Annotated in this window: 57 protein-coding genes and 1 tRNA gene (2 of these 58 only partly in view); 21 read left to right on the plus strand and 37 right to left on the minus strand. The window is 57.5% G+C overall.

What is annotated here, in order from left to right; all coding sequences use genetic code 11:
* The 3 genes from ACFQJC_RS03890 to ACFQJC_RS03900 all read left to right on the plus strand — a co-directional run.
* Positions 1-854, plus strand: partial view of a glycosyltransferase family 2 protein gene (locus ACFQJC_RS03890; protein WP_390221938.1) — the 3' portion only. Its footprint begins 385 nt before the window's first position; the window shows 854 of its 1239 coding nt (coding positions 386-1239); its start codon lies beyond the left edge, outside the window; it ends in the stop codon at positions 852-854.
* A 149-nt stretch (positions 855-1003) separates the two neighbouring features.
* Positions 1004-2533, plus strand: a complete 1530-nt coding sequence (locus ACFQJC_RS03895) for a flippase (RefSeq protein ID WP_390221939.1) — start codon at positions 1004-1006, stop codon at positions 2531-2533.
* 70 nt (positions 2534-2603) lie between these two features.
* Positions 2604-3962, plus strand: coding sequence for a sulfatase (locus tag ACFQJC_RS03900; protein ID WP_390221940.1), 1359 nt, complete (start codon positions 2604-2606; stop codon positions 3960-3962).
* A 90-nt stretch (positions 3963-4052) separates the two neighbouring features.
* On the opposite strand, the gene ACFQJC_RS03905 is transcribed toward ACFQJC_RS03900, so the two are convergent.
* The 3 genes from ACFQJC_RS03905 to ACFQJC_RS03915 form a co-directional block, all read right to left on the minus strand.
* Positions 4053-4898, minus strand: a complete 846-nt coding sequence (locus ACFQJC_RS03905) for an alkaline phosphatase family protein (RefSeq protein WP_390221941.1) — start codon at positions 4896-4898, stop codon at positions 4053-4055.
* Between the two features lie 171 nt (positions 4899-5069).
* Positions 5070-5963: an alkaline phosphatase family protein gene (locus ACFQJC_RS03910; protein ID WP_390221942.1), complete on the minus strand. Its 894-nt coding sequence runs from the start codon at positions 5961-5963 to the stop codon at positions 5070-5072.
* A gap of 557 nt (positions 5964-6520) precedes the next feature.
* A complete protein-coding gene (locus tag ACFQJC_RS03915) occupies positions 6521-7960 on the minus strand; it encodes a sulfatase-like hydrolase/transferase (protein ID WP_390221943.1) in 1440 nt (479 codons plus the stop codon).
* A 372-nt stretch (positions 7961-8332) separates the two neighbouring features.
* On the opposite strand from ACFQJC_RS03915, the gene ACFQJC_RS03920 reads away from it, so the two are divergent.
* Entirely contained in the window at positions 8333-10006 is a 1674-nt protein-coding gene (locus ACFQJC_RS03920) for a hypothetical protein (protein WP_390221945.1), read from the plus strand.
* Positions 10007-10163: 157 nt separating this feature from the next.
* Here ACFQJC_RS03920 and ACFQJC_RS03925 read toward each other — a convergent pair whose 3' ends face one another.
* The 5 genes from ACFQJC_RS03925 to ACFQJC_RS03945 form a co-directional block, all read right to left on the minus strand.
* The gene (locus tag ACFQJC_RS03925) at positions 10164-11375 is read right to left on the minus strand and encodes a glycosyltransferase family 4 protein (protein WP_390221946.1); all 1212 of its coding nucleotides are present in this window, start codon (positions 11373-11375) and stop codon (positions 10164-10166) included.
* Positions 11376-11464: 89 nt separating this feature from the next.
* The gene (locus ACFQJC_RS03930; RefSeq protein WP_390221947.1) at positions 11465-12517 is read right to left on the minus strand and encodes a glycosyltransferase family 4 protein; all 1053 of its coding nucleotides are present in this window, start codon (positions 12515-12517) and stop codon (positions 11465-11467) included.
* A gap of 73 nt (positions 12518-12590) precedes the next feature.
* Positions 12591-13892, minus strand: a complete 1302-nt coding sequence (locus ACFQJC_RS03935) for a sulfatase-like hydrolase/transferase (RefSeq protein ID WP_390221948.1) — start codon at positions 13890-13892, stop codon at positions 12591-12593.
* A gap of 2 nt (positions 13893-13894) precedes the next feature.
* Positions 13895-14107, minus strand: coding sequence for a hypothetical protein (locus tag ACFQJC_RS03940; protein WP_390221949.1), 213 nt, complete (start codon positions 14105-14107; stop codon positions 13895-13897).
* Between the two features lie 84 nt (positions 14108-14191).
* On the minus strand, positions 14192-15448 hold the full coding sequence (locus ACFQJC_RS03945) for a sulfatase (protein ID WP_390221950.1): 1257 nt from the start codon (positions 15446-15448) through the stop codon (positions 14192-14194).
* A 109-nt stretch (positions 15449-15557) separates the two neighbouring features.
* Between ACFQJC_RS03945 and ACFQJC_RS03950 the strand changes: the two genes are divergently transcribed.
* Positions 15558-16703 (plus strand): glycosyltransferase family 4 protein, encoded by a 1146-nt coding sequence (locus ACFQJC_RS03950; RefSeq protein WP_390221951.1) that lies wholly within the window; start codon positions 15558-15560, stop codon positions 16701-16703.
* Between the two features lie 51 nt (positions 16704-16754).
* Here ACFQJC_RS03950 and ACFQJC_RS03955 read toward each other — a convergent pair whose 3' ends face one another.
* A complete protein-coding gene (locus ACFQJC_RS03955) occupies positions 16755-17687 on the minus strand; it encodes an NAD-dependent epimerase/dehydratase family protein (protein ID WP_390221952.1) in 933 nt (310 codons plus the stop codon).
* A gap of 111 nt (positions 17688-17798) precedes the next feature.
* Positions 17799-18386 (minus strand): acetyltransferase, encoded by a 588-nt coding sequence (locus ACFQJC_RS03960; protein WP_390221953.1) that lies wholly within the window; start codon positions 18384-18386, stop codon positions 17799-17801.
* Positions 18387-18790: 404 nt separating this feature from the next.
* Between ACFQJC_RS03960 and ACFQJC_RS03965 the strand changes: the two genes are divergently transcribed.
* From ACFQJC_RS03965 to ACFQJC_RS03980, 4 genes are all read left to right on the plus strand, one after another.
* On the plus strand, positions 18791-19144 hold the full coding sequence (locus ACFQJC_RS03965; RefSeq protein WP_390221954.1) for a hypothetical protein: 354 nt from the start codon (positions 18791-18793) through the stop codon (positions 19142-19144).
* 296 nt (positions 19145-19440) lie between these two features.
* Positions 19441-20697 carry a hypothetical protein gene (locus ACFQJC_RS03970; protein WP_390221955.1) on the plus strand — a complete coding sequence of 419 codons (1257 nt, stop codon included), beginning with the start codon at positions 19441-19443 and terminating at the stop codon, positions 20695-20697.
* Between the two features lie 63 nt (positions 20698-20760).
* Positions 20761-21156 carry a response regulator gene (locus ACFQJC_RS03975; RefSeq protein WP_390221956.1) on the plus strand — a complete coding sequence of 132 codons (396 nt, stop codon included), beginning with the start codon at positions 20761-20763 and terminating at the stop codon, positions 21154-21156.
* 246 nt (positions 21157-21402) lie between these two features.
* Positions 21403-21870 carry a hypothetical protein gene (locus tag ACFQJC_RS03980; protein ID WP_390221957.1) on the plus strand — a complete coding sequence of 156 codons (468 nt, stop codon included), beginning with the start codon at positions 21403-21405 and terminating at the stop codon, positions 21868-21870.
* An 80-nt stretch (positions 21871-21950) separates the two neighbouring features.
* On the opposite strand, the gene ACFQJC_RS03985 is transcribed toward ACFQJC_RS03980, so the two are convergent.
* Complete coding sequence (locus tag ACFQJC_RS03985) at positions 21951-23111, minus strand: signal peptidase I (RefSeq protein ID WP_390221958.1); 1161 nt, start codon at positions 23109-23111, stop codon at positions 21951-21953.
* A 278-nt stretch (positions 23112-23389) separates the two neighbouring features.
* On the opposite strand from ACFQJC_RS03985, the gene ACFQJC_RS03990 reads away from it, so the two are divergent.
* The 4 genes from ACFQJC_RS03990 to ACFQJC_RS04005 all read left to right on the plus strand — a co-directional run bounded on the left by ACFQJC_RS03990 (position 23390) and on the right by ACFQJC_RS04005 (position 25941).
* Positions 23390-23983: a hypothetical protein gene (locus ACFQJC_RS03990; protein WP_390221959.1), complete on the plus strand. Its 594-nt coding sequence runs from the start codon at positions 23390-23392 to the stop codon at positions 23981-23983.
* A 20-nt stretch (positions 23984-24003) separates the two neighbouring features.
* Entirely contained in the window at positions 24004-24654 is a 651-nt protein-coding gene (locus ACFQJC_RS03995) for a hypothetical protein (protein ID WP_390221960.1), read from the plus strand.
* Between the two features lie 24 nt (positions 24655-24678).
* Complete coding sequence (locus ACFQJC_RS04000; RefSeq protein WP_390221961.1) at positions 24679-25296, plus strand: hypothetical protein; 618 nt, start codon at positions 24679-24681, stop codon at positions 25294-25296.
* 72 nt (positions 25297-25368) lie between these two features.
* Positions 25369-25941 carry a DUF7344 domain-containing protein gene (locus tag ACFQJC_RS04005; RefSeq protein ID WP_390221962.1) on the plus strand — a complete coding sequence of 191 codons (573 nt, stop codon included), beginning with the start codon at positions 25369-25371 and terminating at the stop codon, positions 25939-25941.
* A gap of 26 nt (positions 25942-25967) precedes the next feature.
* On the opposite strand, the gene ACFQJC_RS04010 is transcribed toward ACFQJC_RS04005, so the two are convergent.
* Positions 25968-26990, minus strand: a complete 1023-nt coding sequence (locus ACFQJC_RS04010) for a DUF5305 domain-containing protein (RefSeq protein ID WP_390221963.1) — start codon at positions 26988-26990, stop codon at positions 25968-25970.
* Between the two features lie 119 nt (positions 26991-27109).
* On the opposite strand from ACFQJC_RS04010, the gene ACFQJC_RS04015 reads away from it, so the two are divergent.
* The gene (locus ACFQJC_RS04015) at positions 27110-28036 is read left to right on the plus strand and encodes a hypothetical protein (RefSeq protein WP_390221964.1); all 927 of its coding nucleotides are present in this window, start codon (positions 27110-27112) and stop codon (positions 28034-28036) included.
* Between the two features lie 71 nt (positions 28037-28107).
* Here ACFQJC_RS04015 and ACFQJC_RS04020 read toward each other — a convergent pair whose 3' ends face one another.
* Positions 28108-29016, minus strand: coding sequence for a DUF7504 family protein (locus ACFQJC_RS04020; RefSeq protein ID WP_390221965.1), 909 nt, complete (start codon positions 29014-29016; stop codon positions 28108-28110).
* 694 nt (positions 29017-29710) lie between these two features.
* Between ACFQJC_RS04020 and ACFQJC_RS04025 the strand changes: the two genes are divergently transcribed.
* Positions 29711-29938 carry a hypothetical protein gene (locus ACFQJC_RS04025; protein WP_390221966.1) on the plus strand — a complete coding sequence of 76 codons (228 nt, stop codon included), beginning with the start codon at positions 29711-29713 and terminating at the stop codon, positions 29936-29938.
* A 391-nt stretch (positions 29939-30329) separates the two neighbouring features.
* Here the strand turns inward: ACFQJC_RS04025 and ACFQJC_RS04030 are convergent, their stop codons facing one another.
* The 5 genes from ACFQJC_RS04030 to arcS form a co-directional block, all read right to left on the minus strand.
* Complete coding sequence (locus tag ACFQJC_RS04030; protein WP_390221967.1) at positions 30330-30722, minus strand: hypothetical protein; 393 nt, start codon at positions 30720-30722, stop codon at positions 30330-30332.
* 60 nt (positions 30723-30782) lie between these two features.
* Positions 30783-31091 (minus strand): winged helix-turn-helix domain-containing protein, encoded by a 309-nt coding sequence (locus tag ACFQJC_RS04035; protein WP_390221968.1) that lies wholly within the window; start codon positions 31089-31091, stop codon positions 30783-30785.
* A 166-nt stretch (positions 31092-31257) separates the two neighbouring features.
* Positions 31258-31560: an ArsR family transcriptional regulator gene (locus ACFQJC_RS04040; protein WP_390221969.1), complete on the minus strand. Its 303-nt coding sequence runs from the start codon at positions 31558-31560 to the stop codon at positions 31258-31260.
* Positions 31561-31673: 113 nt separating this feature from the next.
* Positions 31674-31985 (minus strand): DUF8103 family protein, encoded by a 312-nt coding sequence (locus ACFQJC_RS18230; protein ID WP_465261337.1) that lies wholly within the window; start codon positions 31983-31985, stop codon positions 31674-31676.
* Between the two features lie 181 nt (positions 31986-32166).
* Positions 32167-33924, minus strand: coding sequence for an archaeosine synthase subunit alpha (gene arcS, locus ACFQJC_RS04045; RefSeq protein ID WP_390221970.1), 1758 nt, complete (start codon positions 33922-33924; stop codon positions 32167-32169).
* A gap of 105 nt (positions 33925-34029) precedes the next feature.
* Between arcS and ACFQJC_RS04050 the strand changes: the two genes are divergently transcribed.
* Entirely contained in the window at positions 34030-34509 is a 480-nt protein-coding gene (locus ACFQJC_RS04050; protein ID WP_390221971.1) for a pyridoxamine 5'-phosphate oxidase family protein, read from the plus strand.
* Between the two features lie 133 nt (positions 34510-34642).
* Here ACFQJC_RS04050 and ACFQJC_RS04055 read toward each other — a convergent pair whose 3' ends face one another.
* A complete protein-coding gene (locus tag ACFQJC_RS04055) occupies positions 34643-36655 on the minus strand; it encodes a DUF7282 domain-containing protein (RefSeq protein ID WP_390221972.1) in 2013 nt (670 codons plus the stop codon).
* A gap of 169 nt (positions 36656-36824) precedes the next feature.
* Positions 36825-39623 carry a DUF1508 domain-containing protein gene (locus ACFQJC_RS04060; protein ID WP_465261338.1) on the minus strand — a complete coding sequence of 933 codons (2799 nt, stop codon included), beginning with the start codon at positions 39621-39623 and terminating at the stop codon, positions 36825-36827.
* A gap of 195 nt (positions 39624-39818) precedes the next feature.
* Between ACFQJC_RS04060 and epsC the strand changes: the two genes are divergently transcribed.
* Complete coding sequence (epsC, locus tag ACFQJC_RS04065) at positions 39819-40679, plus strand: serine O-acetyltransferase EpsC (protein WP_390221974.1); 861 nt, start codon at positions 39819-39821, stop codon at positions 40677-40679.
* Positions 40680-40682: 3 nt separating this feature from the next.
* Here epsC and ACFQJC_RS04070 read toward each other — a convergent pair whose 3' ends face one another.
* The 9 genes from ACFQJC_RS04070 to ACFQJC_RS04110 all read right to left on the minus strand — a co-directional run bounded on the left by ACFQJC_RS04070 (position 40683) and on the right by ACFQJC_RS04110 (position 47281).
* Entirely contained in the window at positions 40683-40988 is a 306-nt protein-coding gene (locus ACFQJC_RS04070) for a DUF8036 family membrane protein (RefSeq protein ID WP_390221975.1), read from the minus strand.
* Positions 40989-41052: 64 nt separating this feature from the next.
* Positions 41053-41331: a winged helix-turn-helix domain-containing protein gene (locus tag ACFQJC_RS04075; RefSeq protein ID WP_390222330.1), complete on the minus strand. Its 279-nt coding sequence runs from the start codon at positions 41329-41331 to the stop codon at positions 41053-41055.
* Between the two features lie 177 nt (positions 41332-41508).
* Positions 41509-42333, minus strand: a complete 825-nt coding sequence (locus tag ACFQJC_RS04080; RefSeq protein ID WP_390221976.1) for a ZIP family metal transporter — start codon at positions 42331-42333, stop codon at positions 41509-41511.
* Between the two features lie 124 nt (positions 42334-42457).
* Complete coding sequence (gene tgtA / locus ACFQJC_RS04085; protein ID WP_390221977.1) at positions 42458-43993, minus strand: tRNA guanosine(15) transglycosylase TgtA; 1536 nt, start codon at positions 43991-43993, stop codon at positions 42458-42460.
* Positions 43994-44089: 96 nt separating this feature from the next.
* Positions 44090-44302 carry a hypothetical protein gene (locus ACFQJC_RS04090; protein WP_390221978.1) on the minus strand — a complete coding sequence of 71 codons (213 nt, stop codon included), beginning with the start codon at positions 44300-44302 and terminating at the stop codon, positions 44090-44092.
* A gap of 101 nt (positions 44303-44403) precedes the next feature.
* Positions 44404-44877, minus strand: a complete 474-nt coding sequence (locus ACFQJC_RS04095; protein ID WP_390221979.1) for a GyrI-like domain-containing protein — start codon at positions 44875-44877, stop codon at positions 44404-44406.
* A 128-nt stretch (positions 44878-45005) separates the two neighbouring features.
* Positions 45006-45779 carry a CPBP family intramembrane glutamic endopeptidase gene (locus ACFQJC_RS04100; RefSeq protein ID WP_390221980.1) on the minus strand — a complete coding sequence of 258 codons (774 nt, stop codon included), beginning with the start codon at positions 45777-45779 and terminating at the stop codon, positions 45006-45008.
* 72 nt (positions 45780-45851) lie between these two features.
* Positions 45852-46433, minus strand: a complete 582-nt coding sequence (locus ACFQJC_RS04105; protein WP_390221981.1) for an NUDIX hydrolase — start codon at positions 46431-46433, stop codon at positions 45852-45854.
* A 122-nt stretch (positions 46434-46555) separates the two neighbouring features.
* Entirely contained in the window at positions 46556-47281 is a 726-nt protein-coding gene (locus ACFQJC_RS04110; RefSeq protein ID WP_390221982.1) for a hypothetical protein, read from the minus strand.
* Between the two features lie 95 nt (positions 47282-47376).
* On the opposite strand from ACFQJC_RS04110, the gene ACFQJC_RS04115 reads away from it, so the two are divergent.
* On the plus strand, positions 47377-47823 hold the full coding sequence (locus ACFQJC_RS04115) for an SRPBCC domain-containing protein (RefSeq protein WP_390221983.1): 447 nt from the start codon (positions 47377-47379) through the stop codon (positions 47821-47823).
* 63 nt (positions 47824-47886) lie between these two features.
* On the opposite strand, the gene ACFQJC_RS04120 is transcribed toward ACFQJC_RS04115, so the two are convergent.
* Positions 47887-48303, minus strand: coding sequence for a VOC family protein (locus ACFQJC_RS04120; RefSeq protein WP_390221984.1), 417 nt, complete (start codon positions 48301-48303; stop codon positions 47887-47889).
* Between the two features lie 117 nt (positions 48304-48420).
* Here ACFQJC_RS04120 and ACFQJC_RS04125 point away from each other — a divergent pair, with 117 nt between their 5' ends.
* Positions 48421-49464, plus strand: a complete 1044-nt coding sequence (locus ACFQJC_RS04125; protein ID WP_390221985.1) for an NAD(P)-dependent alcohol dehydrogenase — start codon at positions 48421-48423, stop codon at positions 49462-49464.
* Between the two features lie 42 nt (positions 49465-49506).
* Here the strand turns inward: ACFQJC_RS04125 and ACFQJC_RS04130 are convergent, their stop codons facing one another.
* A complete protein-coding gene (locus ACFQJC_RS04130) occupies positions 49507-50130 on the minus strand; it encodes a class I SAM-dependent methyltransferase (protein ID WP_390221986.1) in 624 nt (207 codons plus the stop codon).
* 256 nt (positions 50131-50386) lie between these two features.
* On the opposite strand from ACFQJC_RS04130, the gene ACFQJC_RS04135 reads away from it, so the two are divergent.
* A complete protein-coding gene (locus ACFQJC_RS04135; protein WP_390221987.1) occupies positions 50387-50581 on the plus strand; it encodes a cold-shock protein in 195 nt (64 codons plus the stop codon).
* Between the two features lie 213 nt (positions 50582-50794).
* Here ACFQJC_RS04135 and ACFQJC_RS04140 read toward each other — a convergent pair whose 3' ends face one another.
* The 3 genes from ACFQJC_RS04140 to trmY all read right to left on the minus strand — a co-directional run bounded on the left by ACFQJC_RS04140 (position 50795) and on the right by trmY (position 52503).
* Positions 50795-51175 carry a DUF1428 domain-containing protein gene (locus ACFQJC_RS04140; RefSeq protein ID WP_390222331.1) on the minus strand — a complete coding sequence of 127 codons (381 nt, stop codon included), beginning with the start codon at positions 51173-51175 and terminating at the stop codon, positions 50795-50797.
* A gap of 585 nt (positions 51176-51760) precedes the next feature.
* Positions 51761-51833 (minus strand) — tRNA-Pro (locus ACFQJC_RS04145).
* Positions 51834-51906: 73 nt separating this feature from the next.
* Positions 51907-52503 (minus strand): tRNA (pseudouridine(54)-N(1))-methyltransferase TrmY, encoded by a 597-nt coding sequence (gene trmY, locus ACFQJC_RS04150; RefSeq protein ID WP_390221988.1) that lies wholly within the window; start codon positions 52501-52503, stop codon positions 51907-51909.
* Between the two features lie 120 nt (positions 52504-52623).
* On the opposite strand from trmY, the gene ACFQJC_RS04155 reads away from it, so the two are divergent.
* Entirely contained in the window at positions 52624-54507 is a 1884-nt protein-coding gene (locus tag ACFQJC_RS04155) for an ABC transporter ATP-binding protein (RefSeq protein ID WP_390222332.1), read from the plus strand.
* Positions 54508-54510: 3 nt separating this feature from the next.
* Here the strand turns inward: ACFQJC_RS04155 and ACFQJC_RS04160 are convergent, their stop codons facing one another.
* The 3 genes from ACFQJC_RS04160 to ACFQJC_RS04170 all read right to left on the minus strand — a co-directional run.
* Positions 54511-55860, minus strand: a complete 1350-nt coding sequence (locus ACFQJC_RS04160; protein WP_390221989.1) for a hypothetical protein — start codon at positions 55858-55860, stop codon at positions 54511-54513.
* Positions 55861-56039: 179 nt separating this feature from the next.
* On the minus strand, positions 56040-56816 hold the full coding sequence (locus tag ACFQJC_RS04165; protein ID WP_390221990.1) for an ABC transporter permease: 777 nt from the start codon (positions 56814-56816) through the stop codon (positions 56040-56042).
* On the minus strand, positions 56813-57011 hold the 3' portion of the coding sequence (locus tag ACFQJC_RS04170; RefSeq protein WP_390221991.1) for an ABC transporter ATP-binding protein. It continues 755 nt past the right edge of the window; only the last 199 of its 954 coding nucleotides appear in the window; its start codon lies beyond the right edge, outside the window; it ends in the stop codon at positions 56813-56815. The genes ACFQJC_RS04165 and ACFQJC_RS04170 overlap by 4 nt, the downstream gene beginning before the upstream one ends.

Raw genomic sequence — 57011 nt, forward strand, 5'->3', positions numbered from 1 at the left:
CGACCTACGACTTCGAGGAGTTACCGAAGTTGCTCGACCTCGTCGAGTCCGGCGAGGCGGACATGGCCATGGGCTCTCGGTTGGAGGGCGAGATTCTTCCCGGGTCGATGCCACCGCTCCACGAGCACGTCGGGAATCCGCTCCTGACGAAGTTCCTCAACGTGTTCTACGGGGCCGGCGTGAGTGACGCCCACAGCGGGATGCGCGTGTTCTCGCGCGAGGCGTGGGAGACCATGGACTGTGACTCCACCGGCATGGAGTTCGCCAGCGAGATGATCATGGAAGCCGGGGCGAAAGACCTGGAGATCGCCGAGAAGCCGATTACCTACCACCCCCGTGAAGGGGAGGCGAACTTGGAGAGTTTCCCCGATGGCTGGCGACACGTTCGGTTTATGTTGGTCAATGCGCCGGGGTATTTGTTTTCGGGGCCTGGGTTTGGGATGATGTTGGTCGGTGTGCTTGGGTTGGCGCTCGCGTTATTTGGGTTGGAGATTAGCGGTGCTCAGTTTGGGATTCGAACCGGGATCGCTGGAGGGCTGTCGATGCTCGCTGGCTTCCAGCTGATGTTCTTCGGCGCGTTTGCGACCGTCGCCTCGAATCCCGTTCGTGGGTCGTCTGACCCCTTTACGACGTGGTTCACTGAGCGGGTCTCGTTAGAGCGTGGGGCGTCTCTTGGGGCAGTCGTGTTCCTCGGCGGCGTCGTCTACATGGGCCTCTTGGTGTACACGTGGGTTACGAGTGGCTTCAGTGCCCTTCCAATTGCGGTTGCTGACGTTGCCGCGACTGTGGCCGTCGTGGTGGGGTTGCAGATGGTGTTTGGGTCGTTCCTGTTGGGGTCGTTCAACAACGATTAGTAACAGAAGTCCCATAGATACGGAAATTAGATGTTCGTAATTAGACCGGCATTTTCAATTACTTACGAGCCACAGATTTCATCACAACTTGGTCCTGGAATTAGGTAGTCTACTAATGAACACCTCTACAATCATATCTGGAGTCAATTGTGTCTGATATTGCAGAATCAATTGGTTCGTTAGCCGAGAGTGCAGTGCTAATGATGGTTGGCTCTCTAGTTGGAAGGTCACTTGGATTAGTTGCAGAGACACTTATCGCTCGAGAACTGGGTCCCGAATTATTCGGAGGGGTGGCATTGGCATATACGATTGTGATGACCTCTGGAAACATCATTCTCCTTGGAATTCACGATGGTGTGACTAGACTAACATCAGCTGAAACAAATTCTTCAGATAAATTGGAGTTCGTTCTTGCAGGAGGAATTACCGCTGCACTCGCAGGGACAATAGGTATGATTTTCATGGGTTTATTTTCTGAGGGACTCGCTCAGATTATGAACCAACGGTCGCTAGCAAGATACCTGCTATTCATCGCACCGTATCTAATCCTTTTTCCGTTATCGAAAATCATCATTGCAACTCTCCGCGCTGAAGGACGGAGTGTCGCCACAGTCCTTTCACGGGCAATTGCTGCTCGACTAGGTGGCGTCGGTATCCTTGTCTGTCTCCTGTTTTTTGGCTGGACAACAGGAGCGGCGATAACATACTGGCTTAGCGTCCCGACAATAATAATTCTTGCAGGCGGGGGATTCGTTATTCGTTCTGAATCAATAGAAATCGAAGACTTTTCTCTACCATCTAAAGATTCATTTTCGAACTTATGGCAATTCTCGTGGCCGTTAGCACTCAGTTCTATTGTATTTCTACTCTTGTCTCAATTTGACGTGCTGATGATTGGGTACTTTCTGGATGCGAGTAGTGTCGGGAACTACCGTGCAATCCAACCTCTCCGCCAAGCAGCCACAGTTGTACTAACGTCCTTCAGTTTCCTCTTTCTGCCCCTCGCGACCAGATCCTACGAGCAAGGTGAATTTTCAGAATTGAATCGTTTATTCACTACGATTACAAAATGGTCGGTAGTGATTACACTGCCAGTCATTCTCATGTTCGTATTTGCAGCCGATGAAGTAGTCTCCATCTTGTTTGGTCCTGCATATGGAAATGCCGCACTACCTCTTTCCATTCTCTCGGGCGGGTTGTTTCTCCGAGCATTAGTGGGACCAAATGGGGATGTGGTAAAAGCAATTGGCCACACAAGGTTCGAGCTGTATTCGGGACTCAGCGGCGTTGCAGTGAATTTTTGTCTAAATATCTTACTGATACCTGCATATGGTATTGCTGGTGCAGCAGTCGCGACAGTCTGTGGCTATGCCGTATACAATCTACTCGAGCTCTATCTGATCTACAGAGAAATAGGAATCAGTCCGTTCTCGATCGACATCTTAAAACCTGTAATCGCTTGCACACTGGTTGTTTGGGCCTTTTACTCTCACATTCAAGTCGACAGTAAAATTGTGTCGATAATAGTTGTGGGTGTCACTTCGGCGGGGGTAACCGTAGTTTCACTTGTGGCCACAAAGAGCATAGAAGAAACCGATCTGTTACTAGTTGATCGGCTTGAGAGTAGACTTGGGCGAGAACTGAAGCGGACACGACAAATACTGTATTTGGGAAGATAACCGGCGACCCGATACTAAATCAACGCATGGTGAATCTTTTAATCAAGAAACACACACTATTCCTCAACAGATGAATATCGTATTGATAGTCCTCGATACTGCTCGAGGCGATATCACAAATTCACTCATAGAAGACGGAGAGCTTCCCAACCTGGCTGCACTCGCCAAGAATGGTCAATGGTACACCGATGCGCGCGCAAATGGACCATGGACTGTTCCCTCCCACGGAAGTATCTTCACGGGAGAGTATCCGAGTGAGAGCGGAATAACCGGCGATGATCCCACGTACTATAATGTTCCACTTGTTGAAGAACTAAGTTCGAAAGGATACGCAACTGCTGGGTATTCCGCAAATCCGTGGTTAAGTGCTGAATTCAACTTCAATTCAGCATTCGACGTATTTCACAACAAATTTGACTATGATCCAAATGGTATATCAATCTCACATTTGTTTAGGGAAAGCACCAATCCATCGGACCTCTTGATGACATTTTTTAGTGAAATTCGAGACAAACCCGTGGCATCATCATTAATTAATTTATTATTCTGGGCATATCAACGTTCCCGTAGAAAAGATTCTGGAGGGAAATACCTTCTTTCACGTGCAGCGGATCGATTGGTAAAAGACCCTGAAAGAGACGATTTCATATTCGTGAATGTCACAGAACCACATCTTGCTTACAGCGTGCCGGATGAGTGGCTACCAAAAGATATCACAAAATCTGATTTAAACAATATTGAGCAAGATCCCGCACAGTATAATGCCAACATTTCAGACATTTCCGAAGACGAATTCGGTATTCTGCGAGATACATATCGGTCAACGTTGAAATACGTCGACCATCAGCTAGAGCAGTTAATAAAGAAAGCATCTGATAATACGACTATCATCGTAGCAGGTGACCACGGTGAGCTTCTAGGTGAGCACAATAGATTTGGTCATCAGTATTCACTCCACCGAGAGTTGCTGCACGTTCCACTGGTAATCAACGGACCAACAATTGAACCAAAAAAAGTCACTGAAACAGTTGAACTCAAAAGTCTCTGCGAAATTATTCTCGGACTCGCAGAAAATGAAACTAGACGTCTTCCAGAACAGCCCTACCACATCGCAGAAACGATATCTCCTAGGCCATCTTTGGCCACTCTTAAACAAAAGGACGGATCAAGTCCTGGTGAGTATGTATATATGTATAATCACGGGGCTAGGTCCATCACAAGTGACAGGGGCAAACTCATTGAATTCCCGGATGGTGATGTCAAGTTCATCAACGAAGACGGCAGTGAAGCGACCGCTTCACAAGAGCTTCGAGAGTCATTACACTCAACCCTAGCAAACGAATGCGGAGAAATTATCTCAGGGAGGGACACTGACCTCAAAGTTTCTGAAGATATAAAATCTCAACTCAAGGATTTAGGCTACGCGTGAAGGTTGAACTCCAACATCACATCAGTCAAATGGAAATTGTTGTAGCATGTTGGATAGACTCGTCATCTTTGGAGATTCGCCACAGTTGAATCAGGCATAACCAAGAGCAGACAATTGCTCTTGACGGCTAATGCCAGTGTTTTTCTCAAGCCATTCGTTGGGTGAACGCTCGCCAGAATCTGTTGCAGTGGTCTCTATCCAAGGTACTTTACGCAGATTCGTCAACGGAAGGTTAGGAGGATGGCCATACACTCCCCACTCACCTGTTGAGTTTCCGTGGTCAGAGGTCACAACCACTTTTTTTGCTTCCACATTTCGTAAAAGTTCAGATACCTCATCAAGGCCCAATCGAAGATTCTCCCGATATCCATGCCAAACGTCGTCAAACTTGAGACCACCATCGCCGAGTCGTTCCCAGACATCTCGCCAATCTTGGTTTCCGAATTTGTCGAGTTCCTTCCCCTTACTTAGTTCAGGTGCTGAAATGAATGGGCAGTGGGGTTGCATGTAGTGAGCGATAACTCGCTCATGTTCTTCCTCACGCATGAGACGAATTGTCTCATCAGTCACCGCCTCAGGAGGAACAGTACCTGGATCAGTCCATGCTGAGCGCCATAATTCAATCAATTCTGCGAATTCATTAGCCTCTAGTTCACTCTTGCTGAACGGATTTCCACAGATGTACGCGGTGTTTTTCATCTCTGTAAGTCGATCACGTGTGAAAGTACGCCTCATCCAGAAAGCAGTCGTACTATCAACGGACCAAATGTTGTCAAGATTATTTGCCCATCCGTAATCACCGCTAACCTCTTTCATCAGGTCATATCGGCAAGCATCCATCACAATAAGTAAGTCCCAATCTTCGTCATAAATAGACGTTCCCGAAGGCCTGATTAGATTTCCTCCTGAAAGAGCTTTATATTTCACTGGTTGCATCGACTCTTTGACTCCATCCAGACCATTAGCACGGACTCGATCGAACGATTTTGCCAACCAAGACTGTATATCCATAATCACTCAATGAGAGTTTTGTGTCTTGTTACTTCTGGTTGAATTGTTCAAGTTCCTCGCATAAGGCCATATGCCGGCCCAAAAAATCTGTTTGGTTTATTCCGCATAGCCCATTGCTCTCAGATGTTCTGTGAGTTCTTCATCGCTCCGTGAATGGTCGCGTCTAGGTTCATCCGAGATAATCTCTCGCCGGTCATCAAAAGGCAGTTCGAACCAGGGAATACGTACTAATTCATCGTAATAGACACTAATTGGGTGACCATATTCTTTTAGATAGAACGGTGGTTTCCGTTCCCCAAGCATTTCACCATGGTCGGCAGAGATCACAGTTTTACCGTCGATTTTGGATACCAAGCGCCGAACTTCAGGGATTACGTGGTCAAGAGTATCTCTATATGCTTGTTTCAATGTATCATCGGGCGCGTTTGTTTTGCCCATGAGTTGTGCGACGTTGAGGCTTCGAGCATCCTGGAAGTATTCACGAGCGGTTTCGCCAACATAGGGCGCATGGGGCTGAACGTAATGAACCAGCAGCCGTTTATTGGGTGATTCACGGTGTGCTTCAATCGCAGCATCAGTAACGTCACCGGCGCCAACGGTTCCCATCTCGTTACGGTAGTCCTCGCTCGTTAGCCATTCAGCATCAAATATTGATGCATTGATGTCATTTTTCAAACGGTCTAACCACCCATTTGCGGCCACATATACCAAATCAAATTCTTCTCTTCCCGAAAATGTATTTGTCACCCACTCTTTGGTTGCCGAGCCTAAAGAACGCTTATTTGAGAGGTTGCCTTCTAAATCGTGTCGTGACACTGCCGACCGAAATTCGTCATACCGGCAAGCATCGAGAATAACCAACGTATCCCAATCTTTGTCTAGGAAGTTTTCTCCATTTGGAGATGACCGGAATACTGTCTTTCTGAGCGCCTCTCGCTGAATCGAAGTCGGCTGCTGAAGTGCGTAATGTAATTCTTTTAGCGAATACATTGTTAGCTCACATCAGATGATAAACCAGATACTATTTAGTCATTGTTAGTCAATCATCTATTTTATTAATTATTCCTGCCATGTCTTGGCGGGATTTGGTGATCTCATTACCAATATGCGGGGAAGGCGACCTCGGCACCACCGGGCCAACTGCCAATACTCAAAATGGTGAGGCAGTAGGATATAATGAGTGAAAATCTACTAGTTATCAAAAAATCACATAACTATGGACAATTTCGACGAGATAGACCACTCTGGGAATAATCAATGAACGGCTGCTGATACAGTATTTGAGTTCAATTATCGCTGCGCGCGTAACGTTTCTTTTTGACCATTTGTGCCGGTGTGCCAATTATAGTTCATGGATATGAATTTTTTTATAATTGAGCTCGCTTTTCGCTATATTCACAGAGTGGATTTGAATAAATCACGATTATTTTCCCTAATATCGAGAGTGTTTTTGGGCATCAGAGAGGTTTTCATCAGATATTGGGAGTCAAAGTTCTGCTCGCGTATTCTGCGCGGCTAAAAGATGTGAATCAGCCGATTACTGATGCTTACTTGTATCCAAGTGCTTCAAGCCGCGCGTTTACAGCTGTACCAGTCTGTTGGAGGCCAGAATCCTGGAGCCACTCACGCTGACTCTCTGAGAGCGGTGCGACTGGGGTGTTTGCTTTCTCGCGATTATCTGGCGATATCTCGTACGTGGTGGTCTCAATCTCGGATCCTCCCCACGGGCACGAATGTACAGTCTGGACCCCATCATTGATGATACTGATTTTCAGGATTTCAAGTTCATCAAGCGCTGATGCGTCTTCTCCGTATTGGTCACGGAGTTCATTGACGCGCCACGTAGGCCCATCAACATAGGTTGCAACTTGTGGCTCTTCCCACACCGATGTAAATGAATCGACGGATGTAATTTCACCAGAGATTACGCCATCGAGTGCCTGTGCGAGGCCTACTAATGAAGTGGAGGTGTCAATATTTTTCTCTGTGAGTTCCCACGAGTCGGGGAAAGAGATGAACGCAGGGACAGAGATTCCGTGCGGGTGCGTTGAGACGTGATGTCCAACCATTCCTTCATCGCCAAATAGCTGGCCGTGATCACCTACGATTACGACTAGGGCATTTTGAAGGCGGTCATAATTCGAATCGAACCAGTCACTAACTAGCCTGTCGACGTAGGCAGCTTGGTGTTGATAGATTTCTTCCATCCAAGATTGTACTGTTCCCCACCTTTCAAACTCCGAACGTGTCTTTGCTGGCAGTGGTTCCTTGAATACGTACCCACGGTTGTCACACGCGGCGTAGAGTGCTTCAATCTCTGACAGTGAGGGCGTCAATTCGCTCTCCGGTGGCGGACAATAATGGGGATTATGTGTATCCAATAGATTCGCGACCGCGAAAACTGGTTTGTGACGGTTCATGTGATCCTCCAGGTGTGCTAGCACGCAATCGCCGTGGTGTGGGAATTCGGCCACAGATACATCAGCGAAATGCCTCTTTATCGATGTGAGTGTGTTAACAGTATCTCGAAGTGGTGTTTCACCGGTGAGGATATCTCTGCATGCTTTGATACCCGAGGTCACGGATTTATCTGAGAGTACACGTGCAGGCGACCAACTTGTAGGATACCGCTTGAGATCAACATCTTCGTCAACAACATCCATCCCGTCGTCAAAGCCGTTTGACGACCCGAAGGTTGGGTTTTCCGTAACAAGAACGCTCGTGTACCCTGCGTCTTGGGCATGTCTGGGTATTTTTCCTTTCCCGGCCGGAAGTGTGTCTCCACGTCTAGATGCCCCGTGAATGTCTGGGCTCTCTCCAGAAACGAGTGTCGCGTGCGCTGGGAGCGTCCAAGTTCCGCTTGAGTAACAATTTGAAACCGATAGGTCGGTTCGTTCTTCGATACGATTCAGTTTTTCACGCTCGGCAGCGCGTAAGCAATCTGGAACTAAAACCAGAATGCCGTGTGACATATTTCTATTACTCACATCGAACCTCGAACATATATGACTGCGGGTCAGACAACTCGCAGACTTTCGATTAAGCACCCTCTTGTGAATAGACCGTTACTTCTGAATACTCCTCGCTTCACTCCAGTCGGGGCGGGCATCGAGGCCGGTAATGTTAGACGTATTCGCAGAAACGACTGTATCTGTATCTTGTTGGGACATTGATCGACTCAGTTGAGTATTGTGATTACCCCTGTCCGGGAGGAATCGACGAGGTCGTCGCGAGAACCGCAAAATGAGTTAGGCGACGAGGTCGCAGTCGTTTAGCTATCGGTGCTCAATATGACTCGCATTGAGACTAGACAGAATTCTAGGAAAATTATTACGCGTTGAGTCTGATCTATTCACAAGATGGCAAAGAGCGCAAAACTAGCCGCATCGGTTGTTCTCCTCTCGCTCAGCCTCCACGTTCTGGGGTCACATGTAATAGGATATCTCTACCCGGCCGTATCGATCGCCCTAATAATCGGTGTGATTGGAATTCTACTTGTTCTGGTGGCAACTGACCTCCGTTCGTCTAAAGCGGTCTACCTACTTGCAGGTCTCAGTGCTTTTCACAGGGTTTGGCTTTATACTTTTCCTGCCAGTATGATGCGTTTCGACCCAGACGCCTACGCAGTTCGGAGCCAAGTCATTATCAACACAAGCAGTATTGACACCGTTGTCGGGGATTTCTATCACATTGCCGCCGCTTTTCCAATCACTGGAGCCGTAACTAGCCTCATAACAAATCTCAACATCGACGCGGCCTATGCCATATTCCCGCTCATCCTTGGCTTTGTCCTTCCTCTCTTCGCCGCGATCCTCGCCTGCCATGTCGTTCCTTCAAAGGCCTCAGCCCCGGTGGCAGCAGCAATCGTTACGGTTGGTGCCCCATCGACTACGTTTTCAATCGCACCAATTCCGATAACTCTCGCTTCAATTTTCCTCACGGGTGCAGTAGCCGTAGCTGTCCTGGCGCCAACACGCTTGCGCCTAAGATGGATTATATTGATTATGGTCTTCGGAGTCGGAGCTACTTTCACACACAAGCTTCCGCTGCTCATCCTAGCAGGCATTTCCGGCCTATTCGTGGTATACACCAAAGGACTGAGAGTCGTTAATAGTGAAGTCAGAGACAGCTACGGAAACATGCTTACTGGACTCGCTGGGTCACTACTCATCGTGCAATGGGCATACGCAACAAACTACCTTCAGGACGGGGTATTTCATATATTTGAACTCGTCGGTGTGAGTGTGGCAAACGGCAATGTAACCGCACCTTTGGCTGCTGAACGACTGAGTCAGCCTATGTTGGTTTCCTTGATGAACAACATCTTCTATCCGCTATTATTGGAAGTTGGTGGCGTTGCTGGACTTCTCTTTATACGCGAGTATCGCAGACGGAACGTTCGGATGCTCCAAGCCGCTGCAGGAGTAGCTGTCCTCCTTACTGTTCCGAGTGTTGTAACAGGATTGGGCCCCGGATTTCAAAGAGTCTACATATACGGGTCGGCGTTTGTGGCCGCACTCATCGCTGCTGGACTGACAAAAGTTGAGTGGACAGATTCACGCTGGCGACAAGTCTTTGCGGCCACAGCCGTCGTTGCAATCATCATTTCGAACCCACTGTCTGTAGCCGCGACACCCGACTACCCCGGAACACCCAGGCAGTACCTCACAGCGGCCGAAGTTGAGGGCAAACAATTCACCGACGACCACACGGAAGGCGTAGTTTATCGGGATTTGGTATATGGAGATGAAGTAGTCGACTTTGAGGCTGCATCTCGTGGAGATGACTGGCATCAAAGACAGGTTCCAAATCCGTGGGATCCGGGACTCTTGAGTTCGGAGTTGTACAACGGTACGCTCCTGACCAAAGGCTATGAGAGAGTGTCTCTACGCACAAATGTAGATGTCTGGCGTCTTCGTGGTGGGTGGTATCGACTAGACTGGAATCCTGAACAATCTCTCAACAAAGTATACAACCGCGTCTATTCAAATGGTGGAGTCGTAACCTATGATAAGCCTAGTGCCGTTGTCTAATCAAGAGAGGGAACTGTCAGTCGGTACGTAATCAAGCAGGCATATACAAACCCAGAACCCCCCAGATCTACAGTATTAAAAGGAACCATGAACAGTGGTCTGTTCTCTTATGGGTTAACGAGCCCAGTTTAGAGCACCATCAAATATGCCTTGTAACTCAAGTCTGTCTGGTTTTGTAACAATCCTCAAGTTGATTGATATGGTGTGTCATTGTATGACTTCTTGCCCAGTCTAAAGCATTTGAGCGGAGCCTATCACACTTGGATTGAAACACTATATCTCTTATCGTGATTGTTAGTTCCTCGGCGTCACCAGGCGAATACAAACCCCCTCGTTCTTCACTGGTGAGTTCAGGAATACCACCAATGTTTGCACCAATCACTGGAAGCCCTTCGGCAAAACTCTCATAAATAACCAGTGGTGAGTTCTCCATCCATATCGAGGGGACAACCGCGACTGAAACTGATCTCCTAAGTTCCTGAAGACGGTTGTCGGAAACAAAACCATGATATTCGACATTTGATAAGCCAGCAGCAACCTCCTTACTTCGGGTATCGTACGGGCCAGTACCGCAAAGGTGAAATGTAACCTCCGGAAGCTCTTCAGCGGCTTGGAATAACGTATCAAGGCCCTTGGCTTCTAGGTGCTTCCCGACATACAGGACCGAAGGACTCAAAGAGTCTTCTCCAGGCTTTGCTGCAACCTCGTCAACACCATGGGGAATACAAATGGAATCTATATCAGTAAAGAACCCGTGCTCACGGTGGACATCAATGACATGTTGACTTGGGCCAATGACTAAGTCCGGCTGACCAATCATTCTACGTTTTGCTTGAGCATAGACCTTACAAGGAGTCGGGGGATCCTCACAAACATCAAGCTCGCCATCGGGAGCGGTCATATCACGGAGTAAATTACTTTTTGGGCACATCAGGCTATAATCGTGTAGCGTATGTACATATCGAGCATCTGATTCGGAGATTGCCTTACCAGTCGATGCAGTAATTCCCATAAAATTATTCGAATGGACGACATCAGGTTGCCATTTGTTCAAAAAATTTGTAACTACTCTCTTTGCATGTGGATTGATTGTGTCTAGCTGATGCCAAAAAGCCTTTTTGAGTATATTATCCCCCGCGCCTTTACTTCGGTGTGACACATTCAGTGGGTAAAATCGATAGACTGGTATACCATCACGAGTCTCCCTCTGGATACTGAGGGATTCGCGATTAGATTCACTTGTGGTGGTTAATACAGAAACGTCATGTCCTCTTTTTTGCAGAGCGACTGCCGTTCGTTGAACGTAATTCTCCGCACCACCAAATACATCGGGCGGATATACACCATTCACGAGACAAACTCTCACCATTAGACTAAATGATATAATGTATACTGCGTAAATATTTCGGAAATTGACTTGGAGATGAATTGCATCGAGTTGGTAGTGATATTGGTGATTTAGACTGCATTTTCAATCACTGAAATCAATCTCTTTGCGACAGATTCCCAGGTGTATTTTTGTGCTTGTCTCTTCAATCGAGATTTGTTTATCGTACTGCTGTCAAGGACCTCGGTAATCCCTTTGGCAATATTGGAGGGAGAATCTGGATCGACGAATGTGGCGGCTTCATCTAGTACCTCGGGTAATGCACCACGATTACCTGCTACGACAGGAGTTCCACAGGCTAGAGATTCAACAGGAGGTAACCCAAAACCTTCGTAATACGAGGGAAAGACTAGTGCCTCTGCGTTTTCGTACGCATATTTGACTTCAAGCGCGTCGAGGTAACCACAGCGATGAACACCAGGAATGGGTTGAATTTCAAGATCTTGGAAGATATCCTTGTTAGATGGACCGATGAGTACCAGTTCAATTTCTCGTTCAGATTGTACTTTTTCATACGCTTGTAGTAACCCACTAATGTTCTTTCGAGGATTGAGTGATCCAACAAATAATAAATATTTGTCAGGGAGATTTATTTTGGTGCTGTTACCTCTGAAGTATCTGTTGTCAATGCCGTTGTAGATTACGTGGACTTGGTCCTCGGGTAAATCCAAAACAGTTAGAATCTCGTTCTTTGAAAATCGGGAGACGGTTACTATGGCATCACACGCAACAGCGGCCACGGGGACTGTGAGTTTTCGGTACAGTTGATGAATATTACTTGATAGTCCAAGTTGTGCATTTACATCATGCAAACACATAACGACCGGGATCTCCAACTCATGTAGAGGCGCGTTCCCGTTAGGACAATACAACACGTCAATGTCTGATTTACTCACAAGTAGCGGAAGAAGTGTACGTTCCCAAACTAAATCCCATATTTGGTTATCATGGTAACCCCCCGAGTAGAGTTCAGCATCGAATTCGGCAGCTAAAGATGAAGAACCGAACAAGACCACCTCATGGTCTTGATGTCTGATTAGTTCCTTTGCTAAGTTAATTGAAGCTTGAACTGCACCACCAGGCTCGTCGACAGAGAAAGTTCTGGCGTTTATTCCAATTTTCATTACTCAACTCCACCTGCAGCCAATTTTGGCAATATTTGGGAGTTTGGGATAAATATGCTAACCAAACTCATCATTATAAGATACCCTCACTATCCATTACTCCTAAGGTTTTCTCAATTCTATCTTTTTCTATCTGTGTAGCCTCATGACGGGTCAACACATCTCCAAGTATAGACGTTACATGTCTGTATTCACTACTGACGTCTACTAACTCCTCAGGATCAGAATCGAGGTTATACAGACGGTCTGTATTCTCGTTCCGAATCAATTTCCACTGATTTGTTCTAACCGCATTCTTGTGGTTATCCTCGACCTTTGAAACTGTGACCGGTTGAGTGTAAGAATGGGGGTCAAAATCTACGGAGTCACCGATATCAGTTAGAAGGTTAGGAAGGAGTTTAAGTGGAAATTGACTTTCTACATTAATAGATGAACTCACGTTGTGAATGAAGAACGGGACTCGGAGATTCTCGTCGTACAGGGTTTGCTCGTGTCCGAAGTTTCCGTGCTCTCCAAGTGCCTCTCCATGGTCCGAAGTGAAAACTAAAACTGGATCAAACTGATTGATCTCTTCTTCTAATTTCTTTACAAACCCATCAACAGAACGAACTGCGTCGCGATACGCCTGTGTAATCATCATTTTTGCATGTTCAGGTAACTCTCCATCAGATGTTTTGCCCTGCCAGTATCGAAGAATCGAATAATACATCTGCCAAGCCGAACTTTCTTTACGATACTTACGGGGAGAAATGTACGGTTGATGGCTATCTAGAATAAAAATCCAGAGAAAGAAAGGTTCTTCTAATTGCTTCAACTGTTCAGAAATCAAATCGAAGTAACCAGTCCATTGTGAAAACCACTCTTTCTTCGAATTCCATCCGAAGACGTCGATTGGTAGGACATCGAACCCAGCATTTGCAATCTTAAACAGCAGTGAATCTGAAAGATAATCTGAAGAAACATCTTCACTGTCTGCACTAATTTCGAAGAACTCGTCGAAACCAGCATCGAAATTAGTCTCCCGCGTTGTCCACGGGTTGGCAGTGAACGCGGCGGTTTGATAGCCTCGCTGTCGCAATCTTTCACTAATGTGAACGAACCGATTCATATGGTGACCAATTCGTTGTTGCCGGTGCTCCCAGTCGTGCATTGTCCACTCATCGTCATTGCTCATGAACTCGCCTGTAGACAATACAGGAACTGAAGAAGGCGTCCTTGGTCCCGGTGCGATTGCCTGAGTATATGACACCCCTTCGTTGGCAAGAGTATCCATTGTGGGTGTTAAATCTGAATTATGATTCACGAACCCACAGTGGTCTGCCCGAAGACTATCGGCTGTGACAAGTACGATATTTTGGCAGGAGTCTTCGCTCATGGTTACTCCTCCAGATAGCCTAGTGATTGTAGTCGGCTCTGGACGTCTTCTCGAGATTGTGTAGAGTCTGTTTCCTTTTCCGACCCACGTTCAACCCTTGTGACCGCTTCTGAAAGAACAAACCCTATGTACTCATCAACACTGCTAAACTCCGTATGTTTTATTCTGTCTTCGATTCGGCCTACAAGATTATCAGAGATCGTTATGTCTGCCATCAGTCAACCCTATTGGTAAGTATTGTATTTGTACACGGACTGTTACTTGTCGGTTTCGCTCTAATTGTACTATTCATTAAATCACTATTTATATCCAAGCGCTTCTAACCGCCGCTCAATCTCTTCGTCCACTTCTTCATCATCCCCTGCTGACTCTCCGTTCTCGATAGCGACACGTGCGCAAATGTGCTCTCGAAGCTCCGACTGAAGACTCAGCCCTTTAGACTCTGTGAATTCGATATCACCCGTCTCTATGTCGCGTTCGCAGTAACACACCTCGTCTTTTGTCCGAGCCGCATACCTTCGAAGATGACTGTGTTCCTTTTCACCGCGAGCCTGTGAAAAGACGCAACGAGTCTCGTCCTGCGTCAACTCGACAAGCGAAAACTCAGACTCACCACCAACGCTCTTCTCGACAGTCGCTACTATATCGAGCGTACTCACAGGTGTCTCGATAACTCCACTCTCACCACTCGGTTCTCGAACGATAAACGGCACGTGCGTAATCTCATCATGCACATACCGCGGATGTTCGTAGTACCCATGTTCACCAAACGCGTCGCCGTGGTCGGCAGTAAAAATGAGAAGCGAGTTCTCCAACAACTCACGCTCACGAAGTTCGTCCAACAACTCACCAATTTTCTCGTCGTTGTACCGAATCTCTGCGTCGTAGAGGTCGATCAACAACTGCCGTTCGTCGTCCGTAATCGACTCAGGTTTCTTGATCGCTCGCTGGTACAGCGACTGTGCGTCTCGGTCCGAAACCGTATCGTCTCGATACAATGTCGACCACTCACCCGGGGGCTCGTATGGACCATGAGTGTCCATGTAGTGATTCCAGAGGAAGAATGGCTGGTCGCTGTCAAGAGAATCAATCCAGTCCAATGAACGCTCATTAATCTCTTCTGCCCGAGCGTAGTGCCGGTTACGGATCTTGTCCAATGCCCGCTGAGCAAGCGCAATTAGTTTGTGCTGTCCAAGATGGAGGTCGTCGTCGAACTTATCGAATCCCTGGTCGAAGCCGTATGCACGCGAAACGAATGGGTTCGAGTGGAAGCCCCCAGTAGCGAATCCTTCTTCGGAAAGTGTGGAAGCAACCGTTTCTGTTGCAAGTCGATACTTCGAATCGATTGCAGTGTCTGGATACTCACCGGTCAACAACGCAGGCACTGCTTCGCGTGTGTGCGAACTCGCACTGTAGGCATTAGTGAAGTGCAGCGATTCTGCAGCGAGTTCGTCCAACACAGGCGACGTCTCTCGATGATACCCGTGACACGAGAGATGGTCAGCTCGAAGGGCGTCGGCTGACAGGAGGATAATGTTATCCCAGTCAGTAGTCATCTATTTTGTAGATATCCAACCACCGTTATATTAGTAGCGTTCCAGCCAGTCCTGAGATAATTCACACGAACCGAAAAGACATTGAGCAGTGGGAGAGTCAACACCAGTAATGGATGTCGCGTATATTTCGAATGTCGTTTATCCCTTTAATACCGGAGGCGCAGAAAAACGCATCCACGAAATCGCCACCCGCCTCTCACAAAACGGCCACGACGTGACCATCTACGGCCGCCACTTCTGGGACGGCCCCCAAGAGACGACACACGAAGGCGTCACGCTCCGAGCAGTCGCGCCCGCAACCGACCTCTACACGGACGACCGACGCTCGATCACCGAAGCCATCGACTTCGCCGCCCGGCTCGCCTACCCACTCGCCAAACGACTCCACGCCAACGACCACGACCTCGTCGTCGCCTCTGTCTTTCCCTATTTCCCCGTTCTCGCGTCGAAACTCGCCGCACTCGGCACCGACACACCACTCGTCACGACCTGGCACGAGGTGTGGGGCGACTATTGGGAGGAGTACCTCGGCGCACTGGCTCCCTGTGGAAAGCTCGTCGAACACCTCACAGTCAACGTTCCCCAACACCCAATTGCCGTCTCGGGTATCACGGCCGACCGCCTGGCCGAGGTCGGCCCGGACAGAGAGACGGTCGAAGTCGTCCCGAACGGTATCGATATCGACCAGATACGCGATGCACCACTCCCCGACGAAAACGAATCGTTCGACATCCTCTTCGCCGGACGGCTCATCGCCGACAAGAACGTCTCACTCCTCCTCGATGCGTTCGATAGAGTCGCCGACGAGTACGATGCGACCCTCGGTATCGTCGGCGATGGCCCGGAGTCTGACCGACTCCAGGCACAGGCAAACAGCCTCACCCATGCAGACCGGGTGAGTTTCCTCGGCTTCCTCGACGAGTACGAAGACGTACTCGGACACATGCGTGCAGCGGACATTTTCGCGTCACCCTCGACGCGCGAAGGATTCGGAATCACGTACGCCGAAGCGATGGCCGCAGACTGTACGGTGATTGGTGCGGTCCACCCCGAGTCTGCTGCAAGCGAGGTCATCGGTGACGCCGGCTATCTTGTAGACCCGACCGTCGAATCCGTCGCCACCGAATTAGAACGCGCGCTGAGCGGGTATCGCCCGCCGATAGATCCACGCACGCGAGCACAGCGATACGACTGGGACAGCGTTACAGAACGAGCAGCGGCGACCTACGAGCGTGCTATCGAAGGCACGTGGTAAGGCCAGGCTCGTCGCGTGGGGTGTGGGCGAGAGCACCCAAACGCCCCGCTCTCACTGACTCACTTCCGTCTCCAAATACGGCTCACAAACCTTCTCCACGCCCTCCTCAAAGCTAACCTCAGGCTCCCACCCGGTCGCCTCGTGCATCTTAGAATAATCAGCCATCGTATCGTGGACGTACACCTCGAAGGGGTTGTCCACGTACACAGGCTCCACCGACGTACCGAGCACCTCGTTGATCATGGCGACCATCTCGTTGAAGTCGTAGCTCACGCCCGTCCCCAGATTGAACACGCCCTGAAGCCTCTCATCCGCCGCAAGCTCCAACCCACGGACGATATCGTCAACGTGAGTAAAATCACGCGTCTGCGACCCGTCTCCGAACAACTCCGGCGACTCGCCGTTCGCAATCTGGTGGGCGAACTGGGCCACGGTATTCGCAAATTCACCCTTGTGCTCTTCTGCCCCGCCGAAGCCTTGGTACACCGAGAAGAAGCGCATCCCGGCCATCGACATCCCATAGTGGTTGTGGAAGTACTCCGCATATCGTTCACGGGCCAGCTTCGAGGCTTCGTATCCCGTCCGCGCCTCTACTGACATGCTCTCAGGCGACGGCTCCGTCCGCGACCCGTAAATCGACGAGGTCGTCGCGTATACCACGGTCTCACACCCATCCGCTCGCGCCTGTTCGACCGTATTGACGAACCCTTCGATGTTCACACGGGCACCCGTCGTCGGGTCCTCTTCGTGCATCTTGTACGACGAGAGCGCCGCGAGGTGGAACACGACGTCCACACCCTCGGTCGGCAAGTCGTCGTCGAGGACGCTCGCGTCGTGGAACTCGACGCTCGGTTCGAGATTCTCGGGTGTGCCGAGATAGAGGTCGTCGAGAGCGACGACGTCGTTATCTGCTGCGAGATGATTGGCGAGATTCGACCCGATAAAGCCCGCACCGCCAGTGACGAGGACTCGTTTTCCGTCCATGATTCGACCTCCTCGGGGAGTGACAAGTAGGTGTCGGACGAGGGGTCGTGAGAAGATAACGACGAGCAGTCTTCGAGCGACTCGGAATGCGTCCCTCAAGAGGCGGCCAGACTACTCGCTCTGCAACTCGTGATGCAACGCAGACGTGACCACGTCCACGAACACCGCGTGCGCTTCGAGCGTCCTCCGGAGCGCCTCGTAGTACGCCACGGGGTCGCCAGCGATGAAGCGGGCATCCGACTGCCAAATCACGCGTCCGGTTCCACGGCCGCCACTAATCTGCTCGTGTGCGTCGTGCCCGACTGCGTCGAGTTCGGAGTATATCCGCTCTCGAAGTCTCGAATACCGAGAGCCGTCTTCGAAGTCGGCATCACCGTGTATCCCGTCTTCGAGGTGTAATTCGACACGGAGTTGCCCGCGTTCGAGCGCGCGAGGAGTCGGGTAGTGTTCGAAGTGCACGTCGAATCCGGCCTCCCTCCCCAGACGCCACGCGTGTGGCGTGATTCGGCCCCACGGCTTTCCCGTATCGGTGAACTCCCACTCGTGGGTCGCCGTTGGCGGGTAGCGTCGAAGGTAGTCTGCCCACTCGTACTGGAGCACCTCACGTGCGAGTTTCGAGACGGCATCGCGGGTGGCGTCGAGTTGGGTCTCGTAATCGAGATAGAAACTCGACTCGTCGGCCGCGTCTGTGCCATTCATACCCACTCGGTGGCGGTACAGACGGATAAATGGTCGATATCGTTCTCGCGTTGCTACTGGGTTAACAGCAAATTTATTCCTGAACGTCTCAGAGACAGTTCTCGTCATCGACACCCGGAGGAATCGAGAGACAGCGGCGTAGTACGCGAGTGAAGTGGGCACTCGAGTCTTCCACCCCCGATTGGCAAAGAGTCCGTGTCGCTTCCGACGAGCAACTCGCGTGCAACAGTCGTACACATCCGTTCTCCGGGAGAATCAGGAGGGTGAACTCGAGTGAAACCAACGGTAAAGAGAAATGGATGCCGACAAGCGGCGAAATCGACGGGCTTCGAGTCGGTGAACTGGCTCGAAACGTGTCTGACTCGTGGAGGTACATTGATACGTGCTGGCTGGGAGTGACCACTGTGAGCCTCTACGAATCGATTCACGAGTTCGTCGGCGAACACGAGACCCTGCTCTCGGTCGGACAGTACGACCAGAAGACGGTCATCCTGACGGAGACCCGCCTCGTCGAACTCGAACATCCCACAGGCCATTCGGCACCGGACGCGGTCAGGTCGGTCCGGTCGATTCACCTCTCGCGCCCGTCGATAATCGGCTACTCGGTCGAACTCGCCGACGAGCAAACCACGATTTCGTTCCACAACGACTCGGGAGCGGCAGTCGAATCCGTCACACTCCCGATGTGCGACCACCGCTTTGCTGTCGTGTTCTCGACGACCGTCGGTAGTCGTGACGTGCTGTCGCCCTCGGCCTAATCACCCGAAACAGGAGAACCCTCGTTGGGTACCGAACCGACGCGTTCCGAAGCGGTATAACGCACTTATGGTCGTTACACTATGGCCTTCGTGAACTACTACACGTCGTTCGGAGTCTCCGAGTTGGCACCATGGAAACGTATTTGTGAACAGACACGTGACTACAGGTAACCGTGGAAGCGTCGCATCGGTGTGCGTACGTACACGACTGTTCGTCCGAGACGAATCACGCCCACTCGGGCGAAACGGACGTGTGGCACTGTCCGCATCCTGCGAGCGACGGTTTCGAGTACTGTGTGTTTCACACCCCGATCGAAGACAAAGACGCCGACTCGACCCGCGTGGCGTTGGTCGAGACCGTCAACGACCCCGACGAGCCATCGGCGTTCGTCGGTGCGCAGTTCGACGGTCTGGACCTCGGAGGCGAGACGCTCAGGAGCGACGAGACGATCGACCTCAGTGGCGTGTTAGTTCAGGCCGACCTCGACCTCAGTGAGGCGACTGTAGACGCCAAACTCCGATTGGACGCGGCGTCGGTCGGCGGCACACTATCCATGCGGCGACTCGAAGCGACCGCAGGAATCTCGTGTCGGCACCTCCAGACCGGCCGCCAGTGGGTACTCTCCGATGCGACTATCGAGGGGAGACTCGATGCGCTTGGGTTCAGTGGCATCTCCTTCGTCGCCACCGACATTCGCGTCACGGGCGGTCTCTCGGTCAGAAAGGCGACGGTGGACGGGAATGTCAATCTCACGCGAGCGGCGGTCGGCGGCCCGGTGTGGCTCTCACACACGCACGTCGGCGGCCATTTCGACACCGAAGGAGCAGTGTACACCGGCCGTCTGACCCTCGCACACTGTCGGGTCGATGGCGACGTCACACTCCGAAAGACGACGGTCAAAGGGAGACTCTCGCTCGAACATCTCGACGCGTGCGGCGCGGTCGATGCGACCCGACTCCACGTCGCCGAGGGCGTCGATGCGAGGAGTAGCCAATTCGGCGGCGAGGCAGACTTCACCGAGTTCACCGCCACCGGCGGTCCCATCGCTTTCGACTACGCTCGGTTCGACGCGGCAGTGTCCTTTGACGCTGCGAGGGTCGAAAGCTCGCAGTTCGCGTGTAGAAACGCCCACTTCGAACGGTCGGTCTCGTTCGTCCGTGCTGCCTTCGCGGGAACGCTCACCTTCTCGGGTGCACGGTTCGGCCCAGGGTCAGCACTCCGGATGGTCGGAACCATCGTCGGCAACGACGTCGTCTGTGACCACGCCGCCTTCGACGGCGACGTATACTGGAATGATTTGCGAGTGGGCGAGAACGTGGACTTCTCGGACTGTACCGTCACCACCCTCGAGTTCGGCGTCGCAATCGGTGGCCGGTTGGACTTCGCGTACACGTACGTCTCCGAGCGTGCGGACTTCACAGACACAGTCGTCCACGGACCTGCTCGCTTCACGTGTGCGCGGTTCGACACCAACCCGTCGCTCTCCGACGCAGCACTCAACGGCGACGTCGCCGTGTACGACCTGTCGGTCCACTCTCCCGAGACGCACTGAGCGACTGGCAGTACTCTCAGCCAGCGAAAGTGTGATATACGTTGTTCGAGAACTCACAGACGCGTGTCAGAAACTACTGCAGAGGTAACTCCGCAGGTACTCGTCTACGGGGTGCCTCCCAGCGGAGCGTGGGGTGTAGACAGCGACGTTGACGTGTGGTACACGAGTTCCAGCCACGAGTTGGTTCAGGCGTTGCGGAGGCAGGTTCCACAGTTGCTGCTCTGCCTTCACGCACCTCCGAAGTACGATGGAATCGAAGCTGTGAGGGCCGTCCGCCGACTCGACCCGGGTGCTCCGGTCGTCCTCGCCACGCACCACCGAGACACCATGACCAATCTGCAAGCAGCACAGTCAACGGTGACCTGGAGCGTGGAACTCTCGACCGACGAACCCGTGTCTGACGGCCTGTTCGACGTGGTTACAGACGCGAGCGAGTGGTTCGAGTCCCAAACGGCGTAACGTATCTCTCGTGAGGAGATTCAGTTCTCTCACAGATTTGTGTAACACCCATAGTGCTGTCATACAACGTATCTCAACTGGTCTCGATTGCTTCAGTAAAAAACAGACACGACCGACTCCGCGGTTTCAGCGTGGTCGTTCGATACACCAGCGTGTGCCTCCCGAAGTGTACAAGAGGGTAGGCGACGACGTTCACGTACGCAAGACGGTCGTAGTCAAATGAATCAGACGTTGAAGCGTATCGGAGTGCTGTTCGTCGTCCTCGGGGTGGCGTTCGCCACCGTCCCGACCGGGAGCTTCAGCTCGATGGCTGGAGAGCGGGCTGTCTCGGTTGACGTCGCCGGCCCTGGTGACGATTCGTTGATCGATATGCGAGGCACGGGAGAAGTCGCCACGCCTCGTCCGGATTTTCTTCCCTTTCTCGTGTTTTTCAGTTCCCCCGAGGCCATGGTCGTAAACAACATCGGCTCGCCAACGACGGTCACGTATCAAGTGAGTATCGACGAGGGATTGAGCGCGTATCCGAGGTGGCGATATCAGTCGTCCGGTCAAAGCGAGATTAGCGAAGGCAGCCCCTTAGAGATATACGCTTGGTGCGGCGATACGACCGGAAGTGGGATAGCGAATCTCACCGTCGAGATATCCGACGCGCAGGCTGGGAACCTGACGATTCAGACTGCAACACTAACCACTCGAATACCGTACGACTGTTGATGCCCCAGCGAGCCCTTCGTAGCGACATCGGCTCGGCGTCCGATTCGAGGGAGTTCGACAGCGGTCACGATCGAAAGCAGTCACAAGAAACGCCGTTTAATCTCCTCGGCCAGTGAGATATCCCGACCGACGCTCCGCATTCGAATCGGAGTCATACCGAGCGTGAAGACACCGAGAACGAGCGCTCCCAGTACGAGGACGGCATCGATTGCGGCGATAGCGACGTACGGATGAACGTCGTGGAGGGCGGTGATAACCGACTGTGGAAGCAGCGGGACGTACCGCTGTTCCGAAATTTCCCTGGTGTACGCGCCAGTCTCCTCGGGGGCACGAATCGTGAGCGTCGTCGTGGCGTTGGCTTGCCCGGAGATGAGGAACACCGACTGCCCGAACGAGACGTCGGGATGGGTAGACTCCACGAGAACCATCGTCGGAACGAACCCCCTGTTCGTCAGTCGATACTCGACTGTCGTCGTCTCGCCGGCGCCGACGACGAGCGGGCTCTCGTTCGGCGATTGCGAACTGACGATGTCGAGCGACGTCGTCCCCGAACCGAAGACCATACTCGCGGTCGCAGGCACGGTGACGAGGAGAACGAGGACGAACAGGACGAACCCGGCAGAGAGGTAGTTCGGACGACGACGACTCCGCGTCGCTGGTTCACGACTGCCGCCGAGAACGTCGAGGGCGACGCTCAGTGCGATCAGTCCGCCGCCGATTCCGACGAGGACCATCGGTGAGAACGCACCGCCTGCGGCAGCATCCACCCCGAAAAGTGCGGCGAATCCCCCGAGAATTCCGGAGAACACACCGGTCAGCGCCTGCACGCCCCCACCGAGTCCGGGGATGACGACGACGCCACCACCAACTTCGAGCGCCTCGGCGACGATTCGAGACTCGCTGACCGGTGGTTCGACGTTGTCCTGGTCTGTGAAGGGGTTCGCGTCCCCTCTCGTGATGTACCCCGCTGGGGTCTCCCGGACGACACGATGCGTCGTCAACCCCCCACCGTGGAGATTCTCTGCACGGAAGACGACGATGTCGCCCGCCTCTGGCGAGTCGGTGAGTACCGACGGCACCGCGACGAATCCGTCGCCGGGTTCCATCGTCGGCGACATGCTGCCTGTCTCGACGTACCCAAAGAGAACTGGTTGACCGAGTGCGTAGCCGAAGAGAAGTGCAACCACAGCTCCGAGGAGCAGCACGACCACCACGTACGTGGCAAGCTTCGAGACCTTCACGCGTCAGTGACTGTTATGTCACTCGCCGTGATAAAGTATCGCGTCGAATCGACGAGAGCAGTTCTGACGAGACCTACTCCCAGTAGAGGGGTTCGAGAACGAACGGCGCTGTCCATCGACGACTCGAACCGAGAGACCGGAACCCACCGAGACGCTTGGAAAGGCGAGCTTGAACCCCCGAAACGCCACCGTGAACCCGTTCAAGCAGGTGAATACAAAGTGGCTAGGGTTCGACGAACCGAACAACGACACACTACCGTGTCACGGAGAACATACCAATGGGAATCAATCGACGTAACGTGTTGATCGGGCTGGGAGCGATTGTCGGTGGCGGCGGTGCACTCGTCGGGACTGGCGCGTTCAGTACAGTGAGTGCACAGCGGTCAGTGACCGCGAATACGGCCGGAGACGGGAGTGCGTACCTCGAAATCGAGTCGGCTAGCGACTACATCGTTGACGACGGTACCACGAATCAGCTCGAAATCAGTCTCACCGCGGATGGGAACACCACGACGGATTCCGGCTTCAACGACGAGGCCATAACGACCATCGAAGGCATCGTCACCATCACCAACAACGCGGCTTCGGGGTCCGGTACCGCACCGACAATCGACGTTGGACTCTCGAACTCGGACCCGGGGGCGACCCCGCCTTCGACGCCCACGTCTGGAGAGGCGACGGTCACGGTCGCCGACGGAAACGGCCAGGAAGCCAAGGTGACCTTCTATTTAGGAGCTGTTGGGAGCAGCCCAGGAGCAGCGACCCTGACCCCCGGGGAATCTGTCGATGTTGACGTCGAAATCGATACCACGGGGAACAATGCTGCACCCGCGAGCGACCAAGGGCTGACCATCATCGCAGTCTCACAGTAGACCCGACACTCACCACGCTCATGAAACGACGAAACGTCCTCACCGCGGTCGGAACGCTCGCACTCGGAGTCGGCACAGCACTCGGAACTGGCGCAGTAGACGTCGTCTCGAGCAACAGCGATGGAAGCTTTCAGGTCGTCGCGCCGGGTGCAGAGATTCGAATCGACCCCGCGGATTCGGTGGGGCCGAACGTCCAGAAAGACACCACAATCGACGTTTCGGCTCTCGAACCGGACGACATCCCGGTGGCGACCGTCAGCGGGAACGACGGCCAGATGGTCACGATACAGGTCGCCGTCTCGGCGACTGCAGACGTTGACTTCGGCGACGTGCTGAAGATAACGAACAACAGCACCGAGAACACAGACTACGACGTCGGATTCGCCTACACGGGGTTCGGGACCGCCGTCGAGGATGGCAGTATTCCGAAAGCAGACGTGGTCGAAGCGTTCCAGTTTACGAGCGGAACGCAGACCGTCTCGTCGGACTGGGCAGACCCGCAGTACGACCCGAAGAATCAGGTCTCCGTTCCTGCGGGGACCTCAGCGACTGTCGGCCTGGAGGTCCTGCAGACCGATAGTATCGCAAACTTCGTCTCGGGGTCGTTCACCGATGACGGCGAGAGTACCGTCCTCATCGACGAGGTGTCTGCTGTCGCAGACCAACAGTAATCGTTGAACACCGATACATCCCCCATGCCTACACGCCGCCAGATACTCTTCCTGCTTGGCAATCTCTTCACGCTCGGGGGACTCGTCGGTGTCGGAGCATCCGAAACCGTGCGTTCCGCTTCGAGTGCATCCTTCCGCGTCGTCGGCAGCGACGACGCCGACATCGAGTTGACTCCGGCGAACGACTCGCCGGTTCACGTCGAGACTGACTCGGACGGTGCGGTCAGTGCTATCACCCCGGGGGGAGACGACGACGGCCTGAACGTCCGGGCGGTGACGCGGTTCGAAGACCTCGTCCAGTTGACGAACGTCGGAACGAAGACTATCGAGGGTATCTTCTTCTCGTTCGAGGCGACCAGCGAGACTCTCTCGGCGACGACGCTCGACGCCATCGAGGCGACGCTCGCGGCGACGACCGCAGATGCGACACTCGACTCCACCGGACCGAGCGGAGACGACCTCCTCGCTGCGAGTTCGGCCGAAGCGGCCGCCGATGGTAGCCTCGACCCCGGCGAAGCCGTCCCGTTCGGGTTACAGGTTGATCTCGTCCCGAATGGCGGTGCCCAGTCTCTCGAAGTGCTTCCACCGAGCGACGAGTACGAGGTAACACTCCGAATTCACACCGAGTTGCCCGACGCGTGAGCACCAGTGAGCCAGCGAACACCGCCTCGGGAGAGAAGATAAGTACTAGGCGACAGTATTCGTAGCTGACACATGGGTAAGACGGGTGTTGGTGGACTACTCGAGAGAGGGTCGCCCGAAGAAGAGGCAGGCATCTCGAAAGACGAGGTTTTCGACCTGATGAGTAACCATCGGCGACGGTACGCCATCCACCACTGCAAACAGGTCGATGGCCCAGTTTCACTCTCTGACCTCGCAGAACAGGTCGCCGCGTGGGAGAAAGACAAAGAGATTAGCGAACTCCGGTCGGCAGAGCGAAAGACGGTGTACACGTCGCTCCAGCAAACACATCTCCCACGACTCGACCGTGTCGGTATCGTCACGTACGAGAACGGGGAAGTCGAGTTGACGGACCAGATCGAACGACTCGACATCTACCTCGACGTCGTCCCCGAGAACTCCATTCCGTGGGGCGTGTACTACCTCGGTCTCTCGCTCCTTTCGAGTCTGGTCATCGTCGGACTCTGGGCAGGTGTCCTCCCGACCGAAGCGATTCCGACACTCGTGTACCCCACGATAATTATCGCTGCATTCGCGGTCTCAGCAACGTACCACACCCTGACGAACCGACGCTATCGGTTCGAGAACCTCGACGAACCGCTCTGAATTAGAAACCGAATGCGCGCTCAGACTCAGAGATTGAGCCACGCACGCGCATGAAGGTCTTCGAGCGAGTAGTAGTATATCTCGCTCCCGTCGATGACGGCGTAGACCTCGATGTTGGGGTCGTAGATGACGCGCCGATTGGTGTCGATGGCGACATCGACGAGGTCCTCCAACGAGCGTATCGAGATGTACTGCTTTTCGGACTCGGTCGGGAACTCCCCCCGCGATATCCACTCGTCGTGCCGACTGCGTGAGATGCGCGTCCGAAGCGCGTCGGGGTCACTGTCCGCTTCTGTGCGGATGATGAGTCCACAGAGTCCGAACAGGACGAGACCGAGTGCGGCGAGGCTCCCGTATTTTGTGGGGTCGGACGGCCGCTGGACGTCTCGTTGCACCGTCTCCGAGCGAGTCTGGGAGTCGGCAACCGCGCCGTCGAGGTAGTACGCCTGACCGGAGATGATGAAGGGTGCGCTCGCCGTGAGCGTTCCTTCGTACGAGTCAGTTCGGTAGGTGACGTTCAACTCGAGGAAGGTACGGAAGTGACCGACACCGCGCGTTTCGGCCCGTTTCCGCTGGAGGGCTTGGCGCATCGCAGAGACGTTTATCGAGCGGTCGGTGACGAGACGGCCGTCCGAGACGGTGCGCTGTTCGTCGAGGAGTACCTCTTCAGACTGGTAGAACGGTTCGTCGCCTCGGAGACCGACGACTTCCATCGTGAGTCGCTGAGAGACTGTCACCTCCTGGTTAGAGGGGACTTTCGTATCGACGTGAAACGACAGGTTCGGCGTCACGGGAACGAAGTACGCAGACCGGTTTTCGAGCCTCTCTCCACGTTCGTACAGGGTCGAATTCCCGGTCACGACGGCACTCGTGCCGACCGAAGAATCGATAGTCTGGACGTTACGCTCCTCGGAGATGGTCTGTGTCGTCGGCGTCAGAAAGAGGTAGCCGGCACCGGCGAGACAGAAGAGACCCACGACTGCGAAGAGCACGACGAGGAGACGAGCCTGTTCGGTGACGAACAGTTCGAGACGGTCTTCAATAGCCATCGGAGAGAGATGACGGCAGTTGCGAACGAGGCGTAGTCATTATCGGTAGTATGTCAACACGGAACAAAACTTTTGTCCTAGAGACGTGAACTTCTCGAAAGAGAGAGTGTTAGCGTACGATGTCCAACGAGCCGTCAGACCGGAGTGAGCGGGAACGTAACCAGCAGACGTTCGACGACTGGTTGGAACAGAAAGCGGCTGAGACCGGGAGTTCGAGAGAACAAGTTCTCGAACAGTTACTCGGTTCGTACTGGACACTCAAAGAGATCACCCAACTGGTTGACGAGCGGGGAAAGCCACAACTCCACACCGAGGGTGACGAGGCGACAGCCACCGATGCGCGCCGGGACGGAACAAGCATCGAAAACGCAGTGACCGAAACAGAGTTCGCCGAGTTGCTCGACGACCTCGAAGCGGTCGAAGCAGACGTCGAAGCAGTCGAAGCAGACGTCGAGGAGATACGGGAACGCTCGAACGATATCGATGACGTCACTTCGTCGCTCGAGGCCGGTCAAGCGCGGCTTCGCAGCCGATTGGACGACGAATTCGAGCATCTGCAAACGATTCTCACCTACCTCGTCCAGACGGGTGACGACCGCGACGCCCGAATCACCGAGACCCAAACTCAGTTTCGAGCGGAGATTAGAGAACTCCGGGCCGAACGTGAACAGCTCCGTCGCCTCAGACGAGAGGCGCAGCGCCTCGGAACCCACGGTGCCGATTGCGAGCAGTGTGGTGAGCATATCGACCTCGCGTTACTCACCGGGCCTGACTGTCCGCATTGCAATCGACCGCTGACGGGAGTGAAAGAGGAGACGAACTGGCTGGTTCTCTCGCGGTACACTGTGACGACCGGGAGTTCGACGCAATCGTCGGGGTCGAGTGGGACCGATGCAGCAGACGACGAGCGGCCCTCGTCACACCGCGATGCCGGAACATCTGCGAGCGACGCATCAAACGAAGGGTCACGGGCGGAGACCGAACACCCGGACGAGTCGGTCGAATCCACCTCGATAGACGAGGGCGAGTTCGAGTGGCTCTCCTGACGAGTGTGAGCGCAGACTTTCTTCCTGACTACACACGCAGACTCTCCTCACAGTCCACGCCTCGGTGAGACCTAGCGACGCGTGACAGACCCGTCGCCGTCGAATTCGAGCACTGCATCGAACAGCGAGAAGAACGTCCGTACTGTCTGTTCGTCGTGGGAAGTTGGGTCGAGGTGGAAGTGTGCTCGACCGCCTGCTGCCCGGATTCGTTCGAGCAGGATATGTAGAAACTGGAAGACTCGCTGGTCGTCGTTGACGGCGTTGATGAGGTTCGAGAGCGAGTAGAAACAGACGGTAACCGGTATTTCGTCGTCGGCACAACCGACCAACACTTTCGTCGTCAGGATGCCTATCCGACGGAGGTCACGCGGAGAGATTACCTTCAGAACATCCACTCGTGCGTCGTAGTCGCCGACCAGGTCCGCACTCGTGAACCTTCTCGCGTCGATGAGGGTCTGCTGTTCGACCCCCTCACGTCGGGTATTACGGAGGATGTCGAGTTGCGCATCGAGTGGCGTGTCGATGAAAACCGAGAGCCGACGATGAGTCGTTCCCTCCGACGTCGGTTCCGGGACCATCAACCGTTCGCAGCAATGGAACGCGGCCTCGCAGGTCGTCGGTCCGACCAGCAGAACGTTCGAGTCTTCGCTGGCGAACTCGACCGCGGAATCCACCGAAGCGTCGAACCCACCACTCGCTGACGACGCGTCGGCGTCGGTCTCATCGAAACTGAACACCGAAGAGGGTCGCTCGACCGATGGGCCTTCGTCGGACTCGGGACGTCGGTCACGAATGGAATCCGCGAGCGCCGACAGCGACGGAGCAGTCTCCGAGTCAGTACTACCGCTGGGCGTGTGTGCACGCGGTTGCGCTGTCGCTGAAGAACTCACTTCCTCGGCGAGTTCGTCGAAGAGCGACGAGTTCCGCTCGTCAGCGTTCGACGCGGACGAATGTGACCTCGTCTCGTCATGTCCGCTCATGCGAAGTGATGGATAACGGAACAGATAAAATTTTGTGTAGGTTGCGTGCTGCGAGGCGTCACCAACCCAGACACGGCGACGAACGGGAAGAGCGCGGGTATCGAGCCTATTCGACGCCCCTTTCACGAGAGTATCTGCGACACGGAAACCAGCGTACTACGAACTCGGCAGTACGTCTGAACCGATCAACGACTATCGCCCGTCGAACGAGAGGCAAAACGCGGCCAGAGTGCCTGTTGGTAGGTCAAGGCACAATCTATGGACTCTGACCAGATTAACAACAAGTAGACCACATATTAAATCTACCGTTGGCATATGTCAGTGGGGTATGTCAGTGTCAGTGTCAGTGCCTTGGAATCGACGAGGGGTGTGCGGACCGCCCGTCGGTGAAAGACACTAGCCAATTCAGAGGAAGTCGAGACAGCCGTCCGGACGATGCGAATGGATGGCGAAGAGTTTGTGTACTCCCGGACAGAACAGGTGGTCGAACTAACGACGAAACGATTCGAAATCGTATCAGCGTAGAACAAAGGAGAGCCACATTCCCCCGTTCAATCTGCGATTCGCGCGACAAGTGGGTCAGAGAGCCACGCGGTTGCTCACCGGATGGACTCGAGAATCACCAGCTGTCCACGGACTGCAACTCTGTTTTCTGGGCGTTTCGGTCACCCTTCTCGCCTACTGCCTGTTCGTCTTGAACCGGCCTTCTGTCGGTCTTCCGGCGGCCGCGGGGCTGGTAACGACGATTACTGCACTCCGACACGACGAACTCGGACAAGTGGGAGTACTCGTCGTCCTGTGGGTCATTCTCGGTGTCTCTCTCTCGACGACACGACTCGTGTACATCTTCCCCGCACTGAGTGCGGTCGTTATCTCGTACCTCGGGTGGGATACGCTTCGAATCGATACCGTGGAAACTTGAGAGAGACTGACATCTTGGGGGAGTATACCTCTCCAAAATAGTATTGTTGAATATTTACAATATAGCTTATGAATGAAAGTATCTAAGTTCGGGGAGACTTGGTCAAAACAACGTAACACACCCAATTACGCCAATTTTCAGTAGAGTAACCAGTGAGCCTTCTCAGAACAGGATAGTTTGCAAAAACAACGAGAAAAAGCGAAAATATTGTTGGAGAATTGGCCTTGATGGAGAGATTGGATGCATTAATAAAGCGAATAATGTCGGAATTTGCTAGAAAAGTTAGATAATAGAGCAGAATAGAATTGTGTCTAAAACACAAAATCGTCGCGTCAGATTTTGACTACATACTGCAAAGAGACAGAAAGCAGACAGTCATACAACCGTTCGATTACCGCTTTCCGAATCGGATTCCGTCTTCGACGAGTCGAAGGTTACGTTCGCGGTCCACGTGAGAAGCGAGCCAATCGTACGATTGGAGTTGCAGAATCAAGTCCGCCTGGAGATTCCGCCACGCAATCGCGTAGATGGGTGATTGGCCCCACGCACGAAGTTCGGGAATGAACTCGTCGTATCGCTCGTAGTGCGTTTCGAGTCGTTCGATTGCATCGACGACGTACGCTGCCGCATCAGCCTCCGTATCGGCGTCTTCGAGTGCCCGATTCAATCGCTGTTCGAGCCCATCGACTGCCTTCTGCATGTCCTGTGCTGCGGCCCCATCAGACTCCGGGAGCGCATCGATAATCGGCTTCGGGACGCCAAGCGAGAGGGGTTCGATTTCCATGGTATGTGGTGGGAGACCAGATGACAAAAAAGCGGCGCAGTGGTGGCCGAAGTCGCCGAACTACTGGACTGACTCGTCGGGACTCGCCTCAGCGGCTTCGTGAATCAGTTCGAGGAAATCGACGTCGGGGTCTTTGTTCGCACTTCGATACTGCAACGCGGCGACGCCCACCGAGGTGATTTCGTACAGACCCGAATTTTTCGCCGGGCCAACCCGCTGGGTACAGCCTAGTTCACAGAGCGTTCGGAGCCGAGTGTTCATGTACGTGCGTTCGCGGTCTAACGCCACCGCGAGGTTGACCGCATTGTTTCGACCATTCGATTGGAGATACCCCAGAATATCGAAGTCGGTTGGTTCTACAAGTTGCATTTGTCTGGTATTTTTTGGCGCGAAAAATTCGCCATATCGATATTCATACTACATACCAACAGTACATAAAAACACTGCCAGCGGGTGCTGACTATCAAAAGCGGGGAAAAGGGCGGCGGAGTGCCTCCGAAGGCCGCCCAGCCTCCGAAATCGTTCGTTTCAGTGATTATTCGACGTCGAACCGCTCGCGGACTTCGGATTCGACCAGTTCGTCGAAATCGACTCCTTCACTGCGATACTGGTCGCGGTGCGCCGCCGCGACCCTCCCCTTGTCGGTTATTTCGTACAGCCCGGAGTTCGGTGCGGGCCCGACACGCGTGAGGAGACCGTAGTCTGCTAAGATAGGAAGGCGTGTGTTGATGTACGACCGATTCTTGTCAAGGATATACGAGAGGTTTACTGCCGTATTTCGCCTCCCGTTTGAGAGGGCCTCTAGTATATCGAAGTCGGTTGGGACGGCCAACTTCATGAGTGCATGTTACCACCTATTGTTAAATAAGCAACCCATGTAGGCCGGCTACAATGGCCAGTTTCTACAGAAAGAACGATTCGAGGCAGAGAATTAGAAGCTGTATTTGAATCTTACTGCCGATACTCAAGCCCATCTCGCGCAAGTTGCAGATCTTCAAGGATTTCTTCGTGGAGAGCGATAGCGTCGTCGAGATATCGAGTCGTCGAGTCGGAGTTGCCACTCTCTCCGGCGTACTGTCGCGCCTGCAGTAAGTGCATCTCGAGTGCTCGTGACGTTGCATCGTTCGCAGCCAACAATGACCGGACAATCGTCCACTCGACATCGTCGTCATTAGGAAGTTCGTCGAATGGACTTCCCACCCCCTCATGTCGTTCTGACATCACATACACAATGAACCTGTCATCGTAATAAATAGTACACATAGTTGTCGCTCGACAGTTGGTCGAACGCTGTGCGAGAAGAGGATATACGCCCTATTTAACCCGGTTTTTTCAGAGAGATTGGTCGATATCACACTTTTCTACCCGACGAGACGCTGCGCAGGTATGCCTCTCGAAGGGAGACGTGGAGCACTGCTCCGAGAGCGACCCGTCAAACGAGTCGTTACTTCTCTTCGACGTGCCGAATCTCGACGCCGATACCGCGCGTCGAGGAGACTAGTTCGGGACCGCTCATCTCGGCGCGTCCGATGGCGAACGCCTTCGGACCTTCGACCACGACTTCGTCACCCGGTCGAATCTCCTCGTCGGCATCGACGACACCGGGAGCGAGCACCGACCCGTGCGGGACGAAGCCGTCGATTTCGACGACCTTGGTCGGCGCGTCACTGTCGTACCAGACCTTCGCGCCTTCGAGGGTGAACGCGAGCATCCCGTATTGGGGAACCATCGTCGCCAACTGCTCACCGTCGTCGTTCCAGACTTGCAGTTTGGGGTAGCGACTCGTCATCGAAATCTCGACGTTCGAGAAGAGTTCGTCGCCCGCACCGTCGCCGAACTGGTAGTCGGCGAGCGCCTTCACGACGTTGTCTTCGCGCTCGTCTCGGGAGAACTTCGGTTCGCCCGAGAGCGTGCTCATGAGGTTGCTGATAGACTCGGTCGCCGTCGGGTGGCCTTCGACGGTGTACTCCACGTCGAGGTCGAGGTCGTCTTCGACGCGCTCGACGATTTCCGTGTAGGCACCCGGCGGGACGTGCGCGATGATTCGAGAGTACTCGTTACGCGAGAGATAGCGGCGAAGCACTTCCGCGACGAACCGCATCTCGTCTTCGGACCAGTCGCCCGTGACCACCGAGTCGTAGTGCTGGGCGGGGTACGTCAGTTCGAGTTCCTGCGGGACGACGCCGATAGGCGAGGTCATCGACACCATGTGGGCGCGGAACTGGACGGCCTCTTGGAACTGGCGGTGACTCTGCGACTCGCTGTAGGGTTTCTTCGCCGAACACGGAAGCAGGACGAGCGGGTTGTCGAATCGGTTTTTGTACCGACTCGTCACGCGGTCGGCGAAGCGCTGAATCTCCACGCGGTCGATGGACTCCTCCGAGGCCGCGGTGAGTTCCGAATCCCGAATGACGGGCGTTCGCTCTTCGATGTAGCCGTACTGCTGGTCGAAACGACGGAACGTCGCGGTGAGCCACTGGTCGTGGCGGGCCTGTCCCTCGACGTAGTCTCGAAGCCGACCGTCGCGGATGCGACGACGGACCCGCGCGAGTTCGGCGGCCAGCGCGTTTGCGTTGTGTTCGGCACAGTCGGCGCGCGTGAACTCCTCGACCGACTGCTGGCAGGCCGCACAGGCACACGGCAGTTCGTCCAGGTCTTCGAGGAAGTACTCGCCGTCGGTGGTGAGATAGAAGCCTTCGAGACCACGTGCATAGGCGAGTTTCGCATCGAAGAGGTCAACGCCTGCGTAGGCGAGAATGGAGACGTTTCGCGGGGTCGCCGCCCCCGAGAGCATGAGCGCGCTGTCGGCGGGGAGCGCTTCTTTCGCCTCGATAATCGCGTCCCGGAAGGCGCGAGCGTGGCCGAGATAGCCCTGTGCGTCCGAGAGGATGTACGCGTCAGCGCCGTAGTCCTCGGCCGTATCGGGCGTGACGACGGCGGCGGAGGGGAACGACACGTCGGGGTACTCGACGGCGAACGACTCGCGGACTTCGTCGGCGGTTCCGGCGGGAAGCGACCGGTGTGGAAGCACCGTGAGCACGTCCTCCGAGCCGTCTGGAACCTCACGTTCGGCGGCCCAGAGGCTCCCGGCGTCCGCTATCACGTCGTCCACGAGTCCGGGCGTCGTCACCGACTCGGAGAGTCGCAACTCCCCGATTCGGGCGGCCCCGTCGCGGGCGTGAACCTCGAAATAGTCAGTCATACGGTGTCGTCAGCCCCCCACAGGCAATTACCTTACCTTCTTCGGGCGAGCGTGTGCGACCGAGTGACGCCCGAAGCCTTACTCCGTCGTCTCCCAATCAATCGTATGAACGCCCCTGCCCCGTCGGATGCGCCCGAACTCTCTGGTCCGTGGGACCGCGAGCACGTGGACGACTTCCTTACCGACGTACGAGTGCCCGTCAGACTCGCCTGTCGAACCCCGAGGGACGACCTGTGGATGCTGTCGCTCTGGTTCGAGTGGGACAGTAAAAAATCGGAGTTGCGATGTGCGACGGCCGCGAGTGCCGACGTGATTGAGTTTCTGCGGGCACACGAGGCCGTCGCCTTCGAAGTATCGACCAACGAACCACCGTACCGCGGGGTTCGCGGACGGGGGGTGGCCGCGGTCGAACCAGACACGGACAAGGCCGTGCTCGGGCGACTCATCGACCGCTATCTCGACGATGCGAACGACTCGCTCGCCGAGCGTCTCCTCAGTCCTGAACGCGACGAGGTGACGATTCGGATTCGTCCCACGAGGCTGCACACGTGGGACTTCTCGGGTCGGATGAGTGCACAGAGCTAAAAAGCTCAGAGGTGCCGTGCGGGGGTGGCTTTATTTCCCGCACGGCGTACGGAAAACGTGATTGGCGGGCGATTCGGATGGTTGCAGTCGGTGAGAGGGCCGAGTGCGCAGCGGGGGGAGTGCCTCTGAACGCTTATCGACGCCGCTGCGCCACGAAGGCAACTGCGAGGAGTGCGAGGACGGCCACGACAACGCCGAAGCCGGGTGCCTCACTGTTGGACTGGGAACCGGAATCGGTCGATTCCGCAGTCATCTCTTCGGTCATCTCGTCAGTGGTCTCGGTCATCTCGTCAGTGGTCTCGGTCATCTCGCCGCCTTCGACGGTGTAGTCAGCCGTGGTGACGACTGCACCGGTCGAGGCCACGTAGGGACCGTCGGCCGCGCCTTCCGACGTGTCGAAGGTGTACATCTCGTCGCCGTCAGAATCCACGTGGGCCATCGGGACGATGGTGCCCGATTCTTCGAGCGGGGCGTCGAGCGTGATTTCGACGTTCTCGTGGGTGCCGGGTGCAAGGTAGTCGGAGGTGCCGCGGATGCTCTCGAACACCGCGCCTTCGGTCACGCTCGCGTCGTGGACCGTCACGAACCCGCCGTTGGCGAGCGTCACGGAGTCGATGGTCACGGTGGTGCCGTCACCGGACTGGTCGGATGCGACGACGACTGCGTTGACAGACGTGTGGGCGCTGTCGATGACCGCGCCGCCGTCAGCCGTGTACGGGCCGTCGGCGTCGCCCTCGCCTTCGACGAAGGTGTACGCCTCGTCGCCGTCAGTGTCCATGTGGGCCATCGGCACGAGCGTCTGCGAGGAGCGAATCGGCTCGTCGAGCGTCACCGCGACGTCCTCGTGGACGCCGGGTTCGAGGTACTCTGAAGTGCCGACCACGCTCTCGAACACTGCACCGCCGAGCAGCGAGGCGTCGTGAATCGTCACGAACCCGCCCTGCGAAAGTTCGACTCGGTCAACGACCACGGTCGTGCCGTCGGACGTTTTCGTGGAGTAGTCTACGCTGGCCGAGACGGTCGCGTTTCCGCTGTCGATGACTGCGCTTCCGTCAGCAGTGTACGGACCGTCTGCTTCGCCCTCGGACTCGGGGAAGGTGTACGTCTCGTCACCGTCGGAGTCCACGTGCGCCATCGGGACGACGGTGGTCGTCTCGTTCAGCGGGGTGTCCAGTTCGACGCGGACGTCGGTGTAGTAGCCGGGTTCGAGGTAGTCAGAGGTGCCGCGGATGCTCTCGAAGACGGCACCCTCAGTGACCGTTCCGTCGTGAACGGTCACGAAGCCACCTTCGGGGAGGAAGACGGAATCGACGACAATCGAGTAGCCGCCGGTGACCTGCTCGCTGTAGTCGATGCTCGCCGTATCAGAGACGGAGACTGCGGCCGTATCGACGACAGCGCCGCCGTCAGCGACGTACGGACCGTCAGTTTCGCCTTCCGATTCGGGGAAGGTGTACGTCTGGTCGTCGTCGGTGTCCATGTGCGCCATCGGAACGAGCGTCGTGTTCTCGCTTACTGGGCTATCCAGCTCGACGCGGACGTTCTCGTGGACACCTGCTTCGAGGTAGCTGGACGTGCCACGGATGCTCTCGAAGACGGCACCCTCGGTCACGCTCGCATCGTGAATCGTCACGAAGCCGCCCTGCGAGAGTTCGACGCGGTCAACGACCACGGTGTCGCCGGTGGTCGGCTGGTCAGACATCGAGACGGTCGCGCTGGCGTTCACCGTCGCGTCGTCGATGACTGCGCCGCCGTCAGCCGTGTACGGGCCGTCTGCCTCGCCGTTCTCGGCGACGAACGAGTAGACGCGGTCACCGTCGGAGTCCACGTGCGGCATGGCGACGTAGGTGCCCGACTCGGCGACGGGGTCGTCGAGGGAGACGGTCACGTTCTCGTGCGTCCCGGGTTCGAGATACGCCGAAGACCCGGCGACGCTACCGAGCACGTTGCCCTCTGTCACCGACGCGTCGTGAATCGTCACGAACCCGCCGTCTGGGAGCGTGACGGAATCGACGACGACGGTCGTACCGCCCGTCGCTTGGTTGTCGAACGAGACTGACGCCGTCTCCTGTTGTGCCGTCGCCGCGATCGGAACCCCTCCGATGACGACGACGAGTGTGAGTAGTACTGCGAGTGCTGTTCGCATACCTGAGACGGGGAAGAGTAGTTAAAAGAGGATTTTCCGAACTGTCACCCAAATCTCTCCCCGATGTATCCCCAGTGTGTCGATTTTGGGGTCGGAGAAGTGGATTCGGAGGGATGGGTGTGGGAGTAGAAGCGCCTTCGACGCGCCCTCGCTCGCCACCAATCGGCGACTACTGTGCGACCGTCACGTGACCATCGGGAGCCTGTTCTTTCAAGGTCTGCATCGCACTCCGTGCTTCCTGCCGAGTGCCGTACACCTCGATGCTCTGGGCCAGCGAGTTGCCGTTGCCATCGACGAGTCGCCAAATCCAGCCGTCGCCCTGGTAGTTGAGTTCGAACGTCGGGTCGTCGATTTCGAGGACGCTCGCGGTGGCGACGAACTCCCGGACCGCGTCGATTCGGTCGCGCGCTTCGTCCTGCGTCTCGAACGGCGTCTTGCCGGTCGCAACGACGTGCTCGTCTTCGTCGAGCAGCCGCCAGCGCCAGCCGTCAGGCCGCTCGAACAGTTCGAAGCCGGCGTCCTCGAAGTTGACCGCGTGTGCGTCGGGCGTGAGTTCTTTGAGGCGCTCGATTGCTTCCAAGGCCCCCGCTCGCGTGTCGTATCGACCGTTGCTCTGTGCGTACGTGTTGCGCGCTCTGTCGATGAGCACCCAGCCGACGCCGTCGGCGTGGTGCGTGAGCCGAATCGCGGCCGAGTCGATTTCGAAGATGGGCGCTTTGTCCGCGTTCGAACGCAGGTTCTCGATATCGTCGGTCGCGGCCGACCGGTCGTCGTAGGTCTTCGTTCCGTTGGCGACCACGTCGCGGGCGGTATCGAAGATGCGCCACGACCACGTGTCGTCGTCGGCCAGTTCGATAGCGTAGGTCTCGAAGACGTCGCACGGAGCGTCCACCGCGGCTTTCCTGACCGACTTGACGTGCGCGGCGGCGTCGTCGCGGGTGCCGGAGCGTTCGACGCCGTCGGCGACGATTTCGTTCCCGACGGTGACGTAGCGCCACGCCCAGTCGCCGGCGTCGGTGTAGAGTTGGAACACCGGGTCGGCCATCTCGCGGACGTTCGCACCGGGCGAGAGGTCGAGCAACAGGTCCATCGCCTGCTTGGCGGCCTGCCGACTCGGGTGGTTGGACGACCCCTCGGCGATGAGGTTGCCGCCCTCGTCGATGAGTCGCCAGCGCCAACGGCCGTCGTCGGTGCTGACGAGTTCGAACGCCGCCGTCTCGATTTCGAGGATTTCGGCGTCCGGTGCCTTCTCCTTGAGCGTCTGCATCGCCTGTCCGGCACCGGCTTTCGACTCGTAGGCCTCGCCGCTGTCGGCCAGGACGGTCCCGCCCTGGTCGATGAGTCGCCAGCGCCACTGTTCGTCTTCGGTCTTGTACTGCTGGAACGCGGCCGTCTCGAACTCCAAGAGGTCGGCTTCGGAAGCCTGTGCGCGAACCGTCTCGATGACTTCGCGGGCCTCGTCGGCGGTCTCGTAGCCGCCCTCGCGGTCGGCGATGACCGTCCGGTCGGCGGTGACGAAACGCCAGTGCCAGCCGTCCTGACCGGGGTAGATTTCGTAGTCGGCACCCTCGATAGAGACCACGTCGGCGTCCGCGGCCGTCGCGGCAATCTCTTTGGCGCGGTTCACGAGCGTCTGGGAGTCGCTGGCGACGGTGTGGCTCTGCGCGACGAGCTCTTCGCCGGCATCGACGAGTCGCCAATCCCACGAGTTACCCTGCGGGAAGACTTCGAACCCCGCGCGGCCCTGTTGGATGACCGTCGCGTTGCCGACGCCGGCCAGCAGGTTGTCAACCGACGCTTCGGCGAGTCTGCGCTCGCCGAACGTCGTCCCGCTGGTCGCCAGTTCTTGGTCGTCGGCATCGACGATGCGCCAGCGCCACTCGTCGTCGTCCTCGTACAGTTCCGCGCCGATGGCGTTCAGCGCAAGCACCCGTGCGTCCGGGACCATCGATTGGATGGTCTCGACCGCAGACGTAGCCGACTCCCGGTCGTCGTAGGCTTCGACGTCTCGCGCCATCGGCTGTCTGTCCTCGTCGATGATGCGCCAGTGCCACTCCTCGCCGCGACGGAAGTAATCGACCGCCGCGCCGTCGATTTCGATGATTGGAGCGGTCGGCCCGGTGTCTTTCGTGAAGCTCACCGAGTCCTCGACGCCGTCGCGTTCACTGTAGACGGTGCCGCTCTCGGCGACGACCCCGCCGTCTTCTTGCATCAACACCCAGCGCCACTCGCCGTCGTTCTCGTACAGTCGGAACGCCGCCGTCGTGATTTCGAGGAGACCGGCTTGGCCCACGAGCGCGCGGACCTCTTCGACCGATTCGCGCGCCGTGGCACGGCTACCGGTCGTTCGCGTGCTGTCGGCGACGGCGTCCTGCTGAATCGCCCGCCACGTCCACGTCTTGTCGGGCGCACGGAACACGCTGAACAGCGTCCCCGTGGTCGCATCGCCGACCAAGACGGGCGGTTGGTCCGCCAAGTTCAATAGCTCGTCTTCGACGAACATCCCCTGTTTGCCGGTCACCACCGGGACCAACACGGCGACGCCCGCGATGATGGCGATACCGACCGTGTAGATTGCGACGATTTCGCTCGTGTAGTTCGCCCCCATCCGCCAGTTCTGTGGGTAGGCCCACTCGAAGACGAGAACGCCCACCAGTGAGATTCCCGTCCCGACGAGCGTCACCTGTACTGCTCGCCAGCGAACCGGCAAGAGCAGGACGATTCCGAGCATAGCGAGCGGCAGGCCGACGGCCGACAGCGTCACCGAGATACGCCACCAGAACACGTTGACGCCGCCGCTCCCGGTGTTCGGCAAGCCGGTGAGGAAGATTGCAATGCCCGCGAAACTCACGAGGTACCCCACCACGAACAGCCAGTACCCGTAGACGTCCTTATTAGAATCCGGTTCACCCACGTACCGCTCGTATAATCGGAACAGTCGTCCCTGAACTACGTCACCCTGTGACACGAATTTTCACAGCTAGGTACTCACGAAAAGCCGAAATAATCTTTATTGCCGCTTCAACGGTCTTATCAACAAGAATATATTGATAAATTATTATTAATATGTAGTCACGACGAGTCGCGTCGAATACCGGGCGTCAGACGCCTCGGGCCGAAGAGAACGAGCATAAATACACAGTCGTCCACAACTACGCTAAGAATGTCGTACACTTACGCCGCCGACGTACACCTCGACCTTCGGGCGTCGTATCACGACGACGAAGCACCGTTTCCGGCGGATATGTCGCCTCGATTCCCACCGCGAGGCCACCTCCGCGACGACATCGACCTGCTCAAGCGACTGCTCTTTCCGCGCTGCTGGAACGCCGGCCCCTACGTTGACGACGAAGACGCGCTCAAGACGGCCGTCGCCGAGTTGGGAGCGCTCTTTTACGACGGCATCGCCCCCTACGGCGACGAGAATCCGACGCAGACGGTCGATACCGTCCTCGCCAAACTCCCCGAGATTCGGAGCACCCTGAAGAAAGACGTCGAAGCCGCGTTCAAAGGCGACCCGGCGGCCCGAAGCTACATCGAAATAATCCGCTCGTACCCCGGCGTGCAGGCTATCGTCATCCAGCGCGTCGCCCACGCCCTCTACGAGGAAGGCGCGTCGGAGTACGCCCGCGAACTGACCGAGTACGCAAAGACGGAGACGGGCATCGACATCCATCCCGGCGCGACCATCGGCGACTACTTCTTCATCGACCACGGCACGGGCGTCGTCATCGGCGAGACGACGACCATCGGCGACTGGGCACGAATCTACCAGAACGTCACCCTCGGCGCGCTCCACTTCGAAGAACAGGAAGACGAAGAGCACATGCTCAAGAAAGGATACAAGCGTCACCCCGATATCGGCGATAGCGTCGTCATCGGCGCGGGGAGCAAAGTGTTGGGTGCCGTCTCCATCGGCGACCACGTGAGCATCGGTGCGAACTCGTGGGTCACCGAAGACATCCCGGACCACACCAGCGTCTACATCTCCGACCATCCGACGCTCGAACGAAAGCCGAAGTAGTTTTCAGTCCATCGTAATCCACGCCAAGAAGCCGAGCCCGACCGTCTCCAAGACGTGGAGCAGCATCATCAGACGCCACGCGATAGCCGGAACAGCGGTGCTGAACCACACCGACAGCGTCGGGTCAACGATGTACATGTAGAACGCCAGCGCGTTCTCCGCGAGGAGGAACACACCGAAGATGAGCAGTCCGATGGCGTGTTTAGACCGGAAGGTCAGATAGTTCCGCGCCCAGATGACCGAGAGGGCGAGGAGGATAACCACGTTAGCCGCGGTTGCGACCGTGGCGATATCGACCCAGATACTCATTCGTATGTCCCTTTCCCCGAGGGGTTCATATACGCTTTCCCAAATCTCTCCCCAAATCGTGCCATCATTGGTCCATCCGTTGTATAATCGTCTCGACCGTCTCCCAGTTCGCCCGGCACCGGCCCGACGGGAGGTACACTGCCCCGTAGTCGTCGCCACTGCGCTGGACGACGTCGTTCTCCATGAGCACGTCGAGGTGGTGCCGAACCGTCTTGTAGTCGAGGTCGAGCGCTTCTGCGAGTTGGTTGGCGTTGCGTGGCTGTGCCTCGAGGGCGCGAAGGATGCGAACCCGATTCTCACCGCCGCGGGTCCCGGTGAGCACGTACCACAGCACTGCCTCCATCGTATCACGTGACACGTTGGAACACCTTAAAGAACCACGAGACGACGTAGCGAGACAGGACGCCGACGAGACGGTCTCATCGCCCGACTTGACAACAATAACCTGAATTTCACCGACTCTGATACCGTCGTCCCGGAGCGAAAAGCGCTCGACCGCTCTTCGAACAGTGTTCGGAACTTAGCCGAGCGAGATATCCAGATAGAGCATCACGATTGCGCCGAAAATCGTTCCGAGAGTCGCAACCCGTTCGTACCCCTTCGTGTGCGTCTCGGGGATGATTTCGTCGCTGATGACGAAGAGCATCGCGCCCGCGGCGAAGCCCATCGCGTATGGGAGCAACGCCGAGATGGTGACGACGGCGTACGCCCCGAGGACCGCCAGCGGAATCTCGACGAGACCGGAGCGAATCCCGGTGAAAGCGGCGTAGAAGCGCTTGTCCAACCCGGCGTTGATGGCGGCCACCGACACCGCGAGACCTTCGGGGATGTTCTGGATGCCGATAGCGAGCATCAGCGGAATCGCCGCCGAGAGGTCGCCGCTGCCGAACCCGACGCCGACGGCGAGTCCCTCGGGCATGTTGTGGAGCGTGATGGCGAGGATGAACAGGATGACGCCGGTGAGGCGTTCGTCATCGACGCCGACCGACTGACTCGGGTTGGCGGCATCTGTGCGGCGGCGGCCGGTGAGCAGGTAGTGGGCGTGCGGTACGAGGATGTCGGAGCGGTCCAAAAAGAGCGCGCCGAGGGCGACACCCAAGAGAACCGGAATCGGGTTTCCACCCGAATAGGTCTCGATACCAGGGATGATGAGACTCGTGAAACTCGCGGCCAGCATCACGCCCGCCGCGAACCCGAGTGCACCGTTGAGTGCGCGCTCTGAGGGATTGCGCCACACGAACACGAGCGACGCGCCCAGCAGGTTGAACCCAGCAATCACGATGCCGCCGACGAGTCCGTTGACGACCGGGTTCGAGCCGAAGATACCGAGTGAGTCGGCTACCATCGGCGACCCCTTCTGAGACTGACCATGGATATACTGAACGCTCTCCCGTCCGGCGGATAGTAATTTCGTTGCCCGGGCCGTGCCGTTTCGCGTTTCGAACCAGAAATTGGTCGTCGGTGTCGTTCTACTCGTCGCTGGCCGCGTCGTCTGAACCCAGCGGGTCCGCGCGTGCCGCCAGCGTCTCGGTCACCGTCGAGAGCGGCTCGGTTTCGACCGATTCGGGGACGAGCGCCAGCGCCGACGCGGGCCAGTCGTCGTGGGCGAGCGTGAAGTCCACGTCGGGGTTCTCTCTGACCAACCGAGCGACACCCCGTGCGGCCTGTTCGTAGGCGTCTCGGTCGAGGCGTTTCGGCACCTCGGCGGTGAGCGGATAGGTTTCGGACAAGGCTCGGGGGAAGGGACCGAACGGCGGGACGACGCGCCACGCCTCGTCGTACTCGTCGCCCGATGGTTTGCCGCCTTCGGTGAGGAGGATGGTGCCTTCCGCACTGAGCCGGTCCAATCGGTCGTGGTGGCGTGCGACCTCGGGGCGATACGAACTCTCGTTCGAGACGTAGAAGAACGCGCCTTTCGAGGCGGGGTCCTCGCGTTCGAGTTGGGCCACGTGGTCGAGCATCGCGCGGTAGCCGTCGAGCATCGTCGGGTGCGAGCGAGCGCGCTCTTCGACCAGTTCCATCAGGTTGCCGTCGCGGATTGCCTGCTTGATGCGACGGAGTTCGGCGAACGTGACGTAGAGGTTGTGCTCGGCCAGTCGTTTCTCCTGTGTTTTGCTCCCCATCGCGCGCAGGTCGTCCGGCGAGTGCTCGGAACAGACCGGGCAGGTACACGGCAGGTAGTCGAGGTCTTCGAGGTGTTCGGTACCGCGGACCGTGAGATAGCGGCCGTCGCGGGCGTAGAGGGCGTAAGCGGCGGAGTCAAACAGGTCACAGCCCATCGCCACGGCGAGCGCGAGCATCATCGGATGGCCCGCACCGAAGAGGTGGACGGGCGCATCGACGCCGAGGCCGCGCTTCGCACCGGCGATGGCATCCACCATGTCGTCGTAGCGGTAGTCGTTCATCATCGGCACGACCGCGCCGACGGGGAACACGTCGAGGTCGGTGTCGTAGGCGTGCCGGGCGGCCTCCTCGCGGAGGTCGGGGTAGGTCGAACCCTGCACGGGCGCGTTGACGAGCATGTCGCCCGTGTCGATTGCCTCGGCGTCGGCGAGCGCCTGTTTCGTGATTTCGAGGTCCGACTCGGCGTCTTCGCGGTCGGCGTCCGGCGGCGTCGGGATGTCCACGGGCGTGGCGATGTCGGTGCCGATGTCGTACTGGAACTGGAGAATCTCTTCGGTCGTCGTGTCGATATCGCCGTACTCGGCGAGTTGGAACGACCCCGAGTCGGTCATGATAGCGCCGTGGAAGTCGAGCATCTCGTGGAGACCCACGTCGAGTGCCTCTTTTTCGAGGTGGCTGTTCTTCTTGATGATGTAGGAGTTGGTGATGAGAATCTCCGCGCCGAATTCTGATTCCAACTTCGACGGCGGAACCGTGTCGATGTTCGGGTTGACGACCGGCAAGAGCGCCGGCGTCTCGACGGTGACACCCGCGCGGGGAACCTCCAAGCGGCCGATTCGGCCGGCGAGGTCCCCGTCACGGATTTCGAAGTGGTCGCGCATGGATTGGCGTTCCCCGAGCGCGGCGGTAAGAGTTGCGTTCGCGGGCGGAGAGTCGCTCGGGAGCGGAGGCCGGAGAGCCCTTCGGGAGGGGTTCGGCTACCTGAGCCAGTCGAACGCGAGAGACGACGACGACACGAGAAACGCGAAGAGGTTGGCCGCGAGCGCGAACCTGTAGTACGGGCTTTGGCTCTCGAAGGGAGTAGTCAGCAAGACGTACGAACAGAAGAGGGACCCGAGGAAGACCACCACCATCGCTCTCGGGTCGGGGTCGTACAGGTCGCGGAGCGAGTCGAAAACGGAGGCGGACATACTGACAGTTCGATGTCGAGACGGGATAGCTGTTCGGGGCACAGAGGCGAGACGCGAGCCGGGTGCTCGACCGCCCCGCAAGTTCGCCACGGGGCTTGGTCTCACTTGGCCGACGTGATGGGAACGTGAACGGTAAAGGTCGAATCCGGGTCTGTCGCGTCGAAAGCCTCGTCGTAGTATTCGAACTCGGGTCCCATACCGCGCGAGTACTCGGAGACCGGGAGCCACTCTTGATAGATTTGGACCATCGCTTCGCCCGCCTCGGCCATCGTCGTCGTGAAGACGGCGTAGGTCTGCGGCGGCACGTCGATTGCTTCCCATCCGTCGGGAACCTCCGGGTCGGGGTCGGTTCGCATCCCGGTCAGATAGGTGAACTCGTCTATCTCGTCGTTGTAGTCGTATCCGACGGCGTAGGCGGCCTCTTCGATAGGAGACCCATCGTACTCGTGCACGCGCTGGCCGAACTCGTCCCAAATGGCGGCGAAGTCGCTCTGCGGACTCGCACGGTGCGGGATACCGACGACGGTGAAGCCCTCGCGTGTCTCGATTTCTGGATTCATGGCTCTCGTTGCCATACCATCAGTACGCGGGATACGGGCATCAACTTCGACATCGTTCGGTCCGGCAGAATGTCTGTGACAGTTGAAGCCTCAGTGTGAGTCCGCCCCGACGACGAGAGTCGAAAGACGGCGACCGCTCGCAGTTAGAACAGCAATCCGGCGGGCGTTCCGTTCGGGTTCATCTCCATAAAGCGGAACGCGATGTAGGCGAGCGAGAACAGCGTCGCGTTGTACGCCCCGTGGATGAGTGCCGGAATGGCGAGGTTGTCGGTGAGTTCGTAGGCCGTCCCGAAGACGACACTCGGGAAAAAGAGGATGGTAATCGTGATGAGGCGGCCGCCCGCGCCGCCGGTGAGCGCGACGTAGTGAATCGCCGCGAAGATGGCGCTGGCGAGGGCGATACCGGGAACGACGCCGAACGACTCGCGGATGCGGTTCTGGACGACGCCGCGGAAGAGGAGTTCCTCGCCGGGACCGATGAGGAGGAACGACGCCGGAATCAAGAGCAAGAGGACGTTCGGGTCCTGCGTTGCGATTTCGCTCACTTGATTCGACCCGGGTTCGACGCTGAGTGCCGTGACGACGATTGCGCTGACGATGAGGACGCCGATGGCGGTCACGTAGCCGAGGACGGCCGCAATCAAGTCGCGGAACGTCGGGAGTCGAATGCCGAAGTAGTCGAAGTCGAGACCGCGAACCGTGCTGTACGCGAGCGCGACGCCGCCGAAGGCGATTCCTTGCAACAAGATGAGCGAGAGGGTAATCGTCGCCAGCGGCGTGAGTTCGAACCCGACACCCACGGCGACCAACTGTGCGGCGAGGACCAGTACCGACCCGAAGATGAGACCGCCGACGCCGAGGAGGAGACCGGCGAGGAGCGACCACGCTGAGCCGAGGAGGTTCTTCGTAGATTCCACGCGGAGTCCTACGAACGCCGCAGTCAAAATGTTTCTCGCCTTCCACCGTCCGAACCCGGCGGTCACCGCGAGTTACTGGTCGGCGAGTTCGTAGTACAACAGCCCCGTGACGGTGCGACCGTCTCGAACCTCGCCGGCGAGCACGTCCGCTCGCAACTCGTCGTATGCGACCGTCGTCGGGCGAATGCTCTCGTTGAAGTCCAAATTCTGGTCGCTGTCGGGGGTACAGCCGGTAGCGACGAAGTAGTGGTGAACCGAGTTGGCGAAGCCGTTCGCGGGTTCGACCGTCACGAGCGGTTCGATTCCGCCGGCCTCGTAGCCCGTCTCTTCGGCGAGTTCGCGCCGAGCAGCCTCCGCGAGGTCGGTGTCGTGGTCTTCGGTGCCGCCTGCGGGGAGACCACGATTCACTCGGCCGACGGCCTGTCGCCACTCGTCGATGACGACCACGTCGCCGTCGGGGGTGAACGGGAGGATGACGACCGCCGGAGGTTCGTCCACGAAGTGAAAGTCCGTCTCCGTGCCGTCGGGGAGGCGCACGTCGTCCATTCGAACGTCGAACCCGGGACACGAGTAGTCGATGCGCGTGTCGGTCGTCTCCCACGCGAGGTCGGACGCGTCGCGGGGGGCGGCGGAGTCGGCGGAATCGTCGGTCATGGCTGAACGTGGCGCAGGATGGTGGAAAAGTATCGCGGTCGGGAGTGGTGTCGTAGGCACGAGAGACGGCGTGGCCGACAAGTGAGACAGAGCGTCCGTCAGATGGCGCACTGAAACGCGACTCAGTCGAACGAAATCGTCCGCAGGTCGGCTTCCAGTTCTTCGACGTACTCGTTGTACGAGTCCACGAACTCGCCGAAGTCGCCCGCGAGTTCGCGCACGTCGGGTGCTGCCGGGGGTTCGTACTGCGAGAGAAGGTAGACGCCGCCCTCGCCGCCGACGCGGAGATACGACGCTTGCGCGCCGTCCCACTTCAACTCCCAGCGGGTTCCGCCGACTCGCTGGGCGAACGTGCCGTACTCGCCGTCGTAGCGGTTGAGTTCCCCTGCGATGCGGTTTGCCACGTCACGAATCGTGCCGAGGATTCGGTCACGCTCGGCGACCACAGATTCGGTGGTCTCCACGTCGGGAAAGTCGGTGGGGATGTCGTCGAAGACGCCGTCGAGCGATTCGACGTGCTCGTTGAACGCCTCGACGAACGCCTCGTAATCGACCATCGCCGCCGCGAGCGCCGTCGGTTCGGGCGGTTGTTTCGTCGAGACGACGTAGATGTCGCCACCGCCGGATTTGCCCTTGAACCGAAGGTACTGCAAGTCGCCTGCCTCGTACTTGAGCGTCCACTTTCCCTGCCTCGTTTTGAACGTCTCGGAGCCGTAATCGCCGCCCTGCAAGATTGCGAGCGAGCGGGCGATTTGCCCCGCGTGAGATTGGACCGCCGCGACGACTTCGTCGCGGTTGGCGGCCACGTCGTCGGCGTCGGCGATATCGAACGAAAGCCCGTCAGTCATTGTCGAGGCGAGGGGACGCGGAAGATTAAGCGACGTGGTGCGAACGACATCGAACCGTAACACCGCTTTATCTGAGTGTGTTGCGTATCTCGACTATGCCTGAGATTCGAACCGAGCGGATGATCAACGCGCCGCCAGCAGTGGTGTGGGCAGTTCTAACCGACTTCTCGTCGTATCCGGCGTGGAATCCACACCTCGTGAAGGTGACTTCAGAGGACGACCTCCGTGTTGGCTCGAAGCTGAAACTCGACATCCGGCGTGAGGGAGTAAAGGACCGGTCGATGACGGTCACCGTCACCGAACTGATTCCCGGCCGAAAGTTGGAGTGGGTCGGCACGCTCGTCTCTCCCCTCGTTTTCACCGGTCGTCATACGTTCGAACTCGAACCGTTCGCTGGCGACCGAACGCGGTTCCTGAACTACGAGACGAGTCGCGGCGTGCTCGATTCGCTCGTGACGACTGCCGACCCCGAACGCGACTACGAATCGATGAACGAAGCGCTCAAATGGCACGCCGAGACGGCGACGGCCGCACCGGCTTAAGCCGGGTTCCGGCGTGACTCACACCGTTTCTTCTCATCTATCACGCCGTTTTGCGCTCCCCTATCACGGCGTTTCCTCACCCATCACGTCCGCGAACGTCCGGTCGGCATCGACGACGGCCGAGAAGACGAGTTCGTACCCATCGGGGTCGGTGACGCTGACCTCCCGGGTGTTCCACGCCGTCGGTTCCGGGTCGATGGTCTCGCCCACCTGCTCGCTCGCCCGCGCCGCGATATCGTCGAGTTCGTCGCGCTCGACGGTGACGTAGGTTCGAACACCAGCGCCACGCCTGTCTGCGTCGATGCCGCGGTCCGCAACGAGCATGACGTCCGCGTACTTCTCGCGTCGAACGTGTGCCATCGTCGGCATCTCGTAGATGGTCTCGAAACCGAGTGCGCTGTACCACGCGACTGACTCGCCGACGTTCGAGACGGCGAGTTGGACGAACAGCGGCATCGGATACACATCGGGGTCGGACATACCACTCCTACTCCTCTGGGAGCGATATCGGTGCCGCCGAATCGGTGTCGGATTTCAGACTGTCAGTCCGAGTGCGAAAAGGAGTTTTGTGTCTTTAAAACAACATTTTTTGTGCCTATGCTCGCTGCCAGACTCCACGAGTACACGGAGGACATGAGTCGAGCGCTCTCGCTAGACGAGGTGGACAAACCGTCCGTCGAAAAACCGAACGGCGTCGTCGTCGAAATCGACGGTGCCGGCTGGTGCCAGACGGACAACCACATCGTCGAAGGGATGTGGACCGACTACGTCGCCCAACCGCTTCCGATGACGCTCGGCCACGAGAACGCCGGCACCGTGGTCGAAGTCGGCCCGGACGTCGAAGTCGTCTCCGAAGGCGACACGGTAATCTGCCATCCACACGTCACCTGCGGAACCTGTCGCGCCTGCCGTCTCGGCGAGGACATGTACTGCGAGAACGCGAAATTCCCCGGGTTGAACGCCGACGGCGGATTCGCCGAGTATCTGCTCACGAACGACCGCGCTGTGATTCCGCTCCCCGACGGCGTGGACCCGATGGACATGGCACCCCACGCCGACGCCGGAATCACCGCCTATCACGCCGCGAAGAAGGCCGTCCGCGAACTCAACCCCGGCGACCACGCCGTCGTCATCGGAATCGGGGGGCTGGGACACATCGGGTTGCAGTGTCTCGACGCCATGAGCGCCGCCGAGATTACCGCTATCGACCTGAAAGAAGACGCCCGGACCCTCGCCGCCAGCCTCGGCGCCCACCACACCATCAACCCCGAATCGGAGAACGTCGCCGACGAAATCGCCGCCATCACCGACGACGTTGGCGCACAGCAAGTGCTCGACTTCGTCGGCCAAGATGCGACCACCAGTCTCGCTCCCGACATCGTCGCCGCCGGCGGCGACCACCACATCATCGGCTACGGCGGCCACATCCACGAACCCTCGCAGGCGCTCGTCAACGGCGAGTTCGCCTATCGCGGAACGCTCGTCGGCAAGTACACCGAGTTGCAGGAACTCGTCGCACTCGTCCAACGCGGCGACGTAGACCTGCGAACCTCGCGCTACGAACTCGACGAGATAAACACGGTCGCAGAACACCTCGAACACGGCGAAATAGAGGGGCGCGCTGTGATTCTGCCGCCGTGAGCCTCACCGAAGACCCGTAATGCATCGCACTCCGGTGTTGGACTACGCCGACTGCCGAAACACCCGAATCGTGTCTTTCTTCGCGCGGTCCGTGGCGATTTCGGTCAGTCCACACTGCGTGAACACGTCGTTCCAATCGCGGTAGTAGAGCGGAAAGTCGTACTCCGTGTCGTTCACACCGATGCCAGTCTGGGGGTGAATCGCGCCGTCTTCTCCCTCGTTTTCGATGGTGACGAGCACGTCGCTCGTCGCCCGCGCGAGGGGTGCGAACACCCACTCGTCGTCGGGGTGGATGTGCTGGAGCGTCTCCACCGAGTAGATGGCGTCGAACTCGCCGTCGTCGAATCGCTCGACCGCAGTTTCGATGGCGTCGGCGTAGAACGTCCCCGCGTCGTACAGGTCGGGATACGCCTCTTCCATGACCGCGAACGACTCCTCGTTGATGTCGATGCCGTGGAGGTTCTCGAACCCGTGGTCGTGGAGGTGCGAAAGGTGTCGCCCCGGGCCGCAGCCGAGTTCGAGCACCGCGTCGGTTGGGTCGAGGTGGTCGTCGAGCACCCGGCGAATCGCCTCGCTCGTGTCGTTCGGGCCGTAGTAGGCGTAGTATTCGGGTGAGAACTCTCCGGACCGGTCGGCCCACGCTCGGCGAACGTCGTTCGCATTCACAAGGTTTCGAGACGGGTGACCCACACCTAAAGCGTCGTCGGAGCGACAGCGCCGAATCGGGGTTCGATAACTTCCGATTCCACAGGATTCTGTCGCAGAGCAACCGAAGTCGTCGGCGTAGGCGAGGATTGCGCCAGAATCAGCAACGAGCGTCTACTAATCTTTGGAATTGGAAATTGAATTTCAAAAAATACTGCCCCATGGTAGGACGACCCTCACAAGGCTTATCCGTAAAGGGGCGTTTTGTTCAGAAGCAATGGCGAAAGGTAACGTTGATTTCTTCAACGACACAGGCGGCTACGGTTTCATCTCGACGGACGATGCGGACGACGACGTGTTCTTCCACATGGAAGACATCGGCGGCCCGGACCTCGAAGAGGGAACGGAAGTGGAATTCGATATCGAACAGGCCCCCAAGGGCCCTCGCGCGACTAACCTCACGCGACTTTAAATCAGTTTAGTACGCCACGCAAGTGGCAGAACGATGTTTTCATTTTAGGTGTAATTGGTCGGTGAGCGGCAGCGCTCCCCGGTGAAAAGGACCTGCAAACAGTTCTCAGTGTGCGTCTCTCACAAAACCACCAGTCGTGGATATTCCACTAGCAGCAGCTGAATCGGTACTCGCCCCGAGGCAGCGACCGACCCATCCTCGATTACTCTCTCGTCAGGCTTCGTAGCTGACAATAGATTTGAAACCGCCGTAGGCCATGCGCTCCATGTCGAAGGGCATCTCCTCTTCGTAGTTCTCGGGGTCCATCGCCGGATCTTCCATCACTTTCGCGTTAACCTCGTCGCGGTGTTCCCGCGACTCGAACACGATGAACGAGAACACGACCGTCTCGTCGTCTCCGGTTTCGGTGAGCTGTGGGAACGTCACCATCGACATCTCCCCCATATCGGGCTCCATGTCGTCGCCGACCCCCTCAAAATACTGGAGTGCGCCGTGTTTGACCCAGAGTTCTCCGGCCTCGGTGGCCATCTCACGGTACGCATCCACCTTCTCGTTCGAAATCGGCATGACGAATCCATCGACGTATCGTTCCATCACGCATTTATAGATGATTTGACAGGATTTGAATCTTTTTCACACCGACCGAGATATATCTCACGAGTAGATGGTGCCCCTCAGAATACCTCCCCCACTCTCCAGCACACCATTCGTGTCACGTTCTTCGGGATTCGACTGGACCGGGTTACCCAACGCTGAATCTGTCCGGGTAGAACGAGTCACAAGCACCCGCTCACTCCGTTCGCGGGAACGGCTCAGATTCGAATTTCGTGAGACGAACGTCTCACGTATTCACGCTCGCTCCGCTCGCGTGAACCTCGGTCGCAACTCTGCGAGTTGCTCCCTGATTCGAATCTTCGGTCAGCCCATACAACCGCTTTAGCAGAACTCGCACACGCTACGCGGTGCTCGTAGTGTGTGGAAAGGGGTAGAAATGGGCCACTGTGACTTCACTTCGTTCGTCACAAGCACTCGCTCACTATGTTCGCGGGAACGGCTCAGATTCGAACCACAGTCACTCACTGCGTTCGTTCCTTGATTCGAATCCTCGCCGGGTGATATCTCCACCACCTTTCGGACCACTCGCTGTCGCTCGTGGTCAGTGAAAGGTGGGGAGAAATATGGGCCGGCTCAGATTCGAACTGAGGTTACGGCCACCCGAAGGCCGAAGGATACCAAGCTACCCCACCGGCCCGCATTGTGAGAGCAAGCCGTCGTCGGCTTTAACAGTTGTGATTAATCGAGACTGACAGGGTAGATAGCACGGTTCAGTACGACGAATAGCCCGCTGTATCGAGGTAGTTGTGCGCCACCGTAATCGAGTGGTCGGCGTGGAGAATCTCCGGCCCGAGTCGAACGCGCTCGCTCGCCGCCTCGGCCAGTAGCTCCGCCTCTTCATCCGAGAAATCGTTGTGGTCCGAGAGGACGAACAGTGGATTCTCCGGCGGCTCCACGTCCACGACCGGGTCGCCGTCTTCGTGCAGTTCGACGACGGTCGAATCCCGAGCGGCCTCCTCCAGAACCGCCTCGAATCCCATCCGTCGAATCGAAACGCCGGGCGACGACTCGGCGGGCATGTGGCCGATTGCCTCGTCGCGCTTGTCGAGGGCGGCGCGAATCAATGCCGCAGTCGAACGCTCGTCGGGGTTCAGCCGACGCAACTCGGAACCTTCGAACTGGACGGTGTACTCGTCGCCGAGGACGAGGTGGACGCGCACGTCTTTGCGGATGTCGTGCGAGAGGAAGAACGCGGAGTTGACACAGCGGCAGAGCACGTCGAGGCGGCCGGCCCCGCCCGCGATGTCGTCGAGCGAGAACTCGGCTGTCGTCGGCGCGTCGTGGCCGAGGACGATGAATTGGCGCATAGAGTCACTCACCCCGAGAGGGTCTTAGGGCTGTTCACTCGGCGTGTGAGACGACCGCACACGTCATATCGTCTGGACGCTTACCTCGGGTAAGTGAGCCAGCAATCCGGGCGCGACCCGATGGTCCGCCTCTTCTCCGAATACGGTGGTGAGAACCTCCCGTGGTTCGTCGTCGGCCTGACCGCGAGCGTCCTCGGACGACTGGTCGCCGTCGTACCAGCGCTCGTCCTCGGCGTCGCCATCGACGCGGTGTTCTTCCAGAATACGGCCTACCGGCTTCCGCTCGTCCCAGAGGCGTTTATTCCCGACACCGTGACGGCACAGTTCTGGCTGAGCTTTTTCGTCGTCATCGCCGCGTTCGTCGCCGGCGTCGGTCTCTCGTGGGTGCAGGGTCTCGGACTCGCCGTCTACTCGAATCGCGTCCAGCACGACGTCCGCGTCGATACCTACGAAGCGATGCAGCGTCTCGATATGGCCTTCTTCGACGACAAGCAGACCGGCGAGATTCTCTCGATTCTCAACAGCGACGTGCGCAACCTCCGAACGTTCCTCGACAGCACCCTCTCCGGAGGGTTACAACTCGTCGTCTCCGTGGTCGGCATCGCGGGCGTGCTCGTCTATCTGAACGCCCAACTCGCGGTCGTGACGCTCGTCGCCGTCCCCCTACTCACCGCCTTTACCGTCTGGTTCATGCGCACGATTCGACCCATGTATCGCGCCGTCCGCGAGAGCGTCGGCGCGCTCAACACGCGCATCGAGAACAACGTCGCCGGGATGGAGGTCATCAAAGCCTCCACGACCGAAGCATACGAGCGCGAACGCGTCGCCGACGCCTCGATGGACTACTACGACCGGGCGCTCGCCGTCATCCGCCTCGACTACGTCTACCAACCGACGATGGAACTCCTCGCCGGTGTCGCCTTCGCCGCGACGTTCGCCATCGGCGGCGTGTGGCTCATCTTCGGCCCGCCGTGGCCCTTCACCGGCCCGCTCCTCGTCGGCGAGTTCGTCACGTTCCTCTTTATGACCCAGCGATTCATCGACCCGCTCTCGGGTGCCGGTCGAATCGTCAACGCCTACGAGAACGCCCGCGCCTCGGGCGAGCGCATCTTCGGTCTCGCCGACAGAGAAGTCCGCGTCACCGACGGCCCAGACGCAGTCGTCCTCGATACAGTCGAGGGCCGCGTCGAGTTCGACCACGTGTCGTTCGCCTACGGGGCAGGACGCCCGGTCCTCGAATCGGTCTCGTTCGTCGCCGACCCCGGCGAGACGGTCGCCCTGGTCGGCCCGACGGGCGCGGGGAAATCGACCGCCGCGAAACTCCTCCTCAGACTCTACGAGGTCACCGACGGTGCGGTCCGCGTCGATGGCCACGACGTGCGCGACGTCGCCATCGGAAGCCTCCGTGACGCCATCGGCTACGTGAGTCAAGACGTGTACCTCTTCGACGGAACCGTCCGCGAGAACGTCCTCTACGGGGCGTTCGACGCGACAGAGAGCGAGATGGTCGCGGCCGCCCGCGCCGCCGAGGCCCACGAGTTCATCGAGCGCCTTCCGGACGGCTACGACACCCGCATCGGCGAGCGCGGCATCAAACTCTCGGGCGGCCAGCGCCAGCGACTCTCCATCGCGCGCGCCATGCTCCAAGACCCCGAGATTCTCGTCCTCGACGAAGCCACGAGTTCGGTCGATACCGAGACGGAACTCCTCATCCAGCGCGCACTCGACCGCCTCACTTCGGGGCGGACCACGCTCGTCATCGCCCACCGCCTCTCGACGATTCGCCACGCAGACACCATCGTCGTCCTCGACGAGGGCCGCGTCGTCGAGTCGGGGACGCACGACGAACTGGTGGCCCAGCGCGGCCTGTACGCGACCCTCTGGGGCATCCAAGCGGGAGACACAGACGCGATTTCGGCGGATGCGCTCCAACGTTTCGTTGACCGTCTCAGAGCGGCAGACGTAATCGAAACCGAACCCGCGACCGATGGTGGAGACGGCTAGGCGTCAGCGGCGGGCTTGGAGATACGCCAGCGCTGCGCCGCTCGCAACGCCGACCGCCAGACTCGTCGGGTCCAGCGACGTGACCGACCCGAGGAGACCGCTGCCATCCCGCGAGAGCGACGGACTGCCGTCCTCGGGGACTCGGAGCGTGTACTCGTGGACTTCGCCCGGCGACACCGAGACCGAGCGCGCTTGGGTGAGCACGTCACTGTCGAGTCCGGCGACTTCGGCGTCGAGGCGGTACTCGACCGGTGACTTGCCGACGATAGCGATTCGGTAGTCGCCAGCGGGCGCGTCGTATCGGTATCGAGTCGCCCAAACCGCAGCTTGTCCTCGGTCCATGTACTCGGCGGTGTTTCGTTCGACCGGATTCCCGTCGGGGTCAACGACGGCGAGAGAGACGGCGGGCGAATCGACGGTTACGCGGACGACGCGTGACAACAGGTAGCCGAACTGCTGGTGGGAGTCGCTGTCGTTCGGCATCGCGTTATCCACACCCGCCCGAATCGCGCGGTCCCAGCGATTGAACACGAACGCTCCGTACGGACCGTAGTTCGAGATTGGTGTCGCTTCGGTCGGCCGAACCAGAAACGTCCGCTGTTTCTCTCGGTACTGTGGTGCCGGGTAGTTCGGGTCGTAGACGGCGAGTTTCGTCCCCTCAGCCGTCTTCGTGTAGTCGTAGATGAGAACTTGATGGGAGACGTGGTTCGCAATATCGACGAGCGTGAGACCGGCGGTTCCGAACTCGTCGATGACGGCGATGAGGGCGGCGAGTTCGGCCTCGTAGTCGATGGTCTCGGGACGGTACATGCGTCGCCGGCCCGCCCACGCGTAGACGTTGAGCAGTTGCGAGCGCTGGTAGTAGTCGATGAGGTCGCCAATCGGCCCCTCGTCGGACCCGAGCGGAATCTCCGGGTTCGTCACGTCGGCGGCCGATTCGACACCCGCTGGCAGGTCACGTGGTGTCTCGAAGTACCGCTGTGCCGAATACGTCATGCCGTAGCAGTGACCGTTCGCGGCGGACATCTGATTGGCAGCGACCGATATCTGGCGCGAGATGAGGGCCAGAACCGACTGCGGAACGTCCGTGAACTTCATACCGAAGAACTCCGCGAAGGTACCGGGCCACGTCTCGGCGAGTATCGCTTCGACCGAGTTGGCATCGACGTTCACGTCGTCGTGTTCTTCGAACATCGCGTCCGAGGCCGCCCAGTTCGGAAACCCGAAGGCGTGACGAGTCGGGTCGAACGCGTCAGAGTCGGCCGACGCGCTGGTGGTGCCAACGAGTCCGACGACCCCCGCGACAGTCGCACCGACTCGCCCGAGAAACCGTCGCCGACCAAACGGAACCATCGACTCTCAGTGTCGCACGATGAATCTTTATTGTTCCGACATCCCCGATGTGCACCGAACAGACGGGAATCCAGAGAGTGCGTCGTGAGCCGTTCTACGGGACAAATGTGGAATGGAAGTCAGCGCCGAAATAACCAGCGAAGTCGGTCAGTCCGTCAGTCCGTCAGTCAGTCAGTCCGTCAGTCAGTCAGTCCGTAGCCGCGGCGGAACAGGACGATATTGACCGCGACGACGGCGAGCGTCAGAAGTGAGAGGACGGCGAGCGAGGTGTTCGGGTTGACTTCGCTCACACCCAAGAATCCGTAGCGGACGCCGTTGACCATGTAGACCATCGGGTTGGCGAGCGAGGCCTGTCGGAAGAGACCGGGAATCTCGTTGAGCGAGTAGAAGACGCCGCCGAAGAAGACCAGCGGCCGGAGGATGAACTGGCTCATCATCGTCAGGTCGTCGAAGTCGTCGGCCCAGAGACCGCCGATGACGCCGAACCCCGCGAACAGGAGCGTGATGACGACCATGAAGGCGACCAGATAGAACGGTTGGGCGACGCCGACGGTGGTAAAGACCATCCCGATGATGGCGACGAGCACACCCACCAGAATCCCGCGGGTCGCACTGGAGAGGACGTACGCGCCGACCATCGACGTGTAGGAGAGCGGCGAGGTGAGCGCCTCCTCGATGTAGCGGTTCCAGCGGCCGTGGAAGATGGAAAACGAGGCGTTCTCGAAGGCGTTCGAGACGGCCCCGAGGACGATGAGACCGGGGAGGATGAAGAGGATGTAGGGGACGCCCGCAATCTGGTCGATGCGCTCGCCGAGGATGACGCCGAAGACCGAGAAGTACAGCACGTTCGTGATAAACGGCGGGACGAACGTGTTGCGCGGGCGACGGACGAATCGAAGGACTTCGCGCTTCAAGAGAGAGTAGAACCCGGTCACGTCGAGGTTCGAGAGGCTCACTGTTCGACCCCCATCGTCGCGCGGTCTTCGCCCTGTCTGGTCATCTCGACGAACACCTCTTCGAGCGACGTGCGCGAGATTTCGAGGTCCACGATTTCGTGGCCGTCGCGGTCGAGCGCGCGAACCACGTCGGGAGCGACGAGACCGCCCTGTGAGGCGGTGACGACGAGGCGCGTGCCGTCGAGCGAGACGGCT

It is taken from the genome of Haloferax namakaokahaiae (assembly GCF_042663225.1).
GTDB classification, from domain to species: Archaea; Halobacteriota; Halobacteria; order Halobacteriales; family Haloferacaceae; genus Haloferax; species Haloferax namakaokahaiae.

Coding starts and splice junctions, on each gene's coding strand:
- ACFQJC_RS03905 (WP_390221941.1), bottom strand. CDS start 4,898: ATGCAACCAGTGAAATATAAAGCTCTTTCAGGAGGAAATCTAATCAGG.
- ACFQJC_RS03960 (WP_390221953.1), bottom strand. CDS start 18,386: ATGAATGGCACAGACGCGGCCGACGAGTCGAGTTTCTATCTCGATTAC.
- ACFQJC_RS03995 (WP_390221960.1), top strand. CDS start 24,004: ATGAAACGACGAAACGTCCTCACCGCGGTCGGAACGCTCGCACTCGGA.
- ACFQJC_RS04105 (WP_390221981.1), bottom strand. CDS start 46,433: ATGACCGACGATTCCGCCGACTCCGCCGCCCCCCGCGACGCGTCCGAC.
- ACFQJC_RS04075 (WP_390222330.1), bottom strand. CDS start 41,331: ATGGAGGCAGTGCTGTGGTACGTGCTCACCGGGACCCGCGGCGGTGAG.
- ACFQJC_RS04010 (WP_390221963.1), bottom strand. CDS start 26,990: ATGGCTATTGAAGACCGTCTCGAACTGTTCGTCACCGAACAGGCTCGT.
- ACFQJC_RS04135 (WP_390221987.1), top strand. CDS start 50,387: ATGGCGAAAGGTAACGTTGATTTCTTCAACGACACAGGCGGCTACGGT.
- ACFQJC_RS04125 (WP_390221985.1), top strand. CDS start 48,421: ATGCTCGCTGCCAGACTCCACGAGTACACGGAGGACATGAGTCGAGCG.
- ACFQJC_RS04030 (WP_390221967.1), bottom strand. CDS start 30,722: ATGGAAATCGAACCCCTCTCGCTTGGCGTCCCGAAGCCGATTATCGAT.
- tgtA (WP_390221977.1), bottom strand. CDS start 43,993: ATGCGCGACCACTTCGAAATCCGTGACGGGGACCTCGCCGGCCGAATC.
- arcS (WP_390221970.1), bottom strand. CDS start 33,924: ATGACTGACTATTTCGAGGTTCACGCCCGCGACGGGGCCGCCCGAATC.
- ACFQJC_RS04110 (WP_390221982.1), bottom strand. CDS start 47,281: ATGACTGACGGGCTTTCGTTCGATATCGCCGACGCCGACGACGTGGCC.
- epsC (WP_390221974.1), top strand. CDS start 39,819: ATGTCGTACACTTACGCCGCCGACGTACACCTCGACCTTCGGGCGTCG.
- ACFQJC_RS04115 (WP_390221983.1), top strand. CDS start 47,377: ATGCCTGAGATTCGAACCGAGCGGATGATCAACGCGCCGCCAGCAGTG.
- ACFQJC_RS04040 (WP_390221969.1), bottom strand. CDS start 31,560: ATGAAGTTGGCCGTCCCAACCGACTTCGATATACTAGAGGCCCTCTCA.
- ACFQJC_RS04095 (WP_390221979.1), bottom strand. CDS start 44,877: ATGGCAACGAGAGCCATGAATCCAGAAATCGAGACACGCGAGGGCTTC.
- ACFQJC_RS03940 (WP_390221949.1), bottom strand. CDS start 14,107: ATGGCAGACATAACGATCTCTGATAATCTTGTAGGCCGAATCGAAGAC.
- ACFQJC_RS03910 (WP_390221942.1), bottom strand. CDS start 5,963: ATGTATTCGCTAAAAGAATTACATTACGCACTTCAGCAGCCGACTTCG.
- ACFQJC_RS03920 (WP_390221945.1), top strand. CDS start 8,333: ATGGCAAAGAGCGCAAAACTAGCCGCATCGGTTGTTCTCCTCTCGCTC.
- ACFQJC_RS04020 (WP_390221965.1), bottom strand. CDS start 29,016: ATGAGCGGACATGACGAGACGAGGTCACATTCGTCCGCGTCGAACGCT.
- ACFQJC_RS03925 (WP_390221946.1), bottom strand. CDS start 11,375: ATGGTGAGAGTTTGTCTCGTGAATGGTGTATATCCGCCCGATGTATTT.
- ACFQJC_RS04005 (WP_390221962.1), top strand. CDS start 25,369: ATGGGTAAGACGGGTGTTGGTGGACTACTCGAGAGAGGGTCGCCCGAA.
- ACFQJC_RS04055 (WP_390221972.1), bottom strand. CDS start 36,655: ATGCGAACAGCACTCGCAGTACTACTCACACTCGTCGTCGTCATCGGA.
- ACFQJC_RS04015 (WP_390221964.1), top strand. CDS start 27,110: ATGTCCAACGAGCCGTCAGACCGGAGTGAGCGGGAACGTAACCAGCAG.
- ACFQJC_RS04050 (WP_390221971.1), top strand. CDS start 34,030: ATGAACGCCCCTGCCCCGTCGGATGCGCCCGAACTCTCTGGTCCGTGG.
- ACFQJC_RS04155 (WP_390222332.1), top strand. CDS start 52,624: ATGGTCCGCCTCTTCTCCGAATACGGTGGTGAGAACCTCCCGTGGTTC.
- ACFQJC_RS18230 (WP_465261337.1), bottom strand. CDS start 31,985: ATGTGTACTATTTATTACGATGACAGGTTCATTGTGTATGTGATGTCA.
- ACFQJC_RS04140 (WP_390222331.1), bottom strand. CDS start 51,175: ATGGAACGATACGTCGATGGATTCGTCATGCCGATTTCGAACGAGAAG.
- ACFQJC_RS03955 (WP_390221952.1), bottom strand. CDS start 17,687: ATGGACGGAAAACGAGTCCTCGTCACTGGCGGTGCGGGCTTTATCGGG.
- ACFQJC_RS04070 (WP_390221975.1), bottom strand. CDS start 40,988: ATGAGTATCTGGGTCGATATCGCCACGGTCGCAACCGCGGCTAACGTG.
- ACFQJC_RS03990 (WP_390221959.1), top strand. CDS start 23,390: ATGGGAATCAATCGACGTAACGTGTTGATCGGGCTGGGAGCGATTGTC.
- trmY (WP_390221988.1), bottom strand. CDS start 52,503: ATGCGCCAATTCATCGTCCTCGGCCACGACGCGCCGACGACAGCCGAG.
- ACFQJC_RS03935 (WP_390221948.1), bottom strand. CDS start 13,892: ATGAGCGAAGACTCCTGCCAAAATATCGTACTTGTCACAGCCGATAGT.
- ACFQJC_RS04120 (WP_390221984.1), bottom strand. CDS start 48,303: ATGTCCGACCCCGATGTGTATCCGATGCCGCTGTTCGTCCAACTCGCC.
- ACFQJC_RS04035 (WP_390221968.1), bottom strand. CDS start 31,091: ATGCAACTTGTAGAACCAACCGACTTCGATATTCTGGGGTATCTCCAA.
- ACFQJC_RS04090 (WP_390221978.1), bottom strand. CDS start 44,302: ATGTCCGCCTCCGTTTTCGACTCGCTCCGCGACCTGTACGACCCCGAC.
- ACFQJC_RS03950 (WP_390221951.1), top strand. CDS start 15,558: ATGGATGTCGCGTATATTTCGAATGTCGTTTATCCCTTTAATACCGGA.
- ACFQJC_RS03945 (WP_390221950.1), bottom strand. CDS start 15,448: ATGACTACTGACTGGGATAACATTATCCTCCTGTCAGCCGACGCCCTT.
- ACFQJC_RS04080 (WP_390221976.1), bottom strand. CDS start 42,333: ATGGTAGCCGACTCACTCGGTATCTTCGGCTCGAACCCGGTCGTCAAC.
- ACFQJC_RS04000 (WP_390221961.1), top strand. CDS start 24,679: ATGCCTACACGCCGCCAGATACTCTTCCTGCTTGGCAATCTCTTCACG.
- ACFQJC_RS03930 (WP_390221947.1), bottom strand. CDS start 12,517: ATGAAAATTGGAATAAACGCCAGAACTTTCTCTGTCGACGAGCCTGGT.
- ACFQJC_RS03900 (WP_390221940.1), top strand. CDS start 2,604: ATGAATATCGTATTGATAGTCCTCGATACTGCTCGAGGCGATATCACA.
- ACFQJC_RS04160 (WP_390221989.1), bottom strand. CDS start 55,860: ATGGTTCCGTTTGGTCGGCGACGGTTTCTCGGGCGAGTCGGTGCGACT.